The sequence below is a fragment of the Streptomyces sp. WAC05374 genome (genome assembly GCF_004353505.1).
Taxonomy (GTDB): Bacteria; Actinomycetota; Actinomycetes; order Streptomycetales; family Streptomycetaceae; genus Streptomyces.
On the sequence record NZ_SMNQ01000009.1, the window covers coordinates 171,207 to 225,072 of the forward strand.

Sequence of the window (53,866 nt, forward strand, 5' to 3'; positions counted from 1 at the left end):
GCGGGCCCGGGACGGACACTCGTGCGGGCCGACGTACCGGAGATCGAGATCGGCCGGTACGCCGTCGACCTTCGCTCCATCTCCCACGGCACGGGCCGGTTCGACCGCAGCTACGCCCGCCACGAGGCGATGCCTCCGCAGGTCGCCGAGAAGGTCCGCGAACGCGTGGAGGGGTAGGGACCCTTGGCCGCGCCGCCCGCCCAACTCCGGTCGGGCGGGCGGCTTTCCGCCGTCCGCCGACGCGCGGCCGACGCCCTCGATAGGCTGTAGTGCCCAGCTCAGCAGGTGTGCGGAGCACAGGGGTTGGGAACAGACCGCAGTGCGGACACACGCGGCGATGGGGGCGGCGAAGTGACAATGGACAGTTTCGGTCCCGGGGCCCAGGTCCCGCTCCAGGGCTCGGCCGGTCAGACCGTGGCGACGCACGCGCTGGCCTCCGCCGCGTACCGGGAGAACGTCGACGTCGAGGAGATCCTCAAGGCCAACAACGAATGGCACGAGTCGACCGTCACCAAGGGCAGGTTCTCGCTCTTCAAACCGACGCTCGGCGAGGCCTTCTCGCGGGCCGTCCAGGTCCGGATGCTCGGCGGGGCCCGCAAGCCGCTCATCCAGTCCTTCGGCACCGAGCCCCAGCCGATCGTCGAGCACTGCCTGGCCGCCAGCCGCATCCGCAAGCAGCGCGACAAGCTGCTGACGATCATCACCGTGGTCTTCGGCGTGCTGTTCCTGCCCGGGATGCTGCTGTGGCTGACCGTCTTCCAGTTGCGCCGCACCCTGGCGGGGGGCGCGGCGGGCAAGCGCTCCGGCGCGCTGGGCACCCTGCTGCTCGTCGGGGTCGCCATCCTCGCCGCGCTCTTCCTCTTCCGGCTGCCGTTCACCGGCTTCCTGGCGCTCTACCTCCGCGCCATGCTCATCGCCCCGGTGGTGGGCTGGTTCCTGGCCAAACGGATCTGTGAATCGACCGCCAAGGACCTGCGCGCCCGCTGGGAGTCCCTGCTCGGCGGGGGTGGCGGCATGGGCCCTAAGATCCCCGAGGCCGTCCCGCACGACCCCAACGAGACCGCCGCCGAGGAGCTGCGCCAGCAACTGGAGAAGCTCACCGCCGAGCAGCGCTCGAACGTGGTCTTCTACGCCGGGCCGAAGGGCATCCTCGGCATGGGCACCCGCTGGGGGAGCTGGCACCTCGCCGAGGAGCTGGTCCCCAAGGAGGGCAAGGAGATCCACGCCTTCCGCACCTGGGACGTGATCCGGCCGATCCACGACGAGCTGAAGATGCTGGAGCGCGGCACCCTCAAGACCGGCTTCCCCGCCCCGTCGGTGAAGCACTGGATCGTGACGCCCGTCGGCGAGGGGGCCAAGGAGGTCGCCCGGCCCGAGGGCGAGGACATCGTCGCGTACCAGGTCAAGCCGCACGAGATACAGCGCATCTGCAACGAGAACCAGTTCGGCAAGGGCAACCGCCACTATCTGGGCGTGCAGTTCGTCCTGTGGGACGGCCAGCTCGTGCTCACCATGATGGTCACCGTCACGGCGCTCCTGCACACGCTGCGCATCGAGGTCACCGGCCACGCGCTGGGCCCGGTGCACGGGCTGTTCACGACGAAGCCGGAGCCCAAGAAGAAGACCGTCTCCAAGACCATCCGGTTCTGGGAGACCCGGGACATCGTGCTGCCGCTGATCGACAACGACGAGGTCGTACGGCTGGCGGTCAGGGCCCCGCTGACCTGGTTCCCGCCGGTCCTGGACTTCCTCGGCGGCAAGCTGGTCCTGCCGGAGCCCTTCGGCCTGCGGCACGCCTGGGCCTCCCAGCCCTGGCGCCACCGCTTCATGGCCGACGACGCGATCCGCGCGGCCACGCCGGTGATGCGGGCGGTGCACGCCGCGACCATCAAGATGCTCGACGAGCACGGCGTGGACACCGAGCGCTTCAGCAACCGGTCGATGGTCCTCAGCGGTCTCGTCCAGGACCCGTCCCCGAGGAAGGCGGACACCTACGACGCGTGACCGGGCCGGCCTGCCGCTCTGCTAGGCGGTGGGCCAGGCGTCGGCCAGCATCCGGCGGGTGTCGCCGAGGAGCTGCGGCAGCACCTTGGTGTGGCCGACGACCGGCATGAAGTTGGTGTCGCCGCCCCAGCGGGGCACGATGTGCTGGTGCAGGTGGGCGGCGATACCGGCCCCGGCCGCCCCGCCCTGGTTCATGCCGATGTTGAACCCGTGCGCCCCGGAGGCCGTCCGCAGCGCCGTCATCGCCTGCTTGGTCAGCAGCGCCAGCTCCGCGGTCTCGGCGTCGTCCAGCTCCGTGTAGTCGGCGACGTGCCGGAACGGGACGATCATGAGGTGCCCGCCGTTGTACGGGTAGAGGTTGAGGACGGCGTACACCTTCTCGCCGCGCGTGACGACCAGCCCGTCCTCGTCGGACTTGGCCGGGATGGTGCAGAACGGGCAGCCGTCGTCGGCCCCGGGGCCGGTCGGCTTGTTCTCGCCCTGGATGTACGCCATCCGGTGGGGCGTCCACAGGCGCTGGAACGCGTCAGGCGTCCCGACTCCGATCTGCTGCTCCGGCTCACTCGTCATGCGGGCCAGCATATTCGCTGGCGGTGGAGGCGGAACCGCCGAGGGGCGGCCCCGTGACCGGGACCGCCCCTCGCGGGCTTGCGGGGTCAGACCTGGACGCGGCGCTCCACCACGTCGACGAGCTTGGCGAGGGCCTCCTCGCGCGGGATGCCGTTCTCCTGGGAGCCGTCCCGGTAGCGGAAGGAGACAGTGCCGGCGTTCATGTCGTCGTCACCGACGATGATCATGAACGGCACCTTCAGCTTCTGGTGGTTGCGGATCTTCTTCTGCATCCGGTCCGAGGACGCGTCCACCTCGACCCGCAGGCCCTTCTTCCTCGCCTCGGCGGCGAACTCCTGGAGGTAGGGCACGTGCGCGTCGCCGATCGGGATGCCGACCGCCTGCACCGGGGCCAGCCACGGGGGCATGGCGCCCGCGTAGTGCTCCAGCAGCACCGCGAAGAACCGCTCGATGGAGCCGAACAGGGCGCGGTGGATCATGACCGGCCGCTGGCGCGAGCCGTCCGGCGCGGTGTACTCGAGGTTGAACCGCTCCGGCAGGTTGAAGTCGACCTGGATGGTCGACATCTGCCAGGTACGGCCGATGGCGTCCTTGGCCTGGACGGAGATCTTCGGACCGTAGAAGGCGGCGCCGCCCGGGTCGGGGGTCAGCGGCAGGCCCTGCTTCTCGGCGGCCTTGCGCAGCACCTCCGTGGCCTCTTCCCAGACCTCGTCGGAGCCGACGAACTTCTCCGGGTCCTTGGTGGACAGCTCCAGGTAGAAGTCGGTCAGACCGTAGTCCCGCAGCAGGTTCAGCACGAAGGTCAGCAGCGAGTCGAGCTCGTCCGCCATCTGCTCCTTGGTGCAGTAGATGTGCGCGTCGTCCTGGGTGAAGCCACGGGCACGGGTCAGGCCGTGCACCACACCCGACTTCTCGTACCGGTACACCGTCCCGAACTCGAACATGCGCAGCGGCAGCTCACGGTAGGACCGGCCCCGCGCGTCGAAGATCAGGTTGTGCATGGGGCAGTTCATGGGCTTGAGGTAGTAGTCCACGCCCTCGTCGAGCTGCATGGGGGGGTACATGCCCTCGGCGTACCAGTCCAGGTGGCCCGACTTCTCGAAGAGCTTCCCCTTGGTGGCGTGCGGGGTGTAGACGAACTCGTAGCCCGCCTCCTCGTGCCGCCTGCGCGAGTAGTCCTCCATGGCGCGGCGGATGATGCCGCCCCGGGGGTGGAAGACCGCCAGGCCGGAGCCGATCTCGTCGGGGACGGAGAAGAGGTCCAGCTCGGTGCCGAGCTTGCGGTGGTCGCGCTTCTCGGCCTCGGCGAGGAAGTCCAGGTGGGCCTTCAGCTCGTCCTTGGAGGGCCACGCGGTGCCGTAGATGCGCTGGAGCATCGGGTTCTTCTCGCTGCCGCGCCAGTACGCCGCCGCGTTCCGCATCAGCTTGAACGCCGGGATGGTGCGGGTGGTGGGCAGGTGCGGGCCCCGGCAGAGGTCCTTCCAGCACAGCTCGCCGGTCTTGGCGTCGAGGTTGTCGTAGATGGTCAGCTCGCCGCCGCCCACCTCGACGTCCGCGCCGTCGTCGCTGGACGCGGAGCCCTTGATGCCGATGAGCTCCAGCTTGTACGGCTCGTTCGCCAGCTCCTCGCGGGCGGCCTCGTCGGTGACGACGCGGCGCGAGAAGCGCTGGCCGCGCTTCTGGATCTCCTGCATCTTCTTCTCGATGGCCTTGAGATCCTCGGGCGTGAACGGCTTCTCCACGTCGAAGTCGTAGTAGAAGCCGTCCTTGACCGGCGGGCCGATGCCCAGCTTGGCCTCGGGGAACAGCTCCTGCACGGCCTGCGCCATCACGTGCGCGGTGGAGTGGCGCAGGATGTTGAGGCCGTCCTCGGAGGAGATCTCGACCGGCTCGACGGTCTCGCCGTCCCCGATCTCGTACGCGAGGTCCTTCAGCTCGCCCGCGACCCGGGCGGCCACGATGCTGCGCTCACCGGCGAAGAGGTCGGCGGCAGTAGTGCCCGTCGTCACCACGCGCTCTTCCCGCTCGGAATCGCGTTGGATGATCACACGGACGTCTGACACCGGTCTCTCCTGACTGAAGGGGAAGCGCCGCGTTCGTATCGCGCAGCAATACCGCATGGTACCGAGCCGCCCGCCCCGCCCGCGAAACGGTTTCCCCCGGTCCGGTCGTCAGTCGCCGGGCCCGCACGCCTCCCCGAAGAAGCCCAGGTTCTCGTGGAGGGCCTTCATCAGCCGGTCCCGCTCCGCCTCGTCGACCTGCACCGGTACGACCCCGGAGGCGTCCGTCAGCCGCCGGAAGCCGCCCCGGCTCTCCAGCCGCCCCGCCACCCGGATGGGCAGCCCGACCAGGTGCGCGTGCCCGGCCGTGCGGTAGGCGTCCTCGTCCAGCGCCACCCGGACGTGGGGCACCTCCGCCCCCGCCAGCACCCGCAGCCGCACCGTGCCCGGCCCGCGCGGCCCGGAGCGCCGCATGCGCACCACCGTCCCGGTGATCCGCACCGGCACGGACGGCTCGTCCTGGAGGTACCGGGCGCCCGCCTCCCGCAGCGCGGGCAGGTCGCCCGGCGAGAACTCGACCGGCTCCGGCCGGGCCGCGCAGCCCTCCGGCACGCCCGCGGCGGGCGCCCACGCCAGGGCGATCCGGGCCCCCTCGGCGCCGCGTACCAGCGAGATGAGCGCCTCGGTCAGCTCCCGGCTCACGCCCGCCTCGACGGCCGAGTCGAACGCGTCCGGCCTGCCGGTCGCCCGCTGGTAGTCGACGGCCTCCCGGGCCGCGTACAGGGCGTGGTACAGCCGGGTGGTGACCGCCCGGCCGGGGTCGACCGGCACGAAGGCGGTCAGGCCGCGCCCGCCCTGGGCGGTGCCGACCAGCACGCCGTCCAGGGACGCCTGGGCCTGCCGCCGGTGGCGGGAGCCGTGGTAGCCGGCCCGGCCGCGCACCGCGAGGGCGCCGGCCAGCAAGACCTGCCGCGCGGCGGAGCGGAGCTGTTCCTGCACGGTCCACGAGGCGGCGCCGGAGGGGCTCTGCGGGACGTCCCGCCACCACCGGACCTCGTCGCTGGGCACCGTCAGGCCGACGAGCACCTCCCGCGCGGAGGGCGCGGCGCAGCGGGACAGCGCGGTGAGGGCCTCCCCGAGGAGGTCCTCGCAGTCGGGGAAGGCGCGGCTCTCGGGGACGAGGAGGCTGGTGACCCCGGCGCCGGGGCCCGGCGGGGTCCAGCGGCTGTAGCGCCCGGGCGCCCCGCCGCGCCGCCGCCAGCCGTGCCGGTCCAGCAGGGCGCCGAGGACGCGGGGGTCGACCTGGGCGGGGTCGAGGGGGCCGCCCGGCCCCGGGGGCGTGGTGCCCGGGGGCGTGGTCGTGGGGTGTGGCCGCATGGGCTCGTCGATCGGCCGGTGCATCAGGGTCTTCCTCCCGCCCCGACCCGGGTCATGATCTCGCAGAGCGCCCGGTCGTCGAATATCCGATTGGTGGGGATGCGCACGGTGGTGCGGCGCCTGCCGGTGACCGGGTGGCCCGCGAGGTTGGTCCAGTAGCAGCAGTGCCGCAGGTCGAGACGGTCGTGGCCGGCGCGCAGCCACTCCTCCCGGGTCCGGGGGACGATCATCACGACCAGGATCTTGTGCACCGACACGGGGGTGCGGGCCAGCTTCATCAGGTGGTCGTTGTCGAGGGTGAAGGAGAAGGTGGGCCCCGGGGGGTGCGGCGGGATCTGGTACGTGCACTTGAGCTGCACCTTGATGGTGACCTCGTCGTCCACGGTGTGCCCGGGGGCGCTGTGGCTGACGTGCCAGTCGATGCCGTTGTCCGGGAAGGGCTGCGACAGCGAGCATCCGGCCGCGGCGGCGACCGCGTGGAGATAGCCCACTTGCAGGGTCTCCATGCAGGCGGTGGTGGCGAGTGCGCCCCGCAGCGGTGTGGCCTGCTGGGGCAGCAGCCCCCCGTGTTCGGGCTGCGTGAGCGCCATGGGCTCCCCATGCCTTCCAGGCGACGACGGGGCGTCAGTTCGACCGTCCCTCACCTGTGTTGTCACCGCGTTGCGTACGGTGCAAACGGCGCGGGTATCACCGATTCGGGCAGGGGGATCACGCCATCTGCCAGGCATGTGCGAGGAGTTCGGGGAATGACGCTCTGGTATGAAGGGCCCCTGGCCGCATTTGACACGGAGACGACCGGAGTCGACGTCGAGAACGACCGGATCGTGTCGGCCGCCGTCGTCGTGCAGGACGCGCCGGGCGGGCGCCTCCGGACGACCCGCTGGCTGGTGAATCCGGGCGTGCCGGTGCCGCCGGCCGCGACGGAGGTGCACGGGCTGACGGACGATCACCTCCAGCGCAACGGCCGCTGGCCGTCGCCCGTGATGGAGGAGATAGCCCGGCAGCTCGCCGAGCAGTCGGCGGCGGGCCGGCCGCTGGTGGTGATGAACGCGCCGTTCGACCTGACCCTGCTCGACCGGGAGCTGCGCCGCCACCGCGCCTCGCCGCTCTCGCGCTACCTCCAGAACGTCCCGATGTGCGTGCTCGATCCGCGCGTCCTGGACAAGCACCTGGACCGGTACCGCAAGGGGCGCCGCACGCTCACGGACCTGTGCGCCCACTACGAGGTCGCCCTGGAGGGCGCGCACGACGCGGCGGCGGACGCGACGGCGGCCATGGAGGTCGTACGGGCGGTGGGGCGCCGGTTCGCGGCCCGGCTGGAGCGGCTGTCGCCGGCGGAGCTGCACACCCTCCAGGCGGTGTGGCACGCCGCGCAGGCACGCGGCCTCCAGGCGTGGTTCGCGCGCAACGGTTCGCAGGAGGCGGTCGATCCGGCGTGGCCGCTGCGCCCGACGCTGCCGGCGGCGGCGTGACGGCGTACGCACGGGATCGACGCGCGTGACGTCATACAAAAAGGCCGACCCGTCATGGACGGATCGGCCTTCCCCGGTGGGCGATACTGGGTTCGAACCAGTGACCTCTTCGGTGTGAACGAAGCGCTCTCCCACTGAGCTAATCGCCCGGGAACGGACTGAACCATACAGGTCCGGGGCCGTTTCCTTCAAACCGTATGCACGCGGGCCGCCAGCCCCCGGCGCCCCGCTCGCATCATCAGGGCGTGGTTGGCGAGGAACAGGGGCCGGCCGGGCAGGGCGAGGCGCCGCATCAGGGGCCGTTGGACGTCGACCTCCTGTTCGTAGAGTGCGCGCGTGCGGGCGCCGCCGGGCGAGGTGAGCGTCCAGCGGGCCCACCCCGCGAGGTCGCCCGCGAGCGTCGTCTCCAGGACCCGGGCGACCGGGTCGCGCCGCCGTTCGGTGAGGGTGACGACGAGGTCGTAGGGGAGGAAGGAGCGGAAGCGGGCGGTGCCGGTGCGCTCGTCGAGGCGGGTCACCTCGCGCACCTGCGGCCACCAGCGGGGGTAGTCCTCGGGCCGCTCCAGGACCGCGTACACGGTGTCCGGCGGGGCGGGGAGATTCCAGACGCTGCGGAAGCGGTAGTGGCACCAGTCCATGCGGGAAGTCTGCGCCGCCGGCGCGTACTCATGCGGGATCTGAGTAGGCACGCTCATGTCGTGCGCGTGTGGCGCGGCCCACACTCCGCTCATGGACAACGCACTGTCGCCGGCCGACGAGCTGGTGGTTCTCGATCGCGAGCTGGCTCAACTGGACGCCCGCCGGTCGCACTTGCTGGCGCGCCGGGCGTGGCTGCTGAGCGTGCTGTACGCCCCCGTCGCGCCGGTCGCCCCGTCGCGGCGCGTGGCGGAGACGGCTCCGCGGGGTGCGCAGAACGTGCTGCTGACCCTGGGCGGCGTGCTGCTGGCGGTCGCCGCCGTGGCCTTCACGCTGGTGAGCTGGGGCCGGATGGGCATCGGCGGCCGGGCGGCGGTGCTCGCGGTGGTGACGGCCGGCGCGCTGGCCGCGCCGGTGTTCCTGCTGCGCCGGGCGCTGGTGTCGACGGCGGAGGCGGTGGCGTCGCTGGGGCTGCTGCTGATGGTGCTCGACGCGTATGCCGTGCACCGGGTGGCGCTGCCGGAGGTGGACGCGGTGGGGTACGCGGCGGTCGCCTCGGCGGTGCTGGCGGCGCTGTGGGCGGCGTACGGGGCGGGGTTCGGCGGGCTGCGGCTGCCGCTGCCGGCCGCGGTGGTGGCCGGGCAACTGCCGTTGCCGCTGGGCGCGCTGGCGGCGGACCTGGGGACGCTCCCGGTGTGCTGGGCGCTGCTGGTGACGGCGGCGGCCGACGTGGTGGTGGCGCTGCGGGCGGGCCTGGCGACCCGCGTCCGGGTGGTGGCCCGCGTGGCGGCCGGTGCGACGGGTGGCTCGGCGGTGCTGGTCGCGGGCTGGCTCTCGGCGGTGCGGGGCGGTGCCGAGCCGGCGGGGCTGCTGCTGGTGGCGGCGGGGCTCGCGCTCTACGGGGCGTGGCGTGCGCCGGCCGCGGCGGCGTGGGCGGCCGTGGCGTGGGCGGCGGTGGCCGGGCTGGTGGCGGTGGCCGGCGGCGGCGGGCTGGTGCGGGAGGCGGTGCCGGGCACCTGGGCGGTGCCCGCGTACGCGCTGGTCGCGGTGGCGGTGTGCGCGGCGGCGGTACGCGGCGGGGTGCCGCGCGGTGTGGGCCGGGGTCTGGTGGGGGCGTCGGCGGGGGTGCAAGGGCTCGCCGTGGCCTGGGCGCTGCCCCAGGTGGCGGCCGCGCTGGTGGGCGTCCGGCCCGGCGTGGGGTGGCCGGTGGTGGCCGTGGTGGTGGCGGTCGCCGGGGTGCTGGTGACGGTGCGGTCCGTGCCGGCGCGCTGCGGGGCGCTCGCCCTGGCCTGGGTGGCGGCGGTGTCCCTGCCGGAGGCGGTGGCGCTGCCTGAGGCGGTCACGCCGGTCGTCCGGCTCGTGGTGACGGCCGGGTTCCTGGGCCTGGCGGTGCGTCCCTCGGTGCCGGCGCTGCGGCTGCCGGTGGGGCCCGAGGCCCGGGAGGTGCTCGCGGACGCCGCGGGTGCCGGGGCGCTGCTGGGCGGGGTGCTCGCGGCCGTCGGCGCGTGGGGCTCGGACGGTGCGGCGGTGGCGGTCACGGGGGTTCTCGGTGGGCTGTTCACGGGCGCGGCGGTGCTCTGCGGCGGCAGGCGCCGGACGGTCGCGGCCTGCGCGGCCGTGGCGGCGTTGGCCGGCCTGGTGGCGGCCGTGGCGGGGGTGGCGGGGCTGCCGGCGCACCTGACGGGCGCGGCGCTGCTGGCCGTGCCGGTGGCGACGGCGGCGGTGGGTGCGGGCCTGCGGCGCCACCCGGTGGCGGTGCCGGTCGAGCTGGCGGGTGCGGCGGCCGGTGTCCTGGCGGCCGGGCTCGCGGCCACCCGCCCGGCCTTCCTGGCGCTGGTGCTCGCCCTGTGCGGTGTGGTGGCGGCGGCCACGGCCGTGCGCCCGGAGCGGCGCCCGGCCGCCGGGTACGCGGCCACGGCGCTGTTCGTCGCGGCCACCTGGGTGCGGCTGGCCGCCTCGGGGGTGTCCGCCCCGGAGGCGTACACGCTGCCCGTGACGGTGCCCGCGCTGGTGGTGGGCGTGCTGCGGCGGCGCCGGGACCCGGAGGCGTCGTCGTGGACGGCGTACGGTCCGGGGCTGGCCGCGTCGCTGGTGCCGAGCCTGGCCGCGGCGTGGGGCGACGCGGGCTGGCCGCGCCCGCTGCTGCTGGGGCTCGTGGCGCTTGCCGTGACCCTGGCAGGTGCGCGGCTGCGGCTCCAGGCGCCGCTGCTGCTGGGCGGCGCGGTCCTCGCGCTGGTGGCGCTGCACGAGCTGGCGCCGTACGTCGCCCAGGCGGTCGGCGCGCTGCCCCGCTGGACGCCGCCCGCGCTGGCCGGTCTGCTGCTGCTCGCGGTGGGCGCGACGTACGAGCAGCGGCTGCGTGACGCCCGGCGCCTGCGGGAGACCGTGGGACGCATGCGCTGACACGACGCCGAAGGCCCCGGAGACTGATCGTCTCCGGGGCCTTCGGTCCGGGTGGTGGGCGATACTGGGTTCGAACCAGTGACCTCTTCGGTGTGAACGAAGCGCTCTCCCACTGAGCTAATCGCCCGGGCGCACCGCAAACATTACCGCATGTCAGCCCGTGCCCCCGACCACGTCCCCGGGCCCGTGGATCACTGCTTGATGTTCCAGGGCAGGGCGAGGCCGTACTTCCACAGGTACACGCCGACCAGCGCCGCCATGATCACCAGGCCGACCGTCGTGAGGATGATGTTGCGCCGGCGGACCTTCGGGTCGAGTGCGCGCTGCGCCGCCTCGGTCACTTTCCGCTTCGTCCAGCGGAGCACGAGCTGCGCCCAGACGAACTCGGTCGCCCAGATCGCCATGCCGCCGAAGATCACGACCCAGCCGGGTCCGGGCAGCACCAGCATCGCCGCACCGGCGGCCACGACGGCCAGACCGACGACGAAAACGCCCACCTGCCAGCTTATGTGGAGCGTCCGGCGCGCCTTGATGAACTCGGGCGCCCGCGAGCCCAGTGGCGGCTCGGCGGTCACCTCTTCCGTCACGTCCCCCGTGGCGGGGGACGTGGTCACCGCTGGGGTGACCTTCCTCCGCTCGTCACTCTCCGCGTTCATGAAGCCCAACCTACCCGACGCGAGCCGGACACCGGAATGGACGCAAACGGCCGGTTGCACACCGCCATCCGAGGTACCTCAAGGGCCACAAAACAGACAGAGGGGTTTACAACGGCACCGTAGGTGGCATGTCGATTTCGCCGACGTGCGAATCCCCGAGCGCACACTGAGCGAAAGGCCCTGGCGCTTATGAACACCACGGTCAGCTGCGAGCTGCACCTGCGCCTCGTTGTGTCGAGCGAGTCCTCACTGCCTGTACCGGCGGGCCTGCGGTATGACACGGCCGATCCCTACGCCGTGCACGCCACCTTCCACACCGGAGCCGAGGAGACGGTCGAGTGGGTGTTCGCCCGCGACCTTCTCGCCGAAGGGCTCCACCGCCCCACAGGCACCGGCGACGTCAGAGTCTGGCCGTCCCGCAGCCACGGTCAGGGCGTCGTCTGCATCGCGCTGAGCTCCCCGGAGGGCGAAGCCCTGCTCGAGGCCCCGGCGCGCGCCCTGGAGTCGTTCCTGAAGCGGACCGACGCCGCGGTGCCGCCCGGCACCGAGCATCGTCATTTCGATCTCGACACGGAGCTCTCGCACATCCTGGCCGAAAGCTGAGGCCAGGCCGCCAGCCGCACGGCGCCGTCCGACTCGGGGCGACGGCGCCGCGCGGAGAGCTCGTACGGCCGTGAGCGGCCGGACACGGCGACACCGGCGCCGCCGTCGCGGAAACCACCGCGGCGGCGGCGCCGACGCGTTTCCGGCCGCCCGGGGGCGCCCCCTCCCCCACCGCTGCCCGGGGCCCCTTCCGGTGGAGCCGCTAGAGTCGGCGCCATCCGGCGGGCGCCCGCCCGCCGCGGCCCAGGGAGCGAATCGTGCTGATCCCTCACGACACCAGGATCGCGCTCGACACCGTCGTCGATCTGCTGAACACCGCGCCCGACGGCGGGCGGGGGGACGGGCTCAGGGACGTCGCGGCCCTGTACGCCTTCGTGCGGGACCACGACGTCAGCGGTGTCGGCCGGCTCGGCGAGCAGGACCTGCGGGCCGTGCGCGACGTACGAAAACGATTCGCCGACGTGTTCGCGGCGTCCGACGCGCGTGCCGCGGCCGAGCTGATCAACCAGCTCGTCGCCGCGGCGGGCACCACGCCCCAGCTCACCGACCACGACGGCTACGACTGGCACGTGCACTACTTCGCGCCGGGCGCCTCGGTCGCCGACCACCTCGCGGCCGACTGCGGCATGGCGCTGGCGTTCATCGTGGTGGCCGGCGAGCAGGACCGGCTGCGCCGCTGCGAGGCACCGGACTGCGGGCGGGCGTTCGTCGACCTGTCCCGCAACCGCTCGCGCCGCTACTGCGACAGCCGTACTTGCGGTAACCGGCTCCATGTGGCGGCGTACCGGGCGCGCCGCAAGGAGGCGGCGGCCGGCTGAGCGGGGCGGCTCAGCCCCTGCTCACAGCACGTACAGATCGTGCACGGCGGCCATCAGCAACAGGCAGCCGATCACCGCCAGGAAGATCATCAGCGGTGGCTGGGAGAGCGCGAACAGGCATCCGCGCCGCTCCTCGGTGACTTCGTCGGTGGCGGGGGACGACTCCCGCGAGGTTTCCAGCATCTCGGTGCCGATCATGGCGCAGCCGGCGCCCCCGTGAACGCCGAATGCCCATGATCCGCAGGGCAGTTCACCCCATCCCGTGGCTCCGCGCTCCCCGGGCGACGGCTCAGATGCCGTGCTTCTTCAGGATGGCCTCGATGTCGCTGAAGTCGTCGGCGGGCTTCGCCGTGGCGCGGCCGTCCGTCCCGAGCGCGGGGGCGGACGCGCCCGGCTCGGCCGGCCGCGGCTCCTGCCGCTCCCGGCGGCCCCGGCGCCCCTCGGCGGGCGCGGGGCCGCCCCGGCGCCGCTCGACGGCCCGGGTGGTCATGAAGAGCAGCCAGGCCAGGCCCAGGACCCCGAAACCGGCCCACGCCACCGGGCTGAAGGCGGTGCGGGCCAGCCACTCCACGGCACCGGTCATCACCAGCCCGGCCGGCACCAGCGCGTACGCGGCGACGCGGGCGGCCGCGAGGAACCTGCGGCGGTACGCGGTGATCGCCGCGATGCCCAGCCCCGCGGCGGCCACGGCGGAGCAAATCGTCTCGGCAAGCATCCGGTCCTCCAGGCGGGCGCGGGGCGGTACGTTCCTTCCATCCTGCACCGCGCGACCGCGCCGCGGCCATGGCGCCGGCCGGCCCCGAGCGGATCTCCGGGACATCTCCGGGGCCCTCTCCTCCCCAGGTCCCGGTTGGGGGGCCGCCCGCGCTCCTGGGAGACTGCCCCCATGAACGACTCCACGACCGACCGCACCACCACGCCCGTCGTGCTCGACGTCTGGTGCGAGCTCCAGTGCCCCGACTGCCACGCCGCCCTGGACGACCTGCGCGCCCTGCGCGCCCGGTACGGGGACCGGCTCGAGGTGCGGTTGCGGCACTTCCCGCTGGAGAAGCACAAGCACGCCTACGCCGCCGCGCAGGCCGCCGAGGAGGCCGTCGCCCAGGGCAAGGGCTGGCCGTACGCGGAGGCGGTGCTGGCCCGGACCGGGGAGCTGGCGGCCGGGGGCGAGCGCGTGCTGATCGACACGGCGCGGGAACTGGGCCTGGACGCCGAGGAGTTCGACACCGCCCTCATCGACGGCCGCCACCTGCTGATCGTGGACGCCGACCAGGCGGAGGGGAAGGCGATCGGCGTCACCGGCACCCCGACATACGTGATCGGCGGCGAGCGGCTGGACGGCGGCAAGAGCCAGGAAGGGCTGCGCGAGCGCGTCGAGGAGATCGCCGACCGCCTCCTGGCCGAGCCGGGCGGCCTGCTCTGACCCCAGGCCCTACAGCAGCGGCTTGAAGCCGTTGACGTGGGTCGTCGCGTACCCGAGCGACTCGTAGAGCCGCAGGGCCGGGGTGTTGTCGGCGAAGACGTGCAGTCCGATGCGGCGCTCCCCCGCCTCCAGGGCGATCCGCTCGGCGAACAGCATCAGGGTCCGTCCGTACCCCTGGCCGCGCCGCCCTTCGGCGACCTCGATGTCGTACACGAACGGGATCTCCTCGCCGGAGGGCGAGCGGAGCCTGCCGGTCCACAGGTGCCCGACGGCGGTGCCGTCCCGGACGGCCACGTGGAACGCGGCGCCCTCGGTGGCGAGCCCGTCGGGCAGGTGCTCGCGGCGGCCCCACTCGGCGCGCGCCAGGGCCTGGTCCTCCGGTACGCCGTGCCCGGCCAGGCTGCGCGCGAAGCGCTCCAGGGACCGGGCCTCCCACTCCCGGAACTCCGCCTCCGTCATGGGCCGCACCCGCACGCCGGCGGGCGGCTCGGGCGGTGGGGCGCCGAGGTCCTTGGCCAGGTTGCGGCTGCGCTCGGTGTAGCCGAGGGCGGTCGCCATGCGCAGCGCGACCGTCGCACCGGCCGGTACGGAGACGGTCACCTGGTCGCAGCCCCAGCCGCGCAGCACCTCCTCGGCGGCCAGCGCGGCCACCGTGCCGCGTCCGCGCCGCCGGTCCGGGCCGTCGACGCCGAGGGAGCGGATCACCCCGGCCGGCCGGCCGTACCCGGGCAGGGTGCCGAGCTCGACGGCGCCCACGCGACGGCTGTTCACACAGATGTCATAGACGCGCGATCGGGCGCCGTCGGGGGTCTCCTGGAGCGGCCCGGCCGGCCGCAGGGTGGTGGTCATCGCCTACGTTCTACCCACCCCGCGACCGGCTGCTCACATCTGCGCGGCGCGCTCCGCGAAGATCCGCATGGCCTTGGCGGTGACGGGCCCGGGGGCGCCGGGCAGCTCGCGCCCGTCGATCCGGTGGACGGCCTGGACGTCACGGAGGCTGGAGGTCAGGAAGACCTCCTCGGCCCGGTCCAGGACGTCCATCGGCAGGTCGGTCTCCTGGGCGCCGGTCCATTCGACGGTCAGGGCCCGGGTGATGCCGGCGAGGCAGCCCGAGGAGAGCGGCGGGGTGTGCAGCTTGCCGTCCAGGACGACGAAGACGTTGGAGCCGGTGCCCTCGCAGAGCCGCCCGGCGGTGTTGGCGAACAGCGCCTCGCTGGCGCCCTGTTCGTGGGCCTTGGCGAGCGCGACGACGTTCTCGGCGTACGAGGTGGTCTTGAGCCCGGCCAGGGCGCTGCGTTCGTTGCGGGTCCAGGGGACGGTGATCACGGCGGTGCTGTCGACGTGGGGGGCGGCCTCGCCCACCGCGACGACGAGGGTCGGTCCGGCGTCGCCGCGGTCGGAGCCGAGCGGGGAGATCCCGCCGGTGTACGTGATGCGCAGCCGCCCGCGCGGCACGGGGTTGGCCTCCAGCACGGCGGCGCAGGCCCGGCGCACCTCGTCCAGGTCCGGGTCGGGCAGGCCGAGGCCGCGTGCGGAGCGGGTGAGCCGGTCGAGGTGGAGGTCCATCGCGAAGGGCCGGCCGGCCTGCGTCTTGAGCGTCTCGAAGACACCGTCGCCGACGGTCAGGCCGTGGTCCAGTACGGAGACCCGGGCGGCTGCCGCGTCGCACAGCCCGCCGTTGACCCACAGCTTCATGTCCGGAGTGTCCTTCCGCTCGCCTCGTACGCGCCCGACGCTACCGCGAGCAGCCGGGCGGCCTTCAGTTCCGTCTCGTCCCACTCGCGCTCGGGGTCGGACCCCCAGGTGATGCCGGCGCCGGTGCCGAAGCGCAGGACGCCTCCGCCCTCCGTGCGGTCGATCCAGAAGGTGCGTATGCCGACGGCCAGCTCTCCGGTGCGCCGGTCGGCGTCGACCCAGCCGATGCCGCCGCAGTAGGGCCCCCGCGGGGCGGTCTCCAGGGCGTCGATGATCCTCAGGGCGCTGGACTTGGGCGCGCCGGTGACCGAGCCGGGCGGGAAGGTGGCCTCCAGCAGCGCGCTCCAGCCCGCACCGGGGGCGAGCTCGCCGCGCACGGTGGAGACCAGGTGGACCAGGCCGGGGTGCGGCTCGACGGCGCACAGTTCCGGCACGGTGACGGAGCCGGTGGCGCAGACCCGTCCCAGGTCGTTGCGGACCAGGTCGACGATCATCACGTTCTCGGCGCGGTCCTTGTCCAGGAGGTCCTGGGCGGTGCGGCCGGTGCCCTTGATGGGGCCGGACTCCACCGTGGCGCCGTCGCGCCGCAGGTAGAGCTCGGGCGACGCGGTGGCGATCTCCACCCCGTGGGCGGGCAGGCGAATCGTTCCGGCGTAGGGGGCCGGGTTGCCGCGCGCGAGGAGGGCGGTCAGCGCGTCCACGTCGGCGGCCGGGTCCGGCAGCGGCGCGGAGAGCACCCGGCACAGATTGGCCTGGTAGACCTCGCCGGCCGCGATGTGCTCCCGGATCCTGCGTACGCCGGCGGTGTACGCCTCGCGGTCGAGCGAGGACGTCCAGTCACCGGCGGCGGGACCGCACCAGGCGCCGGGGACGGGGGCGGGCACCGGCGCGCGGCGGACGTCACCGAAGCGGGCGCAGGTCAGACGGCCTTCGAAGTCCGCGCAGACGGCCCAGAAGCCCGCGGAGTCCAGGGCCTCGGGGTCACTGGTGACATCCCGCAGGTCGGTTGCGACGAGGCCGCCGAAGCGGGCCAGAGGAGCGAGGTCGTGCACGGGTGCGAGTCTATGGCCGGGGCGGGCGGGACGGCGCCGAGGTGCTCCGGACCTGGCGCGGAGCGGGGGCGGCGCAGCACGCTGGGCAAACGCGTTTTTGTACTGGCCCGGGAATCCGCTAGAGTTCAACACGTCGCCGGGACGCGCAAGCGAAACGGAAACGACAAGCGGACGTGGCTCAGTTGGTAGAGCATCACCTTGCCAAGGTGAGGGTCGCGAGTTCGAATCTCGTCGTCCGCTCGAAGTGGGGGATCATTCCCGAACCCCTGCACTCCTGGTGGAGTGGCCGAGAGGCGAGGCAACGGCCTGCAAAGCCGTCTACACGGGTTCAAATCCCGTCTCCACCTCCAAGGACGATTAGCTCAGCGGGAGAGCGCTTCCCTGACACGGAAGAGGTCACTGGTTCAATCCCAGTATCGTCCACTGGATCTTCGGATCCCCCGCGCGATTAGCTCAGCGGGAGAGCGCTTCCCTGACACGGAAGAGGTCACTGGTTCAATCCCAGTATCGCGCACGCAGTGCCCATGATCCTCGATCATGGTCCCGAGGACGATTAGCTCAGCGGGAGAGCGCTTCCCTGACACGGAAGAGGTCACTGGTTCAATCCCAGTATCGTCCACCACCCCGAAGGCCCCGGTCGCTCCACGCGACCGGGGCCTTCTTCGTGCCCGTCAGGACGAGAAGAGCATCCGCCCGAAGCTGCGCCGGTGGCCGTGGTGACCGGTGTGGCCGTGGTGCGGGGCACCCCAGGCGGGGGCGTGCGCGGCCGGCGGCGCCGGCGGGGCCTGCTGGACCCACTGGGACTCCAGGCGGGTCAGTGCCTCCAGCTCGCCGAAGTCCAGGAAGATCCCCCGGCAGCCGCTGCACTGCTCGATCTGGACGCCATTGCGGTTGTAGGTGTGCATGGGCGCATGGCACTTGGGACACTGCATGCTCGGCTCAACTCCTCGCCGTTCGGATGGTGTCATCACCCTACGACGGAGTCGTGTCGTCCAACTCGGGTGGGAGTGTCGCGATTCTGGTACAAGCGTCCACGACGCTCACCTCGACCTCGTCCAACTCACGCTCCTCGGCGGTGCTCTTGGCGATGGCCAGGGCGGCGGTCTGGACGGTCAGCGCGCGGGCCGGCACGTCCAGCCGGGGCCAGGGGTCACCGTCCGCGGGCACGGCCGGGCCGCCCGCCGCCCGGTAGGCGCCGAGGAACCGGTCCCACACGGCGGGCGCCAGCAGCCCGGCGGCGTACCAGGCGGCGGGGCGGGCCAGGTCCCAGGCGGGGTCGCCCAGCCCGAGGTCGTCGACGTCGATCAGCAGCCAGGGGCCACTGTGCGCGGGGTGGCGGACGAGCTGGCCCAGGTGGAGGTCGCCGTGGCAGACCGCCGCCCCCGGGTCGGGCGCCTCGCCCCGGGCCCAGGCGGGCAGCCGGTGCCAGGCAGCCAGGACCGGCGCGGCCGCCGGATGCGCACCGGCCGCCCGCATGCGCGCCACCGCCCGGGCCGCCTTGGCGGGGCCGCGCATGGGCGGCAGCGGCCCGGGCAGCTCGGCGGGCGGTACGGAGTGCAGGCGGGCCAGCAGCGCGGCGGCCTCCTCCCAGGGCGCGCCGTCCGGGTCGTCCGGGTCGACGGGGCTGCCGTAGGGCCAGGCGCTGACCGGGCGGCCGTGCACCCCGGGGGCGGTCACCGGCAGGGGCGGGAGGAGGACCCCGGCCAGACGCGGGTGGGCGGCCACCGCGAGGCGGGCACTGTGGGCGGCGGTCTCCGTGTCCGGGGCGTGCGCCTTGGCCACGGCTGCACCGTGGCGGACGACGGTGCCGTCGGGGCGGTGGGCGAGGACGGTGCCGGACTCGCCACAGGCGCGGCACGCCTGGTGGGGCACGGCACGCCGGGCGACGGCGTCAAGCTCCCGCACGAGCGGTTCGGTCTCCTGGTGCACGCCCCGACCTTACGGGTGTGCTCGGGCCGGAGTGCCGGGGGCGGGGCCCCTCCGGGCGCACCTCCTCGCCGTCGGCGGAGTGCCCACCCGGTCCCGCGGCCATCGGTCGCCGCCGATCGGCCGGGGGACCCCGCACGGCCCCTCCTCCCCGCGGCCGGGAACAGCGGCCCGCACCCGTCGGCGGGCGCCGCTCGGTGCGGCCGGGAGAAAGCGGTGGCCGGCGGCTCCCCAGCCGCCGGCCACCGCTTGCCGTCCGCCGCACCCCCGTCCCCACGGGGTTGTTGGCCGGATGTCCCCGGCCCGGGCCGCTCTCCCGGGCCCGGGGCGCCGCTCAGCGCCCCAGCATCACGCCCACGGACGACGCCTGTGTGACCACCGCTTCCCAGCCGCCGAAGACGACCACCAGAAGCGCGGCCAGGGGGAGAACCATCGCCGTCGCCACCAGCGGGTGACGGCGTCCCGACGTGCGACCCCGCGTGCGGATCATCGTCCGCGTTGCCGTGTCCGCCATGGTTCCCTCCTGTTCGTTTCGGGAAGCGGCGGGTGTCGGACCTCGGGGGACGAGTGCTGCACCCGCCGCTTGACCTCAACACTAGGGAAGCGGCGGCCCCCGCACGTCATGCCCGCGTACCCATTGGCGGGCCTCCCGGAGGATGAGCCGCCACCGGACGGCGTACTCCCCTGGGTGGAGACGCGTCACCGGGTCTGAGGGTCTTCCCGGAGGGGCCGGCGGGTCCCGTGGGGCGGGTGACGTCGCTCACGGTCCGCCCGGCGCCCCCGCGCTGCCGGGCCCGACGGATGATCAATCCCCTTGCGCACGGCGGCCATTGGGCGGTGACACCCGTCGGGGGGACCGACCGGCACTGACAATCGATCCGGCCGCGAGGGCGCGGCCTATGAGCGCGCCGGGGCGTGGGTACGTAAGCTGTGCCACGTCAAACGGACACCGGTGTAGCGGGGTGGGGCCTCCCCACCGTAGGTAGGGGACGGACATGGCGATGATGCGGCTCCGGCGCGAGGATCCGCGTGTCGTCGGCTCATTCAGGCTGCACCGGCGGCTGGGCGCGGGCGGCATGGGGGTCGTGTACCTCGGGTCCGACCGGCGCGGGCAGCGGGTGGCCCTGAAGGTGATCCGGCCGGATCTCGCCGAGGACCAGGAGTTCAGGTCGCGCTTCGCGCGCGAGGTGTCCGCCGCACGGCGCATCCGCGGCGGGTGCACGGCCCGGCTGGTGGCGGCCGACCTGGAGGCGGACCGGCCCTGGTTCGCCACCCAGTACGTGCCCGGTCCCTCCCTGCACGACAAGGTCGCCGAGGAGGGCCCCCTGTCGGCGGCCGACGTCGCCGCGATCGGCGCCGCCCTGTCGGAGGGTCTGGTCGCCGTCCACGAGGCCGGGGTGGTCCACCGGGACCTGAAGCCGTCGAACATCCTCCTCTCCCCCAAGGGCCCGCGGATCATCGACTTCGGCATCGCCTGGGCGACCGGCGCGTCCACGCTCACCCACGTGGGCACGGCGGTGGGCTCGCCCGGTTTCCTCGCGCCCGAGCAGGTGCGGGGCGCCGCGGTGACCCCGGCGACGGACGTCTTCGCGCTCGGGGCGACGCTGGCGTACGCGGCCATGGCGGACTCGCCCTTCGGGCACGGCAGTTCCGAGGTCATGCTCTACCGGGTGGTGCACGAGGAGCCGCAGCTCCACGGCGTGCCGGACGCGCTGGCGCCGCTCGTACGGGCCTGCCTCGCCAAGGACCCGGAGGAACGTCCCAGCACGCTGCAACTGTCCATGCGGCTCAAGGAGATCGCCGCGCGGGAGGCGCAGGGGCTGTCCGACGCCCGCCCGCCCGCCACGCGACCGGCCGCCAGGCCCGTGGACGACCGGCCCACCGGACGGCTGACCGAGCGCTACACGGAACGCACCACCCAGGGCCGCACCCCCGCCCCCGGGGCACGTGGCGCGCAGGCCCCGCGTGCCTCGTCGCCGCGCCATCCGGCACGGGCGCCCCGGACGGGCGGCGGCGGCCGGACGGCCTCACGGCCCGGTGTGCGGACCGGCGCGGGCGGCGGGATGCGCCCCGCGAACCCGCGCCTGCTGCGTCAGCGGATCTTCGTCTTCGTGGTGGTGACGCTGATCGTGCTGCTGGGCATCGCGGCGGCGCAGGGCCTCCAGGGATAGGCCGGGGGGCTACGCCTCCGGGCGGCCGGTGGCGACCGCGTAGAACGCGACGGCGGCCGCGGCGCCCACGTTGAGCGAGTCCACGCCGTGCGCCATGGGGATGCGCACCCACTCGTCGGCGGCCATCAGCGCCTTGGTGGACAGGCCGTCCCCCTCCGCGCCCAGCATCAGGGCGACCCGCTCCAGGCGGTGCGGGGCAGCCGCGTCGATGCTGGTGGCCTTCTCGTCGGGCGTCAGCGCGAGCAGCTTGAAGCCCGCCTCCCGCACCGCCTCCAGGCCCTTGGGCCAGCCTTCGAGGCGGGCGTACGGGACGGAGAAGACGGCGCCCATCGAGACCTTCACGGACCGGCGGTAGAGCGGGTCCGCGCAGTCCGGCGACAGCAGGACGGCGTCCATGCCGAGGGCGGCGGCGCTGCGGAAGATGGCACCGATGTTGGTGTGGTCGTTGACGCCCTCCATGACGACCACCCGGCGGGCGCCGGCGAGCAGGTCCTCCGCCGTCGGCAGCGGCTTGCGCTGCATGGAGGCGAGCGCGCCGCGGTGCACGTGGTAGCCGGTGACCTGCTCGGCGAGGTCCGGCGCCACCGCGTACACGGGCGCCGGGACCTCGTCGATGACGTCCCGCATGGCGTCGACCCACTTGGCCGACAGGAGCATCGAGCGCATCTCGTACCCGGCCTGCCCGGCCCGGCGGATGACCTTCTCGCCCTCGGCGATGAACAGCCCCTCGGCGGGCTCGCGCCTGCGCCGCAGCTCGACGTCGGTCAGGCCCGTATAGTCGCGCAGGCGCGGGTCGTCGGGATCGTCGATGGTGATGAGATCGGCCACAGGGTGATACTGCCTTGTCCGGTACGGGGTGCCAACGGTGCTCAACGGGTGTGCTTGTGCGGGCCCTCGCCGACGACCGGGCCGATGACGATCACGGCGGGCGGGCGCACGTCCTCGGCCCTGACCCGCTCGGCCACCGTCGCCAGGGTCGCGTCCACGCGCCGCTGGGAGGCGGTCGTGCCCTCCTGGATCAGCGCGAGCGGCGTGTCGGGGGCCTTGCCGTGCGCGACCAGCGCCTCGGCGATCGCGCCGATCTTGTCGACGCCCATGAGGATGACGAGGGTGCCGGTCAGCTTGGCGAGCGAGGCCCAGTCGACGAGCGAGCGCGGGTCGTCGGGGGCGACATGGCCGCTGACGACGGTGAACTCGTGCGCCACGCCCCGGTGGGTGACCGGGATGCCGGCCGCGCCCGGCACGCTGATCGAGCTGGAGATGCCCGGGACGACCGTGCAGGCGATGCCCGCCTCGGCCAGCGCCTGCGCCTCCTCCATGCCCCGGCCGAAGACGAACGGGTCGCCGCCCTTGAGGCGGACCACGGACTTGCCGGCCTTGGCGTGCTCGATGAGCGCGTTGTTGATGGCCTCCTGGGCCATGAACCGGCCGTAGGGGATCTTCGCCGCGTCGATCACCTCGACGTGCGGCGGCAGCTCGTCGAGCAGGTCGCGGGGGCCGAGGCGGTCCGCGATGACCACGTCGGCCTCGGCGAGCAGGCGCCGGCCGCGCACGGTGATGAGGTCCGGGTCGCCGGGGCCGCCGCCGACCAGGGCGACGAACGGGGTACGGGCGCGGTGGTGCGGAGCCGCGAGGGAGCCGTCACGCAGCCCCTCGACGATGGCGTCCCGCACGGCGGCCGAGCGGCGCGGGTCGTGGCCGGTCAGCACGGCGACGGTGACGCCCTCGCTGCGGCCGGTGGCCGGGGTCCAGGCGGTGGCCGCCTCGGCGTCGTCGGAGCGTACGCACCAGACGCGGCGGCGCTCGGCCTCGGCGGAGGCACGGGCGCCGGCCTCGGGGTCGGTGGCCGCGATCAGGGCGTACCAGGCGTCGGCCAGGTCCCCGTCCTCGTACCGGCGCCGGACCCAGGTGATCTCGCCGGCCTCCGCCATGGCCTCGACGGACGGCGTCGCGGACGGGGACACCAGCGTGATGTCGGCGCCGGCCGCGATGAGGGCGGGGAGGCGGCGCTGGGCGACCTGGCCGCCGCCGATGACGACGACGCGGCGCCCGGTCAGGCGCAGTCCGACGGGGTAGGCGGGGTGCTCGGCGTACTCGGCCATGGCGGTGCGGCTCCTCGGCGAGGCGGTGGTGCGGTGTGCGAGGCCGCTGCGACGGTGAAGCGGCTGGTGGGGCGAGGGGTGGAGCGGCGGTGGGGCGCCTGCGACCACCTTACGGTGCGGCGGCGCCCGACCAGTTGGGCGGTGCGTCACATGCGCGCTACCGGTGGCTGTGGGGTGTCCCCCGCCCCGCCTCGCCCGGGCGGCGCCCGGAACGGGGCCGGGGGCGCCGGGGTGCGGGGGCCGGCGCGGGTGGTGCCGGCCCCCGTGCGCGTCACTTCTCGGTGACGCCCGCCGAGTCGAACGTCGCGACCTCGTGCATCGCCCGGGCGGCGCTCTGGATCACGGGGAGGGCCAGCAGGGCGCCGGTGCCCTCGCCGAGGCGGAGGTCGAGGTCCACCAGGGGACGCAGGCCCAGCTTGTTGAGGGCGGCCACATGACCGGGCTCGGCACTGCGGTGGCCCGCGATGCAGGCCGCCAGCGCCTCGGGGGCGATGGCCCGGGCGACCAGGGCCGCGGCACCGGCGCTGACGCCGTCGAGGACGACCGGCGTCCGCAGCGAGGCACCGCCCAGGATGAACCCGACGAGCGCCGCGTGCTCCAGACCGCCCACGGCGGCGAGGACGCCGATGGGGTCGGCCGGGTCCGGCTGGTGCAGTTCCAGACCGCGCCGCACCACGTCCACCTTGCGGGCGTGCATCTCGTCGTTGATGCCCGTGCCCCGGCCGGTGACCTCCGCCGCGTCGACGTCGGTGTAGACGGAGATCAGCGCGGCGGACGCGGTGGTGTTGGCGATGCCCATCTCACCGGTGAGCAGCGCCTTGTTGCCCGCGGCGACCAGGTCGCGGGCCGTCTCGATGCCCACCTCGATCGCGGCCAGGACCTCTTCGTGGGCGAGCGCCGGACCGGTGGTGAAGTCGGCGGTGCCGGGGCGCACCTTGCGCGGCAGGAGGCCGGGGGTGGCGGGCAGGTCCCCGGCGACGCCCACGTCGATGACGCAGACCTCGGCGCCGACCTGGTTGGCGAACGCGTTGCACACCGCACCGCCGCCCAGGAAGTTGGCCACCATCTGGCCCGTCACCTCCTGCGGCCAGGCCGTGACGCCCTGGGCGTGCACTCCGTGGTCGCCCGCGAAGATGGCGACGGCGGCGGGCTCAGGGATGGGCGGCGGGCACACCCGGGACAGGCCGGAGAGCTGGGCGGAGATGATCTCCAGCATGCCGAGCGCGCCGGCCGGCTTGGTCATCCGCTTCTGCCGCTCCCACGCCTCGCCGAGCGCCTTCGCGTCCAGCGGGCGGATGTTGGCGACCGTCTCCTGGAGCAGGTCGTGCGGCTCCTCGCCGGGCAGGGCGCGGCGGCCGTACGTCTCTTCGTGGACGACCCACGACAGCGGGCGGCGCTTGGACCAGCCCGCCTGCATCAGCTCCGGCTCCTCCGGGAACTCGTCGACGTACCCGACGCACAGGTACGCCACGACCTCGAGGTGCTCGGGCAGGCCGAGGGCGCGGACCATCTCCCGCTCGTCGAAGAAGCTGACCCAGCCGACGCCGAGGCCCTCGGCGCGGGCGGCGAGCCACAGGTTCTCGACGGCGAGCGCGGAGGAGTACGGGGCCATCTGCGGCTGGGTGTGCCGGCCCAGGGTGTGGCGGCCGCCCCGCGTGGGGTCGGCGGTGACCACGATGTTGACCGGGGTGTCGAGGATGGCCTCGATCTTCAGTTCCTTGAACTGCTTGGCCCGGCCCTTCGGCAGCGACTTGGCGTACGCCTCGCGCTGGCGCTGGGCGAGTTCGTGCATCGTGCGCCGGGTCTCGGCGGACCGGATGACGACGAAGTCCCAGGGCTGCGAGTGGCCGACGGACGGTGCCGTGTGGGCCGCCTCCAGGACGCGGAGGAGGACCTCGTGCGGGATCGGGTCGCTGCGGAAGCCGTTGCGGATGTCCCGGCGCTCGCGCATGACGCGCAGCACGGCCTCGCGCTCGACGTCGTCGTACGCGGGGGCCGGGGCGGTGGCCTCCGGGGCGGGTGCCTCGGCGTCGGTGGCCTCCGGGGCGGGCGCCTCGGGGACGGTGGCCTCCGGGGCGGGCGCCTCGGCAGCGGTGGCCTCCGGGGCCGTGGTCTCCGGGGCGGGTGCTTCGGGAGCCGTGGCCTCCGGCGCCACCGGGGCGGGCTCGGCGGCGGGCCGCTCGGTGGCGTCCGCCTCCAGGATCTCGGGCTGCTGCTCCACCACGGGGGCGGGCTGCTCGGCGGGAACCTGCTCGGCGACGGGCTCGGCGGGAACCAGCTCGGCGGGAGCCTGCTCGGCGACGGGCTCGGCGGGGACCTGCTCGGCGGGGACCTGCTCCGGTACGGGTACGGCGGCGGGCTCGGCGGCCACGGGAGCGGCCGCGACCGGCTGCTGCGGCTCGGCGGCCTGGGCCTCGGCCCCGGGGACGGCACCGGGCTGCTGGACCGCTTCGGGCTGCTCGGCCGGCTGCGGCTGCGCGGGCTCCGCGGCCACCGGCTGCTCGGTGACGGCCTGCTCGGGGGCCACCTGCTCGGCGGGGGCCTCGACCGGCTGGGCGACCGGCTCGGGGGCCACCTGCTCGGGGGCCTGGTCCACGGGGGCGGGGGCACCGCCGTCGCGGGGGGCCGGGACGGTCACGGCGGCCTCCGGCGCGGGCTCCGGCTCCGGGGCCGTGACCGGGACCGGCTGCGGGGCGACCGCGACCGGTTCGGGCGCGGGCTCCGGGGCGGGCGGCGTCGGGGCGAGGTGCGGCGCGGTCGGGACGGAGCCCTCGACCGGCACGAACTGCCCGGCCGGCGCGGGCGCCGGTTCCGGAACGACCGTTTCTGCTGGGACAGGCTGCGGCATCTGGGGCGGCTGTGGCTGCTGTGACCACGGCTCGGCGCTCTGCGGCGGGAGCTCGCCGAGCTGCGGGCCGGGCAGCGCGGACGCCGGCTCCTCGCGCGGCACGTCCAGGTACTCCAGCCCGCCGGACGTGGCCGGGCCGGGGGTCATCGGACCCGGGGCCGCCGGGCCGGGGTTCGCGGGGCCGCGGTCGGCGAGCGACCGGACGACCCCACCGGAGGCGCCGGGCACCGGGGGGCCCATGTGGAGCGGGCGCCGCGCGGGTGCGGCGGCCGCCGGGGCCTGGGCGTGGACGGCCTGCTCGGGCACCGCCGCGGGGGCCGCCTCCTGCATCCGTACAGCGGTCAGGTCGACCGAACCGGAGTCACGGCCACCGGCCTCGTGCGCGCCGGCCTCATGGGCGGCGGGCTCGTGGACAGGGGCGGCCTCGTACACCGGGGCGGCCTGCTCGACGGGCTCGTGGACGACCGGCTGGGACTGCGCGACCGGTTCGTACAGGGACTGGGCGTGCTGGGCCTGGGCCTGCTGCTCGGCGATCACCGCCGCGCCCACCGGGTCCACCGCCAGGGGCTCCGGCGCGGGGGCCGGGGGCATCGCCATCGGCGCGGGCGCCGGGGCGGCACCGGCGTGCGGCTCGCTCCAGGCTCCCTGCGAGCCCGGCATCAGCAGAAGGTCGTCGTCCTCGGCAGCGTTCTCGGAAGGGTCCAGGAAGGTGTACGCGCCCGGAGCGGGGATGCCCGGCTGCTCCACCATGCCCGCGCTCTCCGGCTGCCCCTCGCCCGGGACCTGGCCGGTGTCAGTCATGCGTACCCCTCGCCCATCGGTTGTGCTCCTTCAGACCGTCGCCCGCCAACAAGAACGAGCGTGCGCGCCGCGCGGCACGAACGGCACGCGGACATCACGTATTGTCGCGGCCTTCGGCCGCCGTGGCAGCGTGATCCGCCACCGTCGGCTGTGGACTGCGCCACGTTGCGCAACCCCCCGGTAGCGCTGTACCACATCGGGCCCCTCAAGGGGGTCCCTTTTTCCGGACATTGGCGAAGAAACCACCGAAGGCCCGACTGCGGTACAACGATCGGCCAGCCTACCTTCCGTCCCGTAGTGACATGGTCACGGGGAGGGCGCGGGCCGGTGCCCGGACAGCAGGAAGACGACCGAGCGGTCGCGTTCCGTCCAGGTGCCCGGGTCCAGGTCGACGGACTGGAGGAGGGCGCACTCGACCGTGTACCCGCCGTCGGTCAGCGCCGCGCCGATGGCCTCGGCCTCGTCCCGGGTGGTGGCGTGCGCGACGATCCGCTCGGGGCGGCGGTCCGCGCAGGCGGCGACCACGGGCACTCCCCCGCCCCCGACGCGTACGACGTCGGGTTCCGGCAGCCGCTCCAGCACGTGCGGCGCGCGCCCCGCCACGGTCTGGACCAGGACGCCGAAGTGGCGGGCGGCGGCCTCGGTACGGGCGCACGCGGCGGGCTCCTCGTCGACGGCGATCACGGCCGCGCCGAACCGGGCGGCCTCCACGGCCAGGGCCCCGGCGCCGCAGCCGATGTCCCAGACGAGGTCGCCCGCGCGGGGGCCGAGGCGGGCGAGCTGGGCGGCGCGCAGTTCGGCCGACTCGCCGGTCCGCAGATCGCCCCCGTACGCGTGCGCGGGCAGTCCCCAGCCGCGTACCGCTCCGGGGTCGCGGCCCATCAGCCAGCCGCCGCCGTGCCCCGCCGCCGACCCGCCGATGACGATGACGACGTTGGGGTCGCGCCAGGCGTGGTCGGCGGCCTTGTCGGAGGTGAGGACGGTGACCTGCTCGCGCTCGGTGCCGAGCTCCTCGCAGATGACGAAGGTGCGGTGGACGCCGTCGAGGAGGAGCGCCAGCTCGGCGGGGCCGGCGCCCGGGGAGGTGAGCACGGCGACCTTCGGGTGGGCCCGGCACACGTTGACGGCTCGGCGCAGGGTGCGGCTGTGGGCGACGACGATGTGGGCGTCGTCCCAGGGCATGCCGGCGCGGGCGAAGGCGGCGGCGACGGAGGAGACGGCGGGCACCACTTCCACCTCCAGGCCGTACTGGGGTGCGCGCAGGGTGCGGACGACGCCGAAGAAACCGGGGTCGCCGTCGGCGAGGACGACGGCGGTGCCGCGGTGGGCGGCGATGCGGCGGGCGGCGAGGTCGACGCTGCCGAGGCGGATGCGTTCGGCGGCGGGCGGGATCTCCGGGAGCGCCAGGTGGTGGGCCGCTCCGGCCACCAGGGTGGCGGCCGAGAGGGCGGACCTGGCGGCGGCGGTGAGGGGTGAGCCGTCCCAGCCGATCACCGTGACCCGGTCGGCCATCTTCGTCTGTCTCCTGGGGTGTTGGTGCAGGTCGGATGGAGTGCTGGTGAGCGTACCGGCTGTCAGTTCCAGTCGGTGAACGAGGAGTATCCGGTGTCGGTGAACCGGTCGGCGGCGCCTTCGAGGTCCTCGGGGAGCAGGCTCCACACGATCAGGTCGGTCCTGATGTCGGTCCAGCCGCCGTCCTCGGTCCTGGTCCGCGCTATCCAGGCGTTGCGCAGGACGCCCTCGCTGATGCAGCCGATCTTCTGGGCCACCTGCTGGGAGGCGGTGTTGTCGGCGGCGGTGCGCAGTTCGAGGCGCTCGAAGCTCTGGTCGTGGAAGAGCCAGCGGGCGACGGCGAGGACGGATTCGGTGGCGTACCCCTCGCCGCGGGCCCAGGGGGCGGTGACGTAGGCGACTTCGGCGGCGCGGATGCGCCAGTCGGTGTTCCGGAGGTGGACGGTGCCGACGAGGCGCTGGGTGAGGAACTCGGTGACGGCGAGGACGACACCGCGCCCCTCGGAGCGCTCCGCAGGAGCGATCCTGCGCACCCAGTCCTCGGCGTGGGCCGTGGTGTACGGGTGGGGTACGGAGGTCCAGGCGACGACCATCTCGTCGTTCATCATCTCGGTGTGCGCGGGGACGTCCGGCTCCTCGTAGGGGCGCAGCACCAACCGTTCCGTGCTGATGGAGATGTCCGGAAAGGTGGTAGTCATGCGCAGCTCCATGCCGGGGACCGTCCGTAAAGGCCGTGAACGCACAGCATGCAGCATGCAGCCGGTGGTGCGCATGGCCGGGTCGGTACGGACGCGTCGATACGCGGCAGGCCCCGCGCACCGGACGGGTGCGCGGGGCCTGGGCGTTGGGGACGGGTGCGGGGCGGTTACTTCACCGCGCCGAAGGCGGGGACGATGGAGCCGTCCTTGTAGGTGTCCTCGATGTACTTCTTCACCTCGGGCGAGTTGAGGAGCTCGGCGAGCTTGCGCACGCGGGCGTCCTTCTCGTTGCCCTTCTTGACGGCGAGGAAGTTGGCGTACGGGTTGCCCTCGGCCTTCTCCAGGGCGAGGGCGTTCTTGGCGGGGCTGAGCTTGGCCTCGATGGCGTAGTTGCCGTTGATGACGGCGGCGTCGACGTCGTTCAGGGCGCGGGGGACGGTGGCGGCCTCCAGCTCCTTGAACTCCAGGCCCTTCTTGTCCTTGATGTCGGACAGCTTGCCGTTGGCGCCGACGCCGTCCTTGAGGGTGATGACGCCGTTGTCGGCGAGCAGCTTGAGCGCGCGGCCGCCGTTGGTGGTGTCGTTGGGGACGGCGACGGTCTGGCCGGCCTTGAGGTCCTTCAGGGACTTCAGCTTCTTGGAGTAGAGGCCGAGGGGCTCCAGGTGGACGTTGACGACCGGGACGACGGTCGTGTTGTTCTTCTTGTTGAAGTCGTCCAGGTACGGCTTGTGCTGGAAGTAGTTGGCGTCGACCTGGCCGCTCTGGGTGGCGGTGTTCGGCAGGACGTAGTCCGTGAACTCCCGCACCTCCAGCTTGAGGCCGGCCTTCTCGGCCAGGTTGTCCTTGACGTAGGTGAGGATGTCGGCGTGCGGCGTCGGGGAAGCGGCGACGACGAGCGGCGCGGACGCGTCGGCCTTGCCCGAGCCGCCCTTGGAGGAGGCCGGGTCGGAGGCCGTGCCGCAGGCGGTGAGGCCGAGGGCGAGGGCGGTGATGGTGGCGAAGGTGCCGGTGATCTTGATGTTCTTACGCACGAAAAGTGCCTCTTTCTGGTGGTGCGGACAACGCCCGGACAAGGAGTGCGGGCTGTTCGGGGGGAAGTCAGGAGGCGGTGCGGCCCCGGCGTGCGAGGAGCCGTACGGCCAGGTCGCCGATGAGCTGGATGACCGTGACGATGACGATCAGCAGCACCACGGTGATGAGCATGAAGCCGGTCTCGAAGCGCTGGTAGCCGTAGGTGATGACCTTGGAGCCGAGCCCCTCGCCGCCCACCGCGCCGGCCAGCGCCGAGTAGCTGATCAGCGTGATGACGGTGGTGGTGAGGGCGGCGATCAGGGAGGGCAGGGCCTGCGGGAGCAGGACCTTCCACACGATCGTCGGTATCCCGCCGCCCATGGACTGGACGGCTTCGACGAGCCCGTGGTCGACCTCGCGGATCGCGGTCTCGACGAGGCGCGCGAAGAACGGGATGGCGCCGATGGACAGCGGCACGATCATCGCGGTGGGGCCGATGAAGGTGCCGACCACCAGGGTGGTGACCGGGATCAGGGCGACCAGCAGGATGATGAAGGGCAGCGAGCGGCCGATGTTCACGACCACGCCGACGGCCTTGTTCACCGGCCGGTTCTGGAGCAGTCCGCCCTTGTCGGTCAGGACGAGGAGGACGCCGAGCGGCAGGCCGCCGATGACGGTGACGACGGTGGACCACAGCACCATGTAGAGCGTGTCGATGGTGCCCTGCTCGAGCAGGGGGCGCATCTCTTCCCAGGTCACTTCGCGATCTCCTCGACCAGGCCCTGCGCGGGCACCTGCGGTTCCTCGTCGATGACCTCCACCTGGAGGCCCTGCTCGCGCAGGAAGCCGACGGGGACGACGTTCTCCTCGTACCGGCCGGGCAGCTCGATGCGCATGCGGCCGATCTGCCTCCCGCCGACGGTGTCCATGGCGGCGCCCAGGATCGAGATGTCGACGTTGTAGGTGCGGGAGAGCTGGGAGATCACCGGCTGGGTGGCGGTCTCGCCGTGGAAGGTGACGTCCACGACCGTGCGGTCGGGTCCGGTGGCCTCGCCGGTCACGGGGAAGAGCTCGTGGGCCAGCTCGGAGCCGGGGGTGGCGAGGAGCTCGGCGACGGTGCCGGTCTCGACGACCCGGCCCCTCTTCATCAGGGCGGCGGAGTCGCAGATCTGCTTGACGACGTCCATCTCGTGGGTGATGAGCAGGACGGTCAGGCCGAGCTGCCGGTTGAGGTCGCGCAGCAACTGGAGGATGGAGCGGGTGGTCTCGGGGTCCAGGGCGCTGGTGGCCTCGTCGGACAGGAGCACCTTGGGGTTGCCGGCCAGTGCGCGGGCGATGCCGACGCGCTGCTTCTGGCCGCCGGAGAGCTGGCCCGGGTAGGCCTTGGCCTTGTCGGCGAGGCCGACGAGGTCGAGGAGTTCCAGGGCGCGGCGGGAGCGTTCGGCGCCGGAGACGCCGAGGATTTCCAGGGGCAGTTCGATGTTGTCCTGGACGGTCCGCGAGGACAGCAGGTTGAAGTGCTGGAAGACCATGCCGATGCGGCTGCGCGCCCGGCGCAGGTCCTTGCCGGCGCGGCGGCCTCGTCCGGCGAGCGCGGTGAGGTCGACGCCGTCGACCGTCACGGTGCCGGAGGTGGGGCGCTCCAGGAGGTTGACGCAGCGGATGAGCGAGGACTTGCCGGCGCCGCTCTGTCCGATGACGCCGAAGACCTCGCCTTCGCGGACGTGCAGGTCGACGCCGTCCAGAGCGGTGACCTGGCGGCCTCGCGACTCATAGACCTTGGTCAGGCCCGTAGTGGTGATCACAGGGGTTTCCGTCACTGTCGAGTGCGCGGCGCGGTGTCCGCCGGGCACGGGAATTCGTCGTTCCGACGCGCGGCACGGCTGGTTCGGCGGGTGGCCGGAGGGGGCACGTGCGCGGGGCAGGCGCGGTCCGTCGACTTGGGTCGCTTACGGACACGGCATGGCTGTCGGGGTCTCGCTTCGGGGCGCGAGGCTCAGGCAGGGGCCCTCAGAAGGCGCACATTCGACACATACAACGAGCACCGGGCGTCGTCATCGCCTCGGTCGCAAGGGTGCGGCAGCTCGTCGTGGTCATGCGGGCCAGTAAACCAGACACCTCCTCGAGCCCCGGTCGACCGTCCGAATAGCGGACGTCCGTTGTTCGTCATGCGGACGCGCGGGCCACCGCGGTGATCTCCACACCGTCCGCCGCGGCCTGGGCGGACACGTCCGAGAGGTCGGTGACGACGGCGTCGGCGACGAGCGCGGAGCGGTCGTGGGTTGTGGTCAGGGCCACGGTCGTCATTCCGGCGGCGCGGCCGGCCGCCAGTCCGGCGGGGGCGTCCTCGAAGACCACGCAGCGGGCCGGGTCGGCGCCGAGCCGCGCGGCGGCGAGCAGGTAGGGCTCGGGGTCGGGCTTGCCGCGCGTGATGTCGTCGGCGCAGATCACGACCGGGGCGTCGATGCCGGCCTCGCGCAGCCGGGCCTCGGCGAGCGGCCGGGTGGCGGAGGTGACGACGGCCCACCGTCCGGCCGGGAGGGAGCCGAGCAGACGGAGGGTGCCGGGCAGGAGCTCCACACCGCCGGGGACGTCCTCGACCTCCAGCTCCTCGATGCGGGCGAGGGCCGCGGGTATCTCGCCGGCCCGGCCGGCGGGCAGCAGCTCGGTGATGATCTCGACGGCCGGGCGGCCGTGCAGTTCCACCCGGGCGAAGTCCTCCGCCGCGATGCCGTACTCCGCCGCCCACCTGCTCCAGCAGCGGTTGACCGACTCCAGGGAGGAGACGAGGGTTCCGTCGTTGTCGAACAGGAGGGCTTCGGCGTGGATCTTCATGGTCATGGAGCCTACGTTTCCGCTGCCGGGGGCGGTCGCACCGGGTCTTTTGGCCCGTAATAGTCTCGGGCCCATGCTTGACGCCCTGACGGTCGCGGTGTCCGTGGCCGCGCTCGCCCTCGCCGCCTGGTGCGGCTTCGCCGCGTACCGGGACCAGCCGACGAAGGACTGGCACTTCATCGGCATGGCCGTGGTGTCCGTGCTGGCTCTGGCGCAGCTCGTGGTCGGGATCGTGCGGCTGGCCGGGGGCGGGGAGGCCGACGAGGGCACGGCGATCTTCCTCGCGTACCTGGTGGGCGCGGTGTGCGCGGTTCCCGCGGCGGGGTTCCTGTCGCTGGCGGAGCGCACGCGCTGGGGTTCGGCGACCGTCGCGGCCGGCGCGGTGGTGCTGGCGGTGCTGGAAGTGCGCCTCCACGACATCTGGACGGTCTGAGATGGCGGGACGCGGTCTGGCCAAGGGGCCCGGCATGCTGCTGGTGTGGCTGTACGGGGTGATGTCGGTCGGCGCGGTGTCGCGTTCGGTCCTGCAGATCGCCACCGAGTTCGGCCGGGCGCCGCTGGCGTACACGCTGTCGGCGCTGGCGGCCGTGGTGTACGTCTTCATCACGTACACCCTCGTGCGGGGCGGGGAGACCGCCCGCAAGGCGGCGCTGGTGTGCTGCGCCGCCGAGCTGGTGGGCGTGCTGACCGTGGGGACCTGGACGCTGATCGACCCGGGTGCGTTCCCCGACGCCACGGTCTGGTCGGACTACGGGTACGGGTACGTCTTCATCCCGGTGCTGCTGCCGGTGACCGGGATTCTCTGGCTGCGGAGGGCTAAGCGGCCTTCTCCAGCGTGACGAGGGTCAGGCGCGGGCCCACCTCCTGGGTGGCGACGGCCTCGTACCCCCTCTTGCGGTAGAGGCGCAGGTTGCCCTCGCTGCGGTGGCCGGTGAGGAGCTGGAAGCGCTTGGCGGCCGGGGACCGGCCGGAGGCGAAGTACTCCTCGATGGCGTCGAGGAGGCGGCCGCCCAGACCGTGGCGGCGCAGCCTCGGGTGGACGATGAGCTTGGCGATGGTGGCGGTGCCGGTGTCGTCGAGCTCGCCGCGCACGGAGGCGATGACCTCGTCCCCGAGCCGGGCGACGAGGGCGTGGCCCCGGTCGAGTTCGGCCTTCAGGTCGTCGAGGGACTGGGTGAGGGGCTCGATGCCGTAGTCGCCGTAGAGCTCGGCCTCGCTCTGGTAGCACAGGTACTGAAGCTTGAGGATCTGTTCGGCGTCCTGCGCGCTCGCCGCTGAGATGGTCACGCTCATGCCCATGTATGCATGCCTCCGGCTCACCTGATCCGCCCTGTGGGTCTACCGCTCCTTTCCCCGATGCGCAGGAACGGCAACCTCTGCCGCGAGCATTCTGCGCAGGCATCCCAGGCAACGGGAACGCATTGGCCCCAAACTGCCTTGTGAGATACCCAACTCTCCTGCGATTTCGCGGTACGTGGGGTCGCTGGGCGACAGCATGGCAGTCAGCAGGCGCCGGCAGTGGACGGGCGTGCGGGCGACGGCGGTACGCAGCGCCCGGCGCCGCTCGGCGACCAGCGCGGCCCCCTCGGGCCCCGCGTCCGTACCGGGCCCGTCAGCCGTGTAGGGCAGTTCGCGCACGACGGTGCGCCGGGCGCGGCGGGCTTCGGCCCTGACGGCACGGCGCAGCCAGTCGGCGGGGTCACGGGGCATGCCGGGTCCGCCGTCGAGGCGCTCCAGGAGCCTGAGCCATACGGCCTGTTGCAGGTCACCGGGTTCCACCCCGGCGGCCGCGGCCTCCGCCTCCGACTCGGCGGCGAGCAGCGCGGTGAGGGTGCGAAGCGGTTCGGGAAGGGCGGCGGACGGCGGGGCGGGGGCCGGGTGCCGGGCGGCGGACGGCGGCCCGGCGGGGGCCGGGTGGCGGGCGGGAGGTGCGTCGGGGGGCGTCATGCCGGGCACGACACGGCGGGGCCGCTCCCCGGTTGCCACCGCCGCCCGAAACCGCCCGGACGGGCGGTTCGCGCGGCGGTGGGCTGACGCGCGGGGCGGGTCAGCGGGCGGCGCGGAAGTCCGCCGCCGCCAGCAGGCCGGTGTCCGGCTGGTCGGTGAAGATGCCGTCAATGCCGGTGGCGAAGTACGCCTTGTACGCGCCGAAGACGTCCCCGTACGCCGCCGGGTCGGTGCCCCGGCGGAAGTCGGCCGGCAGGAAGCTGTTCTCGTTGCGCAGGGTGTAGGGGTGGAGGACCAGACCCCGGGCGTGCGCGTCGCGCACCAGGGTGGTGGGCTTGCCGAGCTTGCCGTCCTTGTCCTTGGGGATGACGAGGTCGAGCAGGGGGCCGATGCCCTGCGCGTACGACGCGATCCACTTCAGGCCCTCGGGCGTGATCAGGTCGGCGACGGTGCGCGGGTCGCCCGCCTCGCGGAAGTCCCAGGGGCGGTCGTCCGGGGTCCACAGCAGCACGACGCGCGGCGTGGAGACGAGCTTCGCCATGCGCTGCATGCTGGTCGGCTCGAAGGACTGGAGGAACGTCGGCGAGTCGGCGCCGTGCCGCCCGTACCGGCGCAGCAGCTTGGCCAGCGGCTCCTCCAGGGGGAGGCCGAGGCCCCGGAAGTAGGTGGGGTGCTTGGTCTCGACGTACAGCCAGACCGGGCGGCCGCGGCGGCGGCCCTCCTTCTCGGCCCAGCGCAGCACCTCCTCGAAGCTGGGTATGGTCCAGCGCCCGTCGTAGACGGTGTTCTCCTGGCGCGTGCCCGGGATGCGCTCCTTGGCGCGCAGCGTCTTCAGCTCGGCGAGGGTGAAGTCCTCGGTGAACCATCCGGTCAGGGACGTGCCGTCGACCGTCTTGGTGGTCTTGCGGGAGGCGAACTCCGGATGGTCGGCGACGTCGGTCGTCCCGGTGATGTCGTTCTCGTGGCGGCAGACCAGGTGGCCGTCCTTGGTGGGGACGAGGTCCTGCTCGATGACGTCCGCGCCCATGTCGAGGGCGAGCTGGTAGGAGCCGAGGGTGTGCTCGGGGCGGTAGCCGCTGGCGCCCCGGTGGGCGATGACCGTCGGCACGGGCAGGCGCGGACGGGCACCGGCGGGGCGCCCGTGCGCCTGTGCCGCGGTGGCTCCCGCGCCCACGGAGAGGGCGGCCGAGCCGAGGACGGCCGCCGCTCCGAGGACGGTCCGCCGGCCGGGACTGCTGTGCGCACCCTGTGTCATGAAGGCTCCTTACGTGAGCGTTTTCGGACGGTTGAGCGAGGTGCTCGGCGTCCGTCGAGCGAGGCCCGATCGTAGGCAGCGGTCCGTTACGTACGGGAGACCCCGGACGAACGTGGGGAAAACATGGGTCAACAGCGCGTATCAAGTCGGTGAACCCGATGTGCGCCCGCGGGTGACCCACGAGTATCGTCCTCACCTGCACATACTTGGTCACATACTCGGTCGGCTACTTCGTCGGAGGACTCGTTGTCCCGCTTCGCGCTCATCAAGGCAGTGCTCGGCCCGGTCATGCGCCTGATGTTCCGCCCCCGGGTGGAGGGTGCCGAGAACATCCCGGGCAGCGGACCGGTCATCCTCGCGGGCAACCACCTGACGTTCATCGACTCGATCGTCCTGCCGATCGTGTGCGACCGTCAGGTCTGCTTCATCGGCAAGGACGAGTACGTCACGGGCAAGGGTCTCAAGGGCCGGCTCATGGCGTGGTTCTTCACCGGCGTCGGCATGATCCCGGTGGACCGGGACGGCGCGAACGGCGGCGTGGCCGCGCTGATGACGGGGCGCCGGGTGCTGGAGGAGGGCAGGGTCTTCGGCATCTACCCGGAGGGCACCCGCTCCCCCGACGGCCGCCTCTACCGGGGCCGCACCGGGATCGCGCGCCTCACGCTGATGACGGGCGCGCCGGTGGTGCCGTTCGCCATGATCGGTACGGACAAGCTCCAGCCGGGCGGGGCGGGCCTGCCGCGTCCGGGCCGGGTGACGGTGCGTTTCGGCGAGCCGATGGAGTTCTCCCGCTACGAGGGCATGGACCGCGACCGGTACGTGCTGCGGGCGGTGACGGACTCGGTGATGGCCGAGGTCATGCGCCTGTCCGGCCAGGAGTACGTGGACATGTACGCCACGAAGGCGAAGGCGGCGTAAGACTCCCCGCCCCCGGGCGGGACACGGGGCGGCGCCCCCGTGCGGCGTGAGTGCCGTACGGGGGCGCCGTCGTGTCACCGGGGCGGGACCGGCTACGGGTGCTCGGTGCCCTCCTCGAGCCTCTGGCCCCGCAGCAGGAACCAGGCCGCGACCGCCGTCGCCAGCAGGACGGCCGCGCCGACGCCGGCCGCGATGCGCAGGCCCTCGACAAAGGCGTCCTGCGCGGCGGTGACCAGCGCGCCGGCCGTCTCGTCCGGCAGGCCGCCCGACGCCTCGACCGCGCCGCCCAGCGATTCGTGCGCCGCCGCCGAGGTGGCCTCGGGGACGCCCGGCGGGGTGACGAAGTCGCGGTAGACGCCGGTCACGATGGAGCCGAGGAGCGCGATGCCGAGCGCCGCGCCGAGTTCGTACGCCGTCTCGGACACCGCCGACGCGGCGCCCGCCTGCTCGCGGGGGACGCTCGAGAGGATGACGTCGGCGGTCACCGTGAACGCGAAGCCCGCGCCGACGCCGACGACCAGCAGCGACGCCCCGAGCAGCGGGTAGCCGGTGGACCGGTCGAGCAGGGTGAGCACGGCGAGCGCGAGGCCCACCGCAGCGAGGCCGCCCGACACCACCGAGCGCACGGAGAACCGCCGGGCGACGGCGCCCGCGATCAGACCGGCCGTCACCGCGCCGATGGCGGCGGGCAGTTCGGCGAGGCCCGCCTCCAGCGGCGGACGTCCCTGGACCAGTTGGAGGAACTGGGAGAGGAAGAACACCAGTCCCGACAGGCCCAGGATGGTCAGCAGGTCGGCGAGCACGGCGCCGGAGAAGCCCCGGTGGTGGAAGAGCCGCATGTCGAGCAGCGGCGCGTCCAGTCGGAGCTGGCGCCGTACGAACCAGGTCAGCGCGGTCACGCCGATGACGGCGGCGACGGCCATGTCGGGGCGCAGCCCGTGCGCGGCGGCCTCCTTGACCGCGTACACGACGCCGATCATGCCGATGAGCGACAGGGCGACGCTGGGCAGGTCCCAGGGGCCGGGTGCCGGGTTCTTGGACTCGGGGATGAACTTGGCGCCCACGACGACGAGCACGACCATCACCGGCAGGTTGATCAGGAAGACGGAGCCCCACCAGAAGTGCTCCAGCAGGAATCCGCCGACCACCGGTCCCACGGCCGCGCCGGCCGAGGCCATGGCGCCCCAGATGCCGATCGCGAGGCTGCGCTCGCGCGGGTCGTGGAAGAGGTTGCGGATGAGCGCGAGCGTGGAGGGCATGAGGGTCGCGCCGGCGACGCCGAGCAGCGCGCGGGCGACGATCATCATCTCGGGGCTGGTGGCGTACGCGTTGAGCACGGAGACGGCACCGAAGGCGGTGGCTCCGGTCAGCAGCAGCTTCTTGCGGCCGATGCGGTCGCCGAGGCTGCCCATGGAGACGAGCAGTCCCGCGATGACGAACGAGTAGACGTCGCCTATCCACAGCAACTGGGTGCCGGTCGGCTCGAGGTCCTCGCTGAGGAACGGAGTCGCGAGACCGAGTACGGTGGCGTCGACAGCCACCAGCAGCACGGCCAGGACCAGTACGGCCAGTGCCAGCCAGCGGCCCGGACTGCGCAGAACCTCCGATTCCTCGGTGAGCTGATCGGTACGGGTCATCTCTCCACGCTCCTGCGTGCTCCGCCGAGCAGCAACTCGGCGATCATGTACTGGAAGTCCTTGCCGGCGACCCGCCCGTCCTGCACGGCCCAGGCGCAGGTGCCGATGAGGCCGTAGAGCGCCTCGGTGAGCCACGCGGGCGTGAGGTCGATGCGGAACTCGCCCCGCTCCTGGCCGCGCCGGAAGAGCGCGGCGACCCGGGCGTCGAGGCGGGCCCAGCCCTCGTTCATCTGGTCGCCCTCGAAGAGCTGGTTCTCGCTGACGAGGAACGCGAGCAGTCCCGCGACCGGCTCCAGTCCGGCGACGAGCCGGCGCAGCGCCTCCTCGGCGGTGCCGTCCTCGAGCCGGGCCGCCTCGATGGCCGCCTCGCACTCCTGGATGCCCAGCCCCTCCAGCGCCCGGACCAGTGCGTCCCGTCCGGCGAAGTGCCGGTGGAGCGTGGCCCGGCCGATGCCGGCGGCGCGGGCGACCTCGTCCATGGTGGCGGTCGCCTTGCGGGAGAGGAGGGCGGCGGCGGTGCGCAGCACCTGCTCACGGTCGACTGTCATGAGACAACCATAACCCATGTGAGACATGAATGTCTCACGCGAAATTCTGATGCCTCACCCGGAGGCGAGGAAGGATGCTGAACGGCATGAAGCCACTGCTGCTGATCGACGTCGACGGCCCGCTCAACCCGTACGCCGCCCAGGCGCAGCGCAGACCGGAGGGGTATGCCACCCACCGCATGCGCCCCACCGGCTGGACCGACGGGAAGCCGCTGCGGGTGTGGCTGAACCCGGCACACGGCGAGGAGCTCCTGCGGCTGGCGAGCCTCTACGAGCTGGTGTGGGCGACCACCTGGAAGGGCGAGGCCAACGAGTGGATAGCTCCGCACCTGGGGCTGCCGGAGCTGCCGTACATCGACTGGCCCCAGATGCACGGAAAGGCCCCTCGCGGGACCTTCTGGAAGACGCAGTACATCCTCGCGTACGCGGCGGGGCGGCCGTTCGCGTGGGTCGACGACGACATCACGGTGTACGACCGGGAGATGGTGGAGGCCGAACACCTCGCCGCCGCCCTGCTGGTGCACGTCGATCCCCGTATCGGACTGCTCCGGGGAGACTTCGACGCGCTCGCGGACTGGGCGGCGGCGCTGTGACGTGCGGGAGGGCTACCGCTTGGCGGTGGCCCAGGCGCGCTGGATCACCAGGTCGGCCTTGACCTCGGCCAACTGCGTGGCGACGGCGGAGGGGGCGGTGCCGCCCCGGCCGCTGCGGGAGGCGAGCGCGCCGGGCACGTCGAGGACCGTGCGGACCTCGGGGGTGAGGTGCTCGGAGATCTTGGCGAACTGCTCGTCGGTGAGCTGGTCCAGCTCGATGCCGTGCGCCTCGCACTCCTTGACGCACTCGCCCGCGACCTCGTGCGCCACCCGGAACGGCACGCCCTGCCGGACCAGCCACTCGGCGATGTCGGTCGCGAGGGAGAAGCCGGCCGGGGCGAGCTCCTCCATCCGCTCACGGTTGACGGTGAGCGTGGCCATCATTCCGGTGAAGGCGGGCAGCAGGACCTCGAGCTGGTCGCAGGAGTCGAAGACCGGCTCCTTGTCCTCCTGGAGGTCGCGGTTGTAGGCCAGCGGCAGGGCCTTCAGGGTGGCCAGCAGCCCGGTCAGGTTGCCGATCAGGCGGCCCGACTTGCCGCGCGCCAGCTCGGCGATGTCCGGATTCTTCTTCTGCGGCATGATCGACGAGCCGGTGGAGAAGGCGTCGTGCAGGGTCACGAAGGAGAACTCCTTCGTGTTCCAGATGATGATCTCCTCGGCGATCCGGGAGAGGTTCACGCCGATCATCGCGGTGATGAACGCGAACTCGGCCACGAAGTCGCGCGACGCCGTGCCGTCGATCGAGTTGCCCGCGCTGCCGTTCTCGAAGCCCAGGTCCTGCGCGACCGCCTCCGGGTCGAGCCCGAGCGACGAACCGGCCAGGGCGCCGGAGCCGTACGGGGAGACCGCCGTCCGCTTGTCCCACTGGCGCAGCCGCTCCGCGTCCCGGGACAGCGACTGCACATGGGCCAGCACGTGGTGGGCGAAGAGCACCGGCTGGGCGTGCTGGAGGTGCGTACGCCCCGGCATGGCGACGTCCGGGTGCGCCTCGGCGAGGCCCACGAGCGCGTCCTGGAGGTCGGCGAGGAGCCCGCCGATGATCCGGGCGTGGTCGCGCAGGTACATCCGGAACAGCGTGGCGACCTGGTCGTTGCGGGACCGGCCCGCCCGCAGCTTGCCGCCCAGGTCGGGGCCCAGCCGCTCCAGCAGGCCGCGCTCCAGCGCGGTGTGGACGTCCTCGTCGGCGATGGTGCCCACGAAGGCGCCCGAGGCGACGTCCGCCTCCAGCGCGTCCAGGCCCGCCAGCATGCGCGTCAGCTCGTCCTCGGTGAGCAGCCCCGCCTTGTGGAGCACGCGCGCGTGGGCGCGGGAACCGGCGATGTCGTACGGCGCCAGGCGCCAGTCGAAGTGCACGGACGCCGACAGCTTGGCCAGCGCCTCGGCGGGACCGTCGGCGAAACGGCCGCCCCAGAGCCGGACGTCACCGTTGTTGCTGCTCAACTCTGCTCCTCGGGAGGGTGGGGATGTGCGACCGCCTCCCCTTCCACCGGACGGGGACGGGGAGGCGGCTGTCGAACGAGTCGTGATTACGCGAGGTCACGCTTGGCGGCGATCTTCGCCGACAGGGCGAAGATGTCGATGAAGCCCTGCGCCTTGGACTGGTCGAAGGTGTCGCCCGAGTCGTACGTCGCCAGGTTGAAGTCGTACAGCGACTCCTCGGACTTCCGGCCGGTGACGACCGCGCGGCCGCCGTGCAGGGTCATCCGGATGTCACCGGTGACGTGCTGGTTGGCCTCGTTGATGAAGCCGTCCAGGGCCCGCTTGAGCGGGGAGAACCACAGACCGTCGTAGACCAGCTCGCCCCAGCGCTGCTCGACCTGCCGCTTGTAGCGGGCCAGCTCGCGCTCGACGGTGACGTTCTCCAGCTCCTGGTGGGCGGTGATCAGCGCGATGGCGCCGGGCGCCTCGTAGACCTCGCGCGACTTGATGCCGACCAACCGGTCCTCGACCATGTCGATCCGGCCGATGCCCTGGGCGCCGGCCCGCTCGTTGAGCTGCTGGATCGCCTGGAGGACGGTGACGGGCTTGCCGTCGATGGCGACCGGGACGCCTTCCTTGAAGGTGATGACGACCTCGTCGGCCTCGCGCGGGGTGGCCGGGTTCGAGGTGTACTCGTAGATGTCCTCGATCGGCGCGTTCCAGATGTCCTCGAGGAAGCCGGTCTCGACGGCCCGCCCGAAGACGTTCTGGTCGATGGAGTACGGCGACTTCTTGGTGGTCGCGATCGGCAGCTCCGCCTTCTCGGCGAAGGCGATGGCCTTGTCGCGGGTCATCGCGTAGTCACGGACCGGGGCGATGCACTTCAGGTCCGGGCCGAGCGCCTGGATGCCGGCCTCGAAGCGGACCTGGTCGTTGCCCTTGCCGGTGCAGCCGTGGGCGACGATCGAGGCGTCGTGCTTCTTGGCGGCGGCGACCAGATGCTTGACGATCGCGGGGCGGGAGAGCGCCGAGACCAGCGGGTAGCGGTCCATGTAGAGGGCGTTGGCCTTGATCGCCGGGAGGCAGTACTTGTCGGCGAACTCGTCCTTGGCGTCCGCGACCTCCGCCTCGACCGCACCGCAGGCGAGCGCGCGCTTGCGGATGACGTCCAGGTCCTCGCCGCCCTGGCCGACGTCCACGGCGACGGCGATGACCTCGGCACCCGTCTCCTCGGCGATCCAGCCGATGGCGACGGAGGTGTCCAGTCCGCCCGAGTAGGCGAGTACGACGCGCTCGGTCACGGGTTTCTCCTTACGGTGCATTCACTGACAGGTATAACTATGCAGAGCGCCGTATGTTTTGTCAACGCCGGGCCGAGGGGACGGCAGCGGGCGGGGAAGAGGGCTGTTCGGCCGTGCCCGGGGAGCGGCCCGCGGGCGCGGCGCATACGGTCCGGGGCATGCGCCTCGGTCTCGCCCTCGCGGCCCTGCTCCTGACGCTCACCCCCGTCGACCGGCCCCCGCTGCCCGCGCGGATGGCCGACACGGGCGGAGGTACACAACTGATCACGGCCGTGGCACCGCACGCCCGGGCCACCACCGGGAGGGTGACGTGGTGGGACCGCCGCGACGGGCGGTGGGTGAAGGCGGGGTCGGCGGTGGCGCGGTTCGGGGCGAACGGCCTGGTGGAGGGGGTGCGGCGGCGCCAGGGCACGTCCACCACACCGGCGGGGCTCTACCCGCTGCCGTACGCCTTCGGCCTCGGCCCGGCCCCGGCGGGCACGGCCGTGCGGTACCGCCGGGTGACCCGCGACTCCTGGTGGTGCCAGGACAACCGGTCGCGGGCGTACAACCGCTGGGTGGAGCGCCTGCCCGCCGACTGCCGTGCGGCACAGGCCGAGCACCTCGTCACGTACGGGCGGCTGTACGCCCACGCGCTGGTGGTCGGCTTCAACTACGACCGCCCGGTGCGCGGGCGCGGCGCCGGCATCTTCCTGCACGTCAAGGGGCGTGGCCCGACCGCCGGTTGCGTGGCCGTGCCGGCGGGCGCGATGCGGCGCATCCTGGCGTGGGCCAGGCCCCGGCACCGGCCGCACATCGCGATCGGCACCAGCGCGGGCGGCCGGACGGCGATCGAGCGGTACTGAGGCCGCCCGGTGGCTAGCGCTCCTTCTGTGCCAGCCGCAACAGGTGGTCGGCGAGCGCCTGGCCGCCCGCGGGGTCGCGGGAGATGAGCAGGAGCGTGTCGTCACCCGCGATGGTGCCGAGGATGGCGTGCAGTTCGGCCTGGTCGATGGCCGAGGCGAGGAACTGGGCGGCGCCCGGCGGCGTACGCAGCACCACCAGGTTGGCGGACGCCTCGGCGGAGATCAGCAGCTCGCCGGAGAGGCGGCGCATCCGCTCCTCCTTGGCCGACTCGCCGAGCGGGGCCTGCGGGGTGCGGAAACCGCCCTCGCTGGGCACCGCGTAGATCAGCTCTCCGCCCGTGTTGCGGATCTTCACCGCGCCCAGCTCGTCGAGGTCCCGGGAGAGCGTCGCCTGGGTGACGCTCAGCCCGTCGTCGGCGAGGAGCTTCGCGAGCTGGCTCTGGGAGCGCACCGGCTGCCGGTTGAGGATGTCCACGATCCGGCGGTGGCGTGCGGTGCGGGTCTGCGGAACGGACGGCCCCCCGTGCTCGAGGTCCTGCGCGTCGGTCATCGTCGTCTCATTCTCCGGCTCGTCCTTCCCCGTTCACGCTGCTGAGGACGCCGGGCAGGGCCCGGAGGAAGGCGTCCGCCTCGCCGTCACCGATGATCAGCGGCGGCATGAGCCGTACGACATCGGGGGCGGGCGCGTTCACCAGGAGGCCGGCGTCCTGAGCCGCCTGCTGCACCTGGGGTGCGAGGGGCTCGGTGAGCACGATACCCAGCAGGAGGCCCGCGCCACGGACGTGGGAGACCAGCGGATGGTTCAGGGCGTCGATTCCCTCGCGCAGCTTCTCGCCGAGGCGCTTGACCTCGTCGAGCGCGGAACCGGCGGCGAGCGTGTCGAGTACGGCGAGTCCGGCGGCGCACGCGACGGGGTTGCCGCCGAAGGTGGTGCCGTGGTGGCCGGGCCCCAGCAGGTCGGCCGCCGCCCCGAAGGCGACGGTCGCGCCGATGGGCAGGCCGCCGCCCAGGCCCTTGGCGAGCGTGACGATGTCCGGGTCGACGCCGTGCGCCTGGTGCTCGAACCAGTGGCCGCACCGTCCGATGCCGGTCTGCACCTCGTCGAGCACCAGCAGGGTGCCGGTGGCGCGGGTGATCTCGCGGGCGGCCTTCAGGTAACCGGGCGGCGGGACGACGACGCCGTTCTCACCCTGGATGGGCTCGATGACGACCAGGGCGGTGTTCTCGGTGACGGCCGCGCGCAGCGCCTCCGCGTCCCCGTACGGGACGTGCGTGACGTCCCCGGGCAGCGGCAGGAAGGGCTCCTGCTTGCCGGGCTGGCCGGTGAGCGCGAGGGCGCCCATGGTCCGGCCGTGGAAGCCGCCGGTCGTGGCGACCATGTGCGTCCGACCGGTCAGGCGGCCGATCTTGAAGGCGGCCTCGTTGGCCTCGGCGCCCGAGTTGCAGAAGAAGACCCGTCCGGGGCGGCCGAAGAGCTGGAGCAGCCGTTCGGCGAGGGCGACCGGCGGCTCGGCGACGAACAGGTTCGAGACGTGACCGAGGGAGGCGACCTGGCGGGACACCGCCTCCACGACGGCCGGGTGGGCGTGGCCGAGGGCGTTGACGGCGATGCCCCCGACGAAGTCGAGGTACTCGGTGCCGTCCGCGTCCCAGACCCTGGCGCCCTCACCGCGTACGAGGGGGAGCCGGGGCGTGCCGTAGTTGTCCATCAGCGCGCCCCGCCACCGCTGCGTCAGGTCTTCGTTGCCGGTCATGATTCCCCCTGTCCGTCCGGCACGACCATCGTGCCGATGCCCTCGTCGGTGAAGATCTCCAGCAGGATGGAGTGCTGCACCCGCCCGTCGATCACGCGGGCGGTGGTGACGCCGTTGCGCACGGCGTGCAGGCAGCCCTGCATCTTGGGGACCATGCCGCTGGAGAGCTCGGGCAGCAGCTTCTCCAGTTCGGTGGCGGTGAGGCGGCTGATGACCTCGTCGCTGTGCGGCCAGTCCTCGTAGAGGCCCTCGACGTCGGTGAGGACCATCAGGGTTTCGGCACCCAGCGCCGCAGCGAGTGCCGCAGCCGCCGTATCAGCATTGACGTTGTAGACATGTCCGTCGTCCTGGGAACGGGCGATCGACGAGACGACCGGGATGCGGCCGTTGTCCAGCAGTGCCTCGATGGCACCGGTGTCGATCGAGGTGATCTCACCGACGCGGCCGATGTCGACGAGTTCGCCCTCGATACGCGGCCGGTGCTTGGTGGCGGTGATGGTGTGGGCGTCCTCGCCGGTCATGCCGACGGCGAACGGGCCGTGCTCGTTGAGCAGCCCCACGAGTTCGCGCTGGACCTGTCCGGCCAGCACCATCCGTACGACGTCCATGGCGTCCTCGGTGGTGACCCGCAGACCGGCCTTGAACTCGCTGATGATGCCGTGCCGGTCCAGCGCCGCGCTGATCTGCGGGCCGCCGCCGTGCACCACGACCGGCCGGAGGCCGGCGTGGCGGAGGAAGACGACGTCCTGGGCGAAGGCGGCCTTCAGCTCCTGGTCGACCATGGCGTTGCCGCCGAACTTGATGACGACGGTCTTGCCGTGATGGCGCGTCAGCCAGGGCAGCGCCTCGATGAGGGTCTGCGCCTTGGGCAGGGCGGTGTGCTTGCGAGTGCTCATGAGGAGTAGGCGCTGTTCTCGTGGACGTAGTCGGCGGTGAGGTCGTTGGTCCAGATGACGGCGGACGCGGAGCCGGCGGCGAGGTCGGCGGTGATCCTCACCTCGCGGTAGCGCATGTCGACGAGGTCGCGGTCCTCCCCCACGGAGCCGTTCTTGCAGACCCAGACGCCGTTGATGGCGACGTTGAGCCGGTCGGGCTCGAAGGCGGCCCTCGTGGTGCCGATGGCGGACAGGACACGGCCCCAGTTGGGGTCCTCGCCGTGGATGGCGCACTTGAGGAGGTTGTTGCGGGCGATGGAGCGGCCGACCTCGACGGCGTCGTCCTCGCTCGCCGCGTTGACCACCTCCACGCGGATGTCCTTGGACGCGCCCTCGGCGTCGCCGATGAGCTGGCGGCCGAGGTCGTCGCAGACCTTCGTCACGGCCTCGGCGAAGTCCGCGTACGCGGGGGTCACGCCGGACGCGCCGGAGGCCAGGAGCAGGACGGTGTCGTTGGTGGACATGCAGCCGTCGGAGTCGACCCGGTCGAAGGTGACGCGGGTGGCGTCGCGCAGCGCCTTGTCGAGCGCCGGGGCGTCGACGTCGGCGTCGGTGGTGATGACGACGAGCATGGTGGCGAGGCCGGGGGCGAGCATGCCCGCGCCCTTGGCCATGCCGCCGACGGTCCAGCCGTCCTTGCCGACCACGGAGGTCTTGTGGACGGTGTCGGTGGTCTTGATGGCGATGGCGGCCTTCTCGCCGCCGTGCTCGGACAGCTCCTTCGCGGCCTTCTCGACGCCGGGCAGCAGCTTGTCCATGGGCAGCAGGACGCCGATGAGGCCGGTGGACGCGACGGCGACCTCGCCGGCGCCGATGTCCAGCACCTCCGCCACCTTCTCGGCGGTGGCGTGGGTGTCCTGGAAGCCCTGGGGGCCGGTGCAGGCGTTGGCGCCACCGGAGTTGAGGACGACGGCGGTCAGCTCGCCGGCCTTCAGCACCTGCTCGGACCAGAGCACGGGCGCGGCCTTGACGCGGTTGGAGGTGAAGACGCCCGCGGCGGCGCGGCGCGGCCCGTTGTTGACCACGAGGGCCAGGTCCGGGTTGCCGTTCGCCTTGATCCCGGCGGCGATGCCCGCGGCCGTGAATCCCTTTGCTGCCGTGACGCTCACGGTGCGACTCCTGTCGTGGAAAGCCCGGTCTCCTCGGGGAGGCCGAGGGCGATGTTCATGCTCTGCACCGCGCCGCCGGCGGTGCCCTTGGTGAGGTTGTCGATGGCGCTGATCGCGATGATGCGGCCCGCCGCCGGGTCGAGGGCGACCTGCACCTGAACGGCGTTGGAACCCTGGACGGACGCCGTCGCGGGCCACTGGCCCTCGGGCAGCAGGTGGACGAACGGCTCGTCGGCGTACGCCTTGGCGTAGGCGGCCCGGACGTCCTCGGCCGTGGTGCCCGGCTTCGCCCTGGCGCTGCACGTGGCGAGGATGCCCCGTGCCATGGGGGCGAGGGTCGGCGTGAAGGAGACGGTGACCGGCTCACCGGCGACCGCGGAGAGGTTCTGCATCATCTCGGGGGTGTGGCGGTGGCCGCCGCCGACGCCGTAGGGGCTCATGGAGCCCATGACCTCGGAGCCGAGCAGGTGCGGCTTGAGCGCCTTGCCCGCGCCGGAGGTGCCGGTGGCGGCGACGATCACCGCCTCCGGCTCGGCGAGCCCGCCGGCGTACGCGGGGAAGAGCGCGAGCGACACGGCGGTGGGGTAGCAACCGGGCACCGCGATGCGCTTGGACCCCTCCAGCGCGGCGCGGGCGCCCGGCAGCTCGGGGAGGCCGTAGGGCCAGGTGCCGGCGTGCGCGGAGCCGTAGAACGCCTCCCAGTCGGCCGCGTCCTTCAGCCGGAAGTCGGCGCCCATGTCGACGACCAGCACGTCGTCGCCGAGCCGCTCGGCCACGGCGGCCGACTGGCCGTGCGGCAGCGCGAGGAACACCACGTCGTGACCGGCGAGGGCCTCGGGCGTGGTGGGCTCCAGCACCCGGTCGGCGAGCGGCAGCAGGTGCGGCTGGAGCGCGCCGAAGGTCTGCCCGGCGTTGGAGTGGCCGGTCAGGGCGCCGATCTCGACCCGGGGGTGGCCGAGGAGCAGACGGAGCACCTCTCCTCCCGCGTACCCGCTCGCGCCCGCCACTGCTGCTCGTACTGCCATCGGACCCTCCTCGTCGATGGCATGACTATACGCAGCCTTGCAGTTTTATGCAAAGCCCGAGCCGGGAGGCCGGACGGCGCGGCGGGCCGGTCACGTGCCCGCGCGCTCTGGTGCGGGGTCCGCCCTCCGAGGCACATTGGTACCGCTGCGTGCAGCGTGCACCGCAAGGTGGTGCCTTGTCGACCAAGGGGGGCGGGATGGCGGTGGTTCCGCGGGAGCCGGGCGGAGCGTGAGCGCGGAGGAACGCCGGATCGACGCCCATGGCGCCCGGGCGGTGCAGATCGGGGACGGCAACGTCCAGGTGAACGTGTTCGCCACCGCGCTCCCCCCGGCCCGGTCCGCCTACCTCCACCAGGTACGGGCGATCGCCCCCGAGGCGCTCGAGGACCGGGAGGCGGAACTGGCGGAGCTGGCGGACTTCTGCACCCGCCCCGAGGGGGACGCCTACCTGTGGTGGCGGGCCACGCCGTGGGCCGGGAAGACCGCCCTGCTGTCCTGGTTCGTCCTGCACCCCCCGCCCGGCACCCGGATCGTCTCCTTCTTCGTCACCGCGCGCTTCGCGGCCCAGAGCGACCGGGAAGCCTTCCTCGACGTCGTGATCGAGCAGGTGGCGGCGCTTCTCGGCGAGCCCGTCCCGTCGCACTGGACGGCCGCCACCCGCACCGCGCACCTGTGGTCCCTGCTCGACGCGGCAGCGCACCACTGCCGCCGCCAGGGGCAGAGGCTCGTTCTCGTCGTGGACGGCATCGACGAGGACCTCGGCGCCGGCTCCCACAGCATCGCCGCCCTGCTCCCGGCACGCCCCGCGGACGGCATGCGCGTCGTGGTCTCGGGGCGCTTCAGCCCTTCCCTGCCCCTCGACGTCCCGGCCAAGCACCCCCTGCGGGCTCCGGGCGTCCGGCGCACTCTGGAGGCGTCCCCGCACGCGCTGGGCATCCGCAGGGAGGCGTCGCTGGAACTGGGCCGCCTGCTGCGCGGCTCCACCGCCGAGCGGGAACTGGTGGGCCTGGTGACGGCCGCCGGTGGCGGGCTCAGCGGCCGCGACCTGGCGGAGCTGACGGGCCGGCAGGAGTGGGAGGTCGACGACTGCCTGCGTACCGCGGCCGGCCGCACCTTCACCCGTCGGCCGGCCCTGGGGGCCTCCGGTCCCGCGACGACGGCCGGTGATGTACCTGCTGGCCCACGAGGAACTCCAGGAGGCGGCGACGCGCTTCCTGGGTGATGCGCGGCTGAGCGCCCACCGTGACCGCATCCACGCCTGGGCGGACGGGTGGCGCCGTGCGGCCTGGCCGGCCGGAACCCCCGAGTATCTGCTCGTCGGATACTTCCGCGTGCTGCACGCCCACGGCGAGTCGGCCCGGATGGTCGCCTGCGCCCTGGACGCGGACCGCCACCGCGCCCTGCTGGACGTGACCGGCGGTGACGCCGCCGCCCTGGCGGAGATCGGCGCCGCGCAGGACGCGCTCCTCGGCCGGGAGCCGCCGGACCTGCGCACCATGACCCTGCTGGCGGTCCGGCGGGACGCCCTCACCGACCGCAATCGCGGGATACCCACGCGCCTTCCGGCCGTGTGGGCGCGCCTGGGGCACCCCGTGCGGGCCGAAGCCCTCGCCCGGTCACTCCCCGACCCGAGCCGTCGGGCCAGGGCGCTCGCCACCCTGAGCGAGGCGCTGGCCGAGGCCCGGGCGGGTGCCGGGCCCGACGCGCCCGGTGCGGAAGAGGTCGCCGACGAGGCCGAGGCCGCCGCGCGGTCCGTCACCGGGCCGGAAGCGCGGGCGGAAGCCCTGGCGCGCGTTTCCGAGGCGTGGGCGGAGGCGGGTCACGTCCGGCGCGCACGGGAGCTGGCCCGCGAAGCCGAGTGCGCGGCCCGGGCCGGCTTCGGCACGGCCTACGAGCTGATGCTCTCGGTGCGGGCGGTGGCCCGCGCGTGGGCGCGTCTCGGCGACGTGGAGCGTGTGGAGTCGCTCGCCCGTGAGCTCGAGACACGGGCGAAGGAACGTCGCCAGAAGACGACGGGCGACGAACTGCCGCACTGGGCCGCCACGACGGCGCGCGCGCTGGCATGGGCGGGCGACATCGATGGCGCCGAGACCGCCGCCCTGACCATCACCCGCGTCGGGGCGATGGTCAGGGCCCGAGTGGCGGCGGAGCTCGAGCGCCACGGGTACGACGAGCTCGGCGCCGACCTGGCCCGTGAGGCCGACGAGCAGGCACGGACCGTGGGTGAGGCCGAACTGCGGTCCCTGGCACTCGCCGAAGTCGCGGCAGCGGCGGCTCGGGCGGGTGACGCCGGACGCGCCGAGAGGCTGCTGCGGGAGGCCGACGCGCTCACGCGAGCGGGAACCGGTGACACGCACAGGGCGAGGGCACAGGCCAGGTCGCTGGTCGCCGTGGTCGCGGGATGGGTGCGCCTGGGGCGGATGGAGCGGGCCGAGGACCTCGCCCTCCGCTCCGGAGCGCTGATCCGGTCCGGCATGCGGCTGCGGCCCGTGTCCGCACTGGTGTGGGAAGCGGACGTCTGGGCGCGGCTGGGGCGCGGCGACCGCGCCCGGAGTTCGGTGCGGGAGGCGGAGACCGTCGCCCGGGCGGCCGGGCGGTCGGGGCTGCCCCGCCGGAAACTCGCCGAAGTGGCGGTGACGTTGGCGTGGACCGGCGAGAGCGACCGCGCGGAGGCCCTGGCCCGTACGATCACCGATCCGGACGTACGGGCCCACGCGCTGGCCGAGGTGACCACGGGAATCGCCGCCCGGGGGCACACCGGCCGCGCCCACGCGGTGGCGGCGGGCATCACCTCACCGGCGCCGCGGGCACGGGCACTGGCAGCGGTCGTGGAGGGGATGGCGAGGGCCGGGGCCACCCCGGGGGCCCGGCCCGTGCTGGACGAGGCCGAGGCCGCGGCGCGGGCGACGCCCACGGTGGGGCCGCGCGCGCAGGCCCTCGCCGAGGTGGCGGCGGCCCGCATGGCCGTGGGGCAGACCGGACACGCCCGGTCGGCCCTGGGCGAGGCGGTGGCCCTGGCCGAGTGGGTCGCCGGCCGGGACTCCGACGCGGGCGCACACGTCCGGGCGGTGGCGGCGCTGGTCGCGCGGCTCGGCGATCCGGACCGTGCCGCCCGGCTCGCGCGCGGCGTCATGGACCTCGGCCTGCGCACCGATGCCCTGCTGGAGCTGGCGACGGGCCGGGCACTCGCCGGGGAGAGTGAGCAGGCGCGGCTCCTCGTCCAGGAGGCCGAGGACGTCATCGGGACCCACACCGACTACGGGAGGTGGAAGCCCGTGACGACGGGGCTGGCGGAGGTGGCGGAGACATGGGCGCGCTGCGGCCGCTCCGACCGGGCCGCGGAACTCGCCGGGCGGGCCGCGGAACTCGCGCGGGCGGAGGGAGGCCCGGACTCGCACCATTGCCTGGCGCGGACGGACGCGGCGTTGGCACTCGCGCGGCAGGGGGACGTCGAGGGCGTCGAGGCGGTGGCCGGGACGATCGCCGCTCCGTGGTGCCGGGACCGTGCCCTGGCACAGGCCGTGGAGGGGCTGGCGCGGTCGGGGCGTGCCGACCGGGCCGAGGCACTGGCCCGGGCGATCACCCTCCCGCGCTGGCAGGCCGTCGCCCTCGTGGGGGTGGCTCGGCGGAGCGACACGCCCCGCGCGCACCGCCTCCTCGTGCGGGCCCTGCGGCTCGACGCCTGGTGGACCGCGGCCGATCTGCTCGCCGCGGAGATTCCGGACCTGATGGTGGGTGTCCTGGACGAACTCCTCGTGTTCCGGCCCGACTCGGGCGCGTCGGACGGCGAGCACGACGAGCCCACATGGCTCCCCCGCGCACCCAGGCAGTGGACCCTCATGAGGCACCTCGACCAAAGGGAGCCGGAGCCCTTGCAGGTGCACGCTTCCCGGCGCGAGGCGTCCGGCACCATGCCCGCGGGCGGGTAGCATCCGCTTCCTCACAGTCCGGTGGACAGGCGCACGTGTGGAGGAACCGGTGACGGGGAACGGAGAGGCGGCGGAAGTGGCCCGGGCGGGCGAGTTGTTCCATGACGTGCCCGCGGGCCGGGGCGGCGCGCTGTGGCGGCTCGCGGCCGACGGGCGGCAGCTCGACGCCAACCTGATCCGGGTTACGCCGGACACCCGGGTCCCGGCGCACGTGGAGCCCGATCTGGACGTGTTCCTGTACGTGGTGGACGGCGAGGGGCGGCTCGACACCGGGAGCGGGGAGCAGCCGTTGGCGGCGGGGTCGGTGGTGTGGCTGCCGCGCGGCGCCCGGCGCGGTGTCGTGGCGGGCCCCGGCGGGCTGACGTACCTGACGGTGCACCGCCGGCGGCCGGGGCTCACGATCCGTTCCGCCGCCGCGCCCGAGGGCGGCGAGGCGGCGTGCCTGCTCCACCGGGTGTGCCCCGAGTGCGGGCGGCTCGCGCCGGACGGGTCCGACGTCCGCTTCTGCGGGCGCTGCGGGACGCGCCTGCCGGAGGAGTGAGCGGCCGGTTACGTCCTGACCGCCCGGAGGATCACGAACTTCGGGTCGCTCGCCACGACCTCGCAGTTGCCGAAGACGCGGCGCAGCGTCACGTGGTAGCCGAGGTGCCGGTTGCCCACGACCCACAGCTCGCCGCCGGAGCGCAGTGCGCGGCGGGCGCCGGAGAACATCCGCCGGGCGGTGAGGTCGGTCGTCGCCTGGTGGCTGTGGAACGGCGGGTTGTTGAGGACCAGGTCGACGGAGCCGGCGGGTACGCCGGTGAGTCCGTCGCCCACCAGGAACTCGGCCTCGGCGCCGGGCGCGGCACCGGCCCGGAACGTCTCCTCGGCCGAGGCCACGGCCTGGTACGACTCGTCGGTGAACAGCAGTTGCGCGCCGGGGTCGGTCAGTGCCACGGCGAGGCCGACCACGCCGTTCCCGCAGCCCAGGTCGACGACCCGGGAGCCGCCGAGCCCGCGCGGCAGGTGCTGGAGGAAGAAGCGGGTGCCGATGTCGAGGCGGTCGGCGCAGAAGATGCCGGCGTGGTTGACCACGGTCCGGCCGGCGACGGCGGCCGGGGCGTCCCCGGGCAGGGCGTAGCGGTGCGGCCAGGGGCTGGGGGTGCGCGGCAGGGCGGGGTCCGGCGTGGTGTGGATGAGCCGGGCCTTCCGGACGGCCAGGGAGGTGCGGGTCGGGCCGATGATCCGCTCGAAGAGGGCGAGCGTGGAGGTGTGGATCTCCTTCACCATGCCGGTGCCGGCGACGAGCGTCCCGGCGTGCACGGCGGGGGCGAGGCGGTGGAGCTGGTCCTCCAGGAGCGCGAGGCTCTTGGGGACGCGGACCAGCAGGACGTCGACGCGCTCCGGCGGGGTGTCCCTGGTGGTCAGCAGCCGGACGGACTTCTCGTCGAGCCCGGTGCGGGCGAGGTTGGCCCGGGTGGCCTCGCGGGCGAGGTACGAGTCGGTGATCTGGACGACCTGCCCCGGGCGGTGCCGGGCGAGGGAGGTGACCAGGGCGCCCCACCGGTCGCCGACCACCACCACGGTGCCCCGGCCGGGGAGCGGGGCCTCCTGCAGGTGCCGCAGCAGGTACTCGTCGGCGGCGTCCCAGGCACGCAGCCGGTCGCGCGGGTCCTCGGGGAAGCGGGCGAGGGCGTAATCGCCCCATGACGTGGTCAAACGGTTCATCGTCCGCTCAGGCTAGCCGGTGGCCCGGAGGCTCGGGGAACGGGAGCGCCATCCAGTGGTCCGGGACGTCCAGCGGCCGGAAGCCGATCTTCGCGTACACGTCGTGCGCGTCATGGGTGGCGAGCATGATCCGGTTGACGCCGAGCGGGGCGAAGTGGTCGCGGACCGCCTCGACCAGCGCGGTGCCCAGGCCCATGCCCCGGACCGGGCGGTCGACGTAGACGTCGCACAGCCAGGCGAAGGTGGCGTGGTCGGTGACGGTGCGGGCGTAGGCGACCTGTTCGCCGGAGGCCACTTCGTACGCCCCGAAGTTGAGCGAACCGTCGATGGCGCG

Annotated in this window: 53 protein-coding genes and 7 tRNA genes (2 of these 60 only partly in view); 21 read left to right on the forward strand and 39 right to left on the reverse strand. The window is 73.4% G+C overall.

Annotated features, from left to right (window positions below; all coding sequences use genetic code 11):
• Positions 1-177, forward strand: partial view of an elongation factor G-like protein EF-G2 gene (locus E2B92_RS19220; RefSeq protein WP_126884629.1) — the 3' end only. The gene continues 2,025 nt to the left of window position 1, outside the view; only the last 177 of its 2,202 coding nucleotides appear in the window; its start codon lies beyond the left edge, outside the window; the stop codon is at positions 175-177.
• Between the two features lie 180 nt (positions 178-357).
• The gene (locus E2B92_RS19225) at positions 358-2,004 is read left to right on the forward strand and encodes a hypothetical protein (protein WP_126884646.1); all 1,647 of its coding nucleotides are present in this window, start codon (positions 358-360) and stop codon (positions 2,002-2,004) included.
• A 21-nt stretch (positions 2,005-2,025) separates the two neighbouring features.
• Here E2B92_RS19225 and E2B92_RS19230 read toward each other — a convergent pair whose 3' ends face one another.
• From E2B92_RS19230 to E2B92_RS19245, 4 genes are all read right to left on the reverse strand, one after another.
• Positions 2,026-2,586: an HIT family protein gene (locus E2B92_RS19230; RefSeq protein WP_126884628.1), complete on the reverse strand. Its 561-nt coding sequence runs from the start codon at positions 2,584-2,586 to the stop codon at positions 2,026-2,028.
• 74 nt (positions 2,587-2,660) lie between these two features.
• A complete protein-coding gene (gene thrS, locus E2B92_RS19235; RefSeq protein WP_126884627.1) occupies positions 2,661-4,637 on the reverse strand; it encodes a threonine--tRNA ligase in 1,977 nt (658 codons plus the stop codon).
• 108 nt (positions 4,638-4,745) lie between these two features.
• The gene (locus E2B92_RS19240; protein WP_399431289.1) at positions 4,746-5,975 is read right to left on the reverse strand and encodes a hypothetical protein; all 1,230 of its coding nucleotides are present in this window, start codon (positions 5,973-5,975) and stop codon (positions 4,746-4,748) included.
• Entirely contained in the window at positions 5,975-6,541 is a 567-nt protein-coding gene (locus tag E2B92_RS19245; RefSeq protein ID WP_160159764.1) for a DUF4365 domain-containing protein, read from the reverse strand. Before E2B92_RS19245 ends, E2B92_RS19240 begins: the two co-directional genes overlap by 1 nt.
• 156 nt (positions 6,542-6,697) lie before the next feature.
• On the opposite strand from E2B92_RS19245, the gene E2B92_RS19250 reads away from it, so the two are divergent.
• Positions 6,698-7,423 carry a 3'-5' exonuclease gene (locus tag E2B92_RS19250; protein WP_126884625.1) on the forward strand — a complete coding sequence of 242 codons (726 nt, stop codon included), beginning with the start codon at positions 6,698-6,700 and terminating at the stop codon, positions 7,421-7,423.
• A gap of 77 nt (positions 7,424-7,500) precedes the next feature.
• Here the strand turns inward: E2B92_RS19250 and E2B92_RS19255 are convergent.
• Positions 7,501-7,572: transfer RNA gene (locus tag E2B92_RS19255), tRNA-Val, on the reverse strand.
• Positions 7,573-7,611: 39 nt separating this feature from the next.
• Positions 7,612-8,061, reverse strand: a complete 450-nt coding sequence (locus E2B92_RS19260) for an SRPBCC family protein (protein WP_126884644.1) — start codon at positions 8,059-8,061, stop codon at positions 7,612-7,614.
• 91 nt (positions 8,062-8,152) lie between these two features.
• Between E2B92_RS19260 and E2B92_RS19265 the strand changes: the two genes are divergently transcribed.
• Positions 8,153-10,462, forward strand: a complete 2,310-nt coding sequence (locus E2B92_RS19265) for an SCO7613 C-terminal domain-containing membrane protein (protein WP_133087616.1) — start codon at positions 8,153-8,155, stop codon at positions 10,460-10,462.
• Positions 10,463-10,514: 52 nt separating this feature from the next.
• On the opposite strand, the gene E2B92_RS19270 is transcribed toward E2B92_RS19265, so the two are convergent.
• Positions 10,515-10,589: transfer RNA gene (locus E2B92_RS19270), tRNA-Val, on the reverse strand.
• Positions 10,590-10,653: 64 nt separating this feature from the next.
• Positions 10,654-11,118, reverse strand: coding sequence for a TIGR02611 family protein (locus E2B92_RS19275; protein ID WP_126884623.1), 465 nt, complete (start codon positions 11,116-11,118; stop codon positions 10,654-10,656).
• A gap of 189 nt (positions 11,119-11,307) precedes the next feature.
• On the opposite strand from E2B92_RS19275, the gene E2B92_RS19280 reads away from it, so the two are divergent.
• Together E2B92_RS19280 and E2B92_RS19290 are read left to right on the forward strand one after the other, a co-directional pair.
• A complete protein-coding gene (locus E2B92_RS19280) occupies positions 11,308-11,721 on the forward strand; it encodes an SsgA family sporulation/cell division regulator (protein WP_003959770.1) in 414 nt (137 codons plus the stop codon).
• A gap of 257 nt (positions 11,722-11,978) precedes the next feature.
• Complete coding sequence (locus E2B92_RS19290) at positions 11,979-12,539, forward strand: CGNR zinc finger domain-containing protein (protein ID WP_126884622.1); 561 nt, start codon at positions 11,979-11,981, stop codon at positions 12,537-12,539.
• Between the two features lie 21 nt (positions 12,540-12,560).
• On the opposite strand, the gene E2B92_RS32705 is transcribed toward E2B92_RS19290, so the two are convergent.
• Complete coding sequence (locus E2B92_RS32705) at positions 12,561-12,737, reverse strand: hypothetical protein (RefSeq protein WP_160159765.1); 177 nt, start codon at positions 12,735-12,737, stop codon at positions 12,561-12,563.
• Between the two features lie 91 nt (positions 12,738-12,828).
• On the reverse strand, positions 12,829-13,254 hold the full coding sequence (locus tag E2B92_RS19295) for a hypothetical protein (protein WP_126884621.1): 426 nt from the start codon (positions 13,252-13,254) through the stop codon (positions 12,829-12,831).
• 171 nt (positions 13,255-13,425) lie between these two features.
• On the opposite strand from E2B92_RS19295, the gene E2B92_RS19300 reads away from it, so the two are divergent.
• A complete protein-coding gene (locus E2B92_RS19300; protein ID WP_126884620.1) occupies positions 13,426-13,959 on the forward strand; it encodes a DsbA family protein in 534 nt (177 codons plus the stop codon).
• 9 nt (positions 13,960-13,968) lie between these two features.
• Here E2B92_RS19300 and E2B92_RS19305 read toward each other — a convergent pair whose 3' ends face one another.
• From E2B92_RS19305 to E2B92_RS19315, 3 genes are read right to left on the reverse strand one after another with little or no spacing between them, the layout of a single operon-like run.
• Complete coding sequence (locus E2B92_RS19305; protein WP_126884619.1) at positions 13,969-14,808, reverse strand: GNAT family N-acetyltransferase; 840 nt, start codon at positions 14,806-14,808, stop codon at positions 13,969-13,971.
• Positions 14,809-14,841: 33 nt separating this feature from the next.
• Entirely contained in the window at positions 14,842-15,654 is an 813-nt protein-coding gene (locus E2B92_RS19310; protein ID WP_126884618.1) for an aminotransferase class IV, read from the reverse strand.
• A complete protein-coding gene (locus tag E2B92_RS19315) occupies positions 15,651-16,706 on the reverse strand; it encodes a chorismate-binding protein (protein ID WP_160159766.1) in 1,056 nt (351 codons plus the stop codon). Before E2B92_RS19315 ends, E2B92_RS19310 begins: the two co-directional genes overlap by 4 nt.
• 167 nt (positions 16,707-16,873) lie before the next feature.
• Here E2B92_RS19315 and E2B92_RS19320 point away from each other — a divergent pair.
• From E2B92_RS19320 to E2B92_RS19340, 5 genes are all read left to right on the forward strand, one after another.
• Positions 16,874-16,946: transfer RNA gene (locus E2B92_RS19320), tRNA-Gly, on the forward strand.
• A 36-nt stretch (positions 16,947-16,982) separates the two neighbouring features.
• Positions 16,983-17,056, forward strand: a tRNA-Cys gene (locus E2B92_RS19325).
• Position 17,057: 1 nt separating this feature from the next.
• Positions 17,058-17,129, forward strand: a tRNA-Val gene (locus E2B92_RS19330).
• Positions 17,130-17,148: 19 nt separating this feature from the next.
• A tRNA-Val gene (locus tag E2B92_RS19335) sits at positions 17,149-17,220 on the forward strand.
• Positions 17,221-17,253: 33 nt separating this feature from the next.
• Positions 17,254-17,328 (forward strand) — tRNA-Val (locus tag E2B92_RS19340).
• 49 nt (positions 17,329-17,377) lie between these two features.
• On the opposite strand, the gene E2B92_RS19345 is transcribed toward E2B92_RS19340, so the two are convergent.
• From E2B92_RS19345 to E2B92_RS19355, 3 genes are all read right to left on the reverse strand, one after another.
• Positions 17,378-17,638, reverse strand: a complete 261-nt coding sequence (locus E2B92_RS19345; protein ID WP_126884616.1) for a TFIIB-type zinc ribbon-containing protein — start codon at positions 17,636-17,638, stop codon at positions 17,378-17,380.
• Between the two features lie 40 nt (positions 17,639-17,678).
• Entirely contained in the window at positions 17,679-18,635 is a 957-nt protein-coding gene (locus E2B92_RS19350) for a phosphotransferase family protein (RefSeq protein ID WP_126884615.1), read from the reverse strand.
• 331 nt (positions 18,636-18,966) lie between these two features.
• Positions 18,967-19,146 carry a hypothetical protein gene (locus E2B92_RS19355; protein WP_126884614.1) on the reverse strand — a complete coding sequence of 60 codons (180 nt, stop codon included), beginning with the start codon at positions 19,144-19,146 and terminating at the stop codon, positions 18,967-18,969.
• Between the two features lie 481 nt (positions 19,147-19,627).
• Between E2B92_RS19355 and E2B92_RS19360 the strand changes: the two genes are divergently transcribed.
• Positions 19,628-20,803 carry a protein kinase domain-containing protein gene (locus E2B92_RS19360; RefSeq protein ID WP_126884613.1) on the forward strand — a complete coding sequence of 392 codons (1,176 nt, stop codon included), beginning with the start codon at positions 19,628-19,630 and terminating at the stop codon, positions 20,801-20,803.
• Positions 20,804-20,812: 9 nt separating this feature from the next.
• Here the strand turns inward: E2B92_RS19360 and E2B92_RS19365 are convergent, their stop codons facing one another.
• The 9 genes from E2B92_RS19365 to E2B92_RS19405 all read right to left on the reverse strand — a co-directional run bounded on the left by E2B92_RS19365 (position 20,813) and on the right by E2B92_RS19405 (position 32,610).
• Positions 20,813-21,631, reverse strand: a complete 819-nt coding sequence (locus tag E2B92_RS19365; RefSeq protein WP_126884612.1) for a TrmH family RNA methyltransferase — start codon at positions 21,629-21,631, stop codon at positions 20,813-20,815.
• A gap of 41 nt (positions 21,632-21,672) precedes the next feature.
• Positions 21,673-22,905, reverse strand: coding sequence for a uroporphyrinogen-III C-methyltransferase (gene cobA / locus E2B92_RS19370; protein ID WP_126884611.1), 1,233 nt, complete (start codon positions 22,903-22,905; stop codon positions 21,673-21,675).
• A gap of 271 nt (positions 22,906-23,176) precedes the next feature.
• Positions 23,177-26,554, reverse strand: coding sequence for a nicotinate-nucleotide--dimethylbenzimidazole phosphoribosyltransferase (gene cobT / locus E2B92_RS19375; RefSeq protein ID WP_133087617.1), 3,378 nt, complete (start codon positions 26,552-26,554; stop codon positions 23,177-23,179).
• 306 nt (positions 26,555-26,860) lie between these two features.
• A complete protein-coding gene (cbiE, locus tag E2B92_RS19380) occupies positions 26,861-28,066 on the reverse strand; it encodes a precorrin-6y C5,15-methyltransferase (decarboxylating) subunit CbiE (protein WP_126888845.1) in 1,206 nt (401 codons plus the stop codon).
• Between the two features lie 62 nt (positions 28,067-28,128).
• The gene (locus E2B92_RS19385) at positions 28,129-28,764 is read right to left on the reverse strand and encodes a GNAT family N-acetyltransferase (RefSeq protein WP_235023885.1); all 636 of its coding nucleotides are present in this window, start codon (positions 28,762-28,764) and stop codon (positions 28,129-28,131) included.
• Positions 28,765-28,931: 167 nt separating this feature from the next.
• Entirely contained in the window at positions 28,932-29,795 is an 864-nt protein-coding gene (locus tag E2B92_RS19390) for a MetQ/NlpA family ABC transporter substrate-binding protein (protein ID WP_126888847.1), read from the reverse strand.
• A 67-nt stretch (positions 29,796-29,862) separates the two neighbouring features.
• Complete coding sequence (locus E2B92_RS19395; RefSeq protein ID WP_126888848.1) at positions 29,863-30,534, reverse strand: methionine ABC transporter permease; 672 nt, start codon at positions 30,532-30,534, stop codon at positions 29,863-29,865.
• Positions 30,531-31,580 (reverse strand): methionine ABC transporter ATP-binding protein, encoded by a 1,050-nt coding sequence (locus E2B92_RS19400; protein WP_185923767.1) that lies wholly within the window; start codon positions 31,578-31,580, stop codon positions 30,531-30,533. Before E2B92_RS19400 ends, E2B92_RS19395 begins: the two co-directional genes overlap by 4 nt.
• 361 nt (positions 31,581-31,941) lie before the next feature.
• Positions 31,942-32,610, reverse strand: coding sequence for an HAD-IA family hydrolase (locus E2B92_RS19405; protein ID WP_126888853.1), 669 nt, complete (start codon positions 32,608-32,610; stop codon positions 31,942-31,944).
• A gap of 73 nt (positions 32,611-32,683) precedes the next feature.
• Between E2B92_RS19405 and E2B92_RS19410 the strand changes: the two genes are divergently transcribed.
• Both E2B92_RS19410 and E2B92_RS19415 read left to right on the forward strand, forming a co-directional pair.
• Entirely contained in the window at positions 32,684-33,043 is a 360-nt protein-coding gene (locus tag E2B92_RS19410) for a hypothetical protein (RefSeq protein ID WP_126888850.1), read from the forward strand.
• Between the two features lies 1 nt (position 33,044).
• Positions 33,045-33,449 carry a hypothetical protein gene (locus E2B92_RS19415; RefSeq protein ID WP_126888851.1) on the forward strand — a complete coding sequence of 135 codons (405 nt, stop codon included), beginning with the start codon at positions 33,045-33,047 and terminating at the stop codon, positions 33,447-33,449.
• On the opposite strand, the gene E2B92_RS19420 is transcribed toward E2B92_RS19415, so the two are convergent.
• The 3 genes from E2B92_RS19420 to E2B92_RS19430 all read right to left on the reverse strand — a co-directional run bounded on the left by E2B92_RS19420 (position 33,427) and on the right by E2B92_RS19430 (position 35,812).
• Positions 33,427-33,909 (reverse strand): GNAT family N-acetyltransferase, encoded by a 483-nt coding sequence (locus tag E2B92_RS19420; protein WP_126888852.1) that lies wholly within the window; start codon positions 33,907-33,909, stop codon positions 33,427-33,429. The genes E2B92_RS19415 and E2B92_RS19420 overlap by 23 nt on opposite strands.
• 39 nt (positions 33,910-33,948) lie before the next feature.
• On the reverse strand, positions 33,949-34,557 hold the full coding sequence (locus E2B92_RS19425) for a sigma-70 family RNA polymerase sigma factor (protein ID WP_133087618.1): 609 nt from the start codon (positions 34,555-34,557) through the stop codon (positions 33,949-33,951).
• A gap of 100 nt (positions 34,558-34,657) precedes the next feature.
• Complete coding sequence (locus tag E2B92_RS19430) at positions 34,658-35,812, reverse strand: glycerophosphodiester phosphodiesterase (RefSeq protein WP_126885049.1); 1,155 nt, start codon at positions 35,810-35,812, stop codon at positions 34,658-34,660.
• 246 nt (positions 35,813-36,058) lie between these two features.
• Between E2B92_RS19430 and E2B92_RS19435 the strand changes: the two genes are divergently transcribed.
• Complete coding sequence (locus tag E2B92_RS19435) at positions 36,059-36,730, forward strand: lysophospholipid acyltransferase family protein (RefSeq protein ID WP_126885050.1); 672 nt, start codon at positions 36,059-36,061, stop codon at positions 36,728-36,730.
• A 92-nt stretch (positions 36,731-36,822) separates the two neighbouring features.
• Here the strand turns inward: E2B92_RS19435 and E2B92_RS19440 are convergent, their stop codons facing one another.
• Entirely contained in the window at positions 36,823-38,367 is a 1,545-nt protein-coding gene (locus tag E2B92_RS19440; protein ID WP_126885051.1) for an MFS transporter, read from the reverse strand.
• Complete coding sequence (locus tag E2B92_RS19445) at positions 38,364-38,915, reverse strand: TetR/AcrR family transcriptional regulator (RefSeq protein ID WP_126885052.1); 552 nt, start codon at positions 38,913-38,915, stop codon at positions 38,364-38,366. Before E2B92_RS19445 ends, E2B92_RS19440 begins: the two co-directional genes overlap by 4 nt.
• An 86-nt stretch (positions 38,916-39,001) precedes the next feature.
• Here E2B92_RS19445 and E2B92_RS19450 point away from each other — a divergent pair, with 86 nt between their 5' ends.
• Positions 39,002-39,508 (forward strand): HAD domain-containing protein, encoded by a 507-nt coding sequence (locus E2B92_RS19450; protein ID WP_126885053.1) that lies wholly within the window; start codon positions 39,002-39,004, stop codon positions 39,506-39,508.
• A 12-nt stretch (positions 39,509-39,520) separates the two neighbouring features.
• On the opposite strand, the gene argH is transcribed toward E2B92_RS19450, so the two are convergent.
• Entirely contained in the window at positions 39,521-40,948 is a 1,428-nt protein-coding gene (gene argH / locus E2B92_RS19455; RefSeq protein WP_126885054.1) for an argininosuccinate lyase, read from the reverse strand.
• An 86-nt stretch (positions 40,949-41,034) separates the two neighbouring features.
• A complete protein-coding gene (locus E2B92_RS19460; RefSeq protein WP_126885055.1) occupies positions 41,035-42,228 on the reverse strand; it encodes an argininosuccinate synthase in 1,194 nt (397 codons plus the stop codon).
• A gap of 158 nt (positions 42,229-42,386) precedes the next feature.
• On the opposite strand from E2B92_RS19460, the gene E2B92_RS19465 reads away from it, so the two are divergent.
• Positions 42,387-43,073 (forward strand): L,D-transpeptidase family protein, encoded by a 687-nt coding sequence (locus tag E2B92_RS19465; protein ID WP_126885056.1) that lies wholly within the window; start codon positions 42,387-42,389, stop codon positions 43,071-43,073.
• A 13-nt stretch (positions 43,074-43,086) separates the two neighbouring features.
• On the opposite strand, the gene E2B92_RS19470 is transcribed toward E2B92_RS19465, so the two are convergent.
• From E2B92_RS19470 to argC, 5 genes are read right to left on the reverse strand one after another with little or no spacing between them, the layout of a single operon-like run.
• Positions 43,087-43,623, reverse strand: a complete 537-nt coding sequence (locus E2B92_RS19470; protein ID WP_064068099.1) for an arginine repressor — start codon at positions 43,621-43,623, stop codon at positions 43,087-43,089.
• A 7-nt stretch (positions 43,624-43,630) separates the two neighbouring features.
• Positions 43,631-44,827, reverse strand: coding sequence for an acetylornithine transaminase (locus tag E2B92_RS19475; RefSeq protein ID WP_126885057.1), 1,197 nt, complete (start codon positions 44,825-44,827; stop codon positions 43,631-43,633).
• The gene (argB, locus tag E2B92_RS19480; RefSeq protein WP_126885058.1) at positions 44,824-45,723 is read right to left on the reverse strand and encodes an acetylglutamate kinase; all 900 of its coding nucleotides are present in this window, start codon (positions 45,721-45,723) and stop codon (positions 44,824-44,826) included. The genes E2B92_RS19475 and argB overlap by 4 nt, the downstream gene beginning before the upstream one ends.
• Positions 45,720-46,871, reverse strand: a complete 1,152-nt coding sequence (gene argJ, locus E2B92_RS19485; protein WP_126885059.1) for a bifunctional glutamate N-acetyltransferase/amino-acid acetyltransferase ArgJ — start codon at positions 46,869-46,871, stop codon at positions 45,720-45,722. The genes argB and argJ overlap by 4 nt, the downstream gene beginning before the upstream one ends.
• Positions 46,868-47,896, reverse strand: a complete 1,029-nt coding sequence (gene argC, locus E2B92_RS19490) for an N-acetyl-gamma-glutamyl-phosphate reductase (RefSeq protein ID WP_126885060.1) — start codon at positions 47,894-47,896, stop codon at positions 46,868-46,870. Before argC ends, argJ begins: the two co-directional genes overlap by 4 nt.
• A gap of 229 nt (positions 47,897-48,125) precedes the next feature.
• Here argC and E2B92_RS19495 point away from each other — a divergent pair, with 229 nt between their 5' ends.
• The 3 genes from E2B92_RS19495 to E2B92_RS19505 are packed head-to-tail and all read left to right on the forward strand — an operon-like array spanning position 48,126 to position 52,366.
• Positions 48,126-49,118, forward strand: coding sequence for a hypothetical protein (locus tag E2B92_RS19495; RefSeq protein WP_126885061.1), 993 nt, complete (start codon positions 48,126-48,128; stop codon positions 49,116-49,118).
• Entirely contained in the window at positions 49,060-51,825 is a 2,766-nt protein-coding gene (locus E2B92_RS19500) for a hypothetical protein (RefSeq protein ID WP_126885062.1), read from the forward strand. Before E2B92_RS19495 ends, E2B92_RS19500 begins: the two co-directional genes overlap by 59 nt.
• A 49-nt stretch (positions 51,826-51,874) precedes the next feature.
• The gene (locus tag E2B92_RS19505; protein ID WP_126885063.1) at positions 51,875-52,366 is read left to right on the forward strand and encodes a cupin domain-containing protein; all 492 of its coding nucleotides are present in this window, start codon (positions 51,875-51,877) and stop codon (positions 52,364-52,366) included.
• Between the two features lie 8 nt (positions 52,367-52,374).
• On the opposite strand, the gene E2B92_RS19510 is transcribed toward E2B92_RS19505, so the two are convergent.
• A complete protein-coding gene (locus E2B92_RS19510) occupies positions 52,375-53,532 on the reverse strand; it encodes a methyltransferase (protein WP_126885064.1) in 1,158 nt (385 codons plus the stop codon).
• A 7-nt stretch (positions 53,533-53,539) separates the two neighbouring features.
• Positions 53,540-53,866 carry the 3' portion of a GNAT family N-acetyltransferase gene (locus E2B92_RS19515; RefSeq protein ID WP_126885065.1) on the reverse strand. Its footprint extends 147 nt past the window's final position, so only the last 327 of its 474 coding nucleotides appear in the window; its start codon lies off the right edge, out of view; it ends in the stop codon at positions 53,540-53,542.

What these genes read in the sequence shown, in the direction of transcription:
- E2B92_RS19470 (WP_064068099.1), bottom strand. Translation starts at nt 43,623, where the DNA reads ATGACCGACGCGCAGGACCTCGAGCACGGGGGGCCGTCCGTTCCGCAG.
- E2B92_RS19465 (WP_126885056.1), top strand. Translation starts at nt 42,387, where the DNA reads ATGCGCCTCGGTCTCGCCCTCGCGGCCCTGCTCCTGACGCTCACCCCC.
- E2B92_RS19355 (WP_126884614.1), bottom strand. Translation starts at nt 19,146, where the DNA reads ATGGCGGACACGGCAACGCGGACGATGATCCGCACGCGGGGTCGCACG.
- E2B92_RS19360 (WP_126884613.1), top strand. Translation starts at nt 19,628, where the DNA reads ATGGCGATGATGCGGCTCCGGCGCGAGGATCCGCGTGTCGTCGGCTCA.
- E2B92_RS19295 (WP_126884621.1), bottom strand. Translation starts at nt 13,254, where the DNA reads ATGCTTGCCGAGACGATTTGCTCCGCCGTGGCCGCCGCGGGGCTGGGC.
- E2B92_RS19450 (WP_126885053.1), top strand. Translation starts at nt 39,002, where the DNA reads ATGAAGCCACTGCTGCTGATCGACGTCGACGGCCCGCTCAACCCGTAC.
- E2B92_RS19230 (WP_126884628.1), bottom strand. Translation starts at nt 2,586, where the DNA reads ATGCTGGCCCGCATGACGAGTGAGCCGGAGCAGCAGATCGGAGTCGGG.
- E2B92_RS32705 (WP_160159765.1), bottom strand. Translation starts at nt 12,737, where the DNA reads ATGATCGGCACCGAGATGCTGGAAACCTCGCGGGAGTCGTCCCCCGCC.
- E2B92_RS19300 (WP_126884620.1), top strand. Translation starts at nt 13,426, where the DNA reads ATGAACGACTCCACGACCGACCGCACCACCACGCCCGTCGTGCTCGAC.
- E2B92_RS19445 (WP_126885052.1), bottom strand. Translation starts at nt 38,915, where the DNA reads ATGACAGTCGACCGTGAGCAGGTGCTGCGCACCGCCGCCGCCCTCCTC.
- E2B92_RS19260 (WP_126884644.1), bottom strand. Translation starts at nt 8,061, where the DNA reads ATGGACTGGTGCCACTACCGCTTCCGCAGCGTCTGGAATCTCCCCGCC.
- E2B92_RS19280 (WP_003959770.1), top strand. Translation starts at nt 11,308, where the DNA reads ATGAACACCACGGTCAGCTGCGAGCTGCACCTGCGCCTCGTTGTGTCG.
- argB (WP_126885058.1), bottom strand. Translation starts at nt 45,723, where the DNA reads ATGAGCACTCGCAAGCACACCGCCCTGCCCAAGGCGCAGACCCTCATC.
- E2B92_RS19250 (WP_126884625.1), top strand. Translation starts at nt 6,698, where the DNA reads ATGACGCTCTGGTATGAAGGGCCCCTGGCCGCATTTGACACGGAGACG.
- E2B92_RS19410 (WP_126888850.1), top strand. Translation starts at nt 32,684, where the DNA reads ATGCTTGACGCCCTGACGGTCGCGGTGTCCGTGGCCGCGCTCGCCCTC.
- E2B92_RS19420 (WP_126888852.1), bottom strand. Translation starts at nt 33,909, where the DNA reads ATGGGCATGAGCGTGACCATCTCAGCGGCGAGCGCGCAGGACGCCGAA.
- E2B92_RS19240 (WP_399431289.1), bottom strand. Translation starts at nt 5,975, where the DNA reads ATGCACCGGCCGATCGACGAGCCCATGCGGCCACACCCCACGACCACG.
- cbiE (WP_126888845.1), bottom strand. Translation starts at nt 28,066, where the DNA reads ATGGCCGACCGGGTCACGGTGATCGGCTGGGACGGCTCACCCCTCACC.
- E2B92_RS19345 (WP_126884616.1), bottom strand. Translation starts at nt 17,638, where the DNA reads ATGCAGTGTCCCAAGTGCCATGCGCCCATGCACACCTACAACCGCAAT.
- E2B92_RS19275 (WP_126884623.1), bottom strand. Translation starts at nt 11,118, where the DNA reads ATGAACGCGGAGAGTGACGAGCGGAGGAAGGTCACCCCAGCGGTGACC.
- E2B92_RS19305 (WP_126884619.1), bottom strand. Translation starts at nt 14,808, where the DNA reads ATGACCACCACCCTGCGGCCGGCCGGGCCGCTCCAGGAGACCCCCGAC.
- E2B92_RS19385 (WP_235023885.1), bottom strand. Translation starts at nt 28,764, where the DNA reads ATGACTACCACCTTTCCGGACATCTCCATCAGCACGGAACGGTTGGTG.
- E2B92_RS19405 (WP_126888853.1), bottom strand. Translation starts at nt 32,610, where the DNA reads ATGAAGATCCACGCCGAAGCCCTCCTGTTCGACAACGACGGAACCCTC.
- E2B92_RS19430 (WP_126885049.1), bottom strand. Translation starts at nt 35,812, where the DNA reads ATGACACAGGGTGCGCACAGCAGTCCCGGCCGGCGGACCGTCCTCGGA.
- E2B92_RS19265 (WP_133087616.1), top strand. Translation starts at nt 8,153, where the DNA reads ATGGACAACGCACTGTCGCCGGCCGACGAGCTGGTGGTTCTCGATCGC.
- E2B92_RS19425 (WP_133087618.1), bottom strand. Translation starts at nt 34,557, where the DNA reads ATGACGCCCCCCGACGCACCTCCCGCCCGCCACCCGGCCCCCGCCGGG.
- E2B92_RS19310 (WP_126884618.1), bottom strand. Translation starts at nt 15,654, where the DNA reads ATGAAGCTGTGGGTCAACGGCGGGCTGTGCGACGCGGCAGCCGCCCGG.
- cobT (WP_133087617.1), bottom strand. Translation starts at nt 26,554, where the DNA reads ATGACTGACACCGGCCAGGTCCCGGGCGAGGGGCAGCCGGAGAGCGCG.
- E2B92_RS19225 (WP_126884646.1), top strand. Translation starts at nt 358, where the DNA reads ATGGACAGTTTCGGTCCCGGGGCCCAGGTCCCGCTCCAGGGCTCGGCC.
- E2B92_RS19415 (WP_126888851.1), top strand. Translation starts at nt 33,045, where the DNA reads ATGGCGGGACGCGGTCTGGCCAAGGGGCCCGGCATGCTGCTGGTGTGG.
- E2B92_RS19475 (WP_126885057.1), bottom strand. Translation starts at nt 44,827, where the DNA reads ATGACCGGCAACGAAGACCTGACGCAGCGGTGGCGGGGCGCGCTGATG.
- E2B92_RS19245 (WP_160159764.1), bottom strand. Translation starts at nt 6,541, where the DNA reads ATGGCGCTCACGCAGCCCGAACACGGGGGGCTGCTGCCCCAGCAGGCC.
- E2B92_RS19510 (WP_126885064.1), bottom strand. Translation starts at nt 53,532, where the DNA reads ATGAACCGTTTGACCACGTCATGGGGCGATTACGCCCTCGCCCGCTTC.
- E2B92_RS19440 (WP_126885051.1), bottom strand. Translation starts at nt 38,367, where the DNA reads ATGACCCGTACCGATCAGCTCACCGAGGAATCGGAGGTTCTGCGCAGT.
- argC (WP_126885060.1), bottom strand. Translation starts at nt 47,896, where the DNA reads ATGGCAGTACGAGCAGCAGTGGCGGGCGCGAGCGGGTACGCGGGAGGA.
- cobA (WP_126884611.1), bottom strand. Translation starts at nt 22,905, where the DNA reads ATGGCCGAGTACGCCGAGCACCCCGCCTACCCCGTCGGACTGCGCCTG.